Genomic DNA, 57,671 nt, shown 5'->3' on the forward strand with positions numbered 1-57,671 from the left:
CCCCCCCAGACCCCCACCCCCCGACAACCCACCGTCACCGAAGCCGAAGCCCGCCGCGTAGCGGAAGCCGCCCGAGAACAGAACTGGCACAAGCCCAGCTTCGCCAAGGAACTCTTCCTCGGTCGCTTCCGCCTCGACCTCATCCACCCGCACCCCACCCCCACCCCCGAGGCCACCGCCCGGGGCGAGGACTTCCTCGCCCGCCTCCGCACGTTCTGCGAGACCGACGTCGACTCCGCCCGCATCGAACGCGAGGCCCGCATCCCCGACGAGACCGTGCGCGGCCTCAAGGAACTCGGCGCCCTCGGCATGAAGATCGACACCAAGTACGGCGGCCTCGGCCTCACCCAGGTGTACTACAACAAGGCGCTCGCGCTGGCCGGTTCGGCGAGCCCGGCGATCGGCGCGCTGCTCTCCGCCCACCAGTCGATCGGCGTACCCCAGCCGCTCAAACTGTTCGGCACCGACGAGCAGAAGGAACGCTTCCTCCCGCGCTGCGCCCGTACCGACATCTCCGCCTTCCTGCTGACCGAACCCGACGTCGGCTCCGACCCGGCCCGCCTGGCCACCCGCGCGGTCCCGGACGGCGACGACTACGTACTCGACGGCGTGAAGCTGTGGACCACCAACGGCGTCGTCGCCGACCTGCTCGTGGTGATGGCCCGGGTGCCCGCCTCCGAGGGGCACAAGGGCGGCATCACCGCGTTCGTCGTGGAGGCCGACTCCGACGGCATCACCGTCGAGAACCGCAACGCCTTCATGGGCCTGCGCGGCCTGGAGAACGGCGTCACCCGCTTCCACCAGGTACGGGTGCCCGCCGCCAACCGCATCGGCCCCGAGGGCGCCGGCCTCAAGATCGCGCTCACCACCCTCAACACCGGGCGGCTCTCGCTGCCCGCCATGTGCGCGGGCGCCGGCAAGTGGTGCCTGAAGATCGCCCGCGAGTGGTCGGCCGTGCGCGAGCAGTGGGGCCGGCCGGTGGCGTACCACGAGGCGGTCGGCGCGAAGATCTCCTTCATTGCGGCGACGAGCTTCGCCCTGGAGGCCGTCGTCGACCTCGCCAGCCAGATGGCCGACGAGGACCGCAACGACATCCGTATCGAGGCCGCCCTCGCCAAGCTCTACGGCTCCGAGATGGCCTGTCTGATGGCCGACGAACTGGTCCAGATCCGCGGCGGCCGCGGCTTCGAGACCGCCGACTCGCTGCGCGCCCGCGGCGAACGCGGCGTGCCCGCCGAGCAGATGCTGCGCGACCTGCGCATCAACCGCATCTTCGAGGGCTCGACCGAGATCATGCACCTGCTGATCGCGCGCGAGGCCGTGGACGCGCACCTGTCGGTCGCCGGTGACCTCATCGACCCGGACAAGTCCCTGTCCGACAAGGCGAGGGCGGGCGCCAACGCCGGGGTCTTCTACGCCAAGTGGCTGCCGAAGCTCGTCGCAGGACCCGGCCAACTGCCGCGCTCGTACGCCGAGTTCCACCCGGCGGGCCATCTGGACCTGTCCGCGCACCTGCGGTACGTCGAGCGCTGTGCGCGCAAGCTCGCCCGCTCCACGTTCTACGCGATGTCCCGCTGGCAGGGCCGCATGGAGACCAAACAGGGCTTCCTCGGCCGGATCGTGGACATCGGCGCGGAACTGTTCGCGATGAGCGCGGCGTGCGTCCGCGCGGAGTGGCTGCGCGCCGAGGGCGACCACGGCCGGGAGGCCTACCAGCTCGCCGACGCCTTCTGCCGGCAGGCCCGGCTGCGCGTCGAGGAGCTGTTCGGCCGCCTGTGGGCCAACACCGACGACCTGGACCGGCGCGTGGTGAAGCAGGTGCTGTCGGGGGCGTACGAGTGGCTGGAGGAGGGCGTGGTCGACCCCTCGACCGAGGGCGCCTGGATCGCCGACGCCACGCCGGGAGCGTCGGAGCGGGAGAACGTCCGCAGGCCGTTCCGCTGACCGGCTCCCCGCCGCGGGGCCGTGCGCGCCCCGCGGCGGGGCCGTCCGTGTCACGGTCCCGTCCCCCCTTCGGGGGCGCGGTCCCCCCGCCCAGGCCCTTGCGGCCACAATGGGGGGATGAGCGACAGTCCAGCCCCCCTCGCCGATCCGCATCTCGTCTTCGACCCCGTCGACGGAGTACGGGATGTGGTGATCCTCGGTTCCACCGGCTCGATCGGGACCCAGGCCATCGACCTCGTGCTGCGCCACCCCGACCGCTTCCGGGTGACCGCGCTGTCCGCCGCCGGCGGGCGGGTCGGACTGCTCGCCGAGCAGGCCCGCCGCCTGCGGGTGCGCACCGTCGCGGTCGCCCGCGAGGACGCCGTCCCCGCGCTGCGCGAGGCGCTGGCGGCCGAGTACGGGCCCGGGGAGCCGCTGCCCGAGCTGCTCGCCGGGGCGGACGCGGCCACCGAGCTGGCCCGCTCCGAGTGCCACACCGTGCTCAACGGCATCACCGGGTCCATCGGGCTCGCCCCCACCCTCGCCGCCCTGGAGACGGGCCGCACCCTCGCGCTCGCCAACAAGGAGTCGCTCATCGTGGGCGGCCCCCTGGTGAAGGCGCTCGCGAAGCCGGGGCAGATCATCCCGGTCGACTCGGAGCACGCGGCGCTCTTCCAGGCGCTCGCCGCCGGGACGCGCGCCCAGGTGCGCAAGCTCGTCGTCACCGCCTCCGGGGGGCCCTTCCGCGGCCGGACGAAGGCGGAGCTGGCGGACGTCACCCCGGCCGAGGCGCTCGCGCACCCCACGTGGGCGATGGGCCCGGTCATCACCGTCAACTCGGCGACGCTCGTCAACAAGGGGCTGGAGGTGATCGAGGCGCACCTCCTCTACGACATTCCCTTCGCTCGGATTGAGGTGGTCGTGCACCCCCAGTCGTATGTCCACTCGATGGTCGAGTTCACGGACGGCTCCACGCTCGCGCAGGCGACTCCCCCCGACATGCGGGGGCCGATCGCCATCGGTCTCGGCTGGCCCGAACGGGTGCCGGACGCCGCGCCCGCCTTCGACTGGAGCAAGGTATCGACCTGGGAGTTCTTCCCGCTGGACACCGAGGCCTTCCCCTCCGTCGGGCTCGCCCGGCACGTCGGTGAACTCGCGGGCACGGCTCCGGCGGTGTTCAATGCCGCGAACGAGGAGTGCGTCGACGCGTTCCTCGCCGGCACCCTGCCGTTCAACGGCATCATGGAGACGGTCACCAGGGTGGTCGAGGAACACGGCACACCGCGGACGGGAACTTCCCTGACCGTCGCGGACGTCCTCGAGGCGGAGACCTGGGCACGCGCCCGGGCCAGGGAACTGACAGCACAGACGGCGACCGCGGAGGCCCGTGCATGACGACACTGATGATGATCCTCGGCATAGTCGTCTTCGCGGTCGGGCTGCTGATCTCCATCGCCTGGCACGAACTGGGCCACCTGTCGACGGCCAAGATGTTCGGCATCCGCGTCCCGCAGTACATGGTCGGCTTCGGGCCGACGGTCTGGTCGCGGAAGAAGGGCGACACCGAGTACGGCGTCAAGGCCATCCCGCTCGGCGGCTACATCCGCATGATCGGCATGTTCCCGCCCGGACCCGACGGCCGGGTCGAGGCCCGCTCCACCTCCCCGTGGCGCGGCATGATCGAGGACGCCCGCGAACAGTCCTTCGAGGAACTCCAGCCCGGCGACGAGAAGCGGCTGTTCTACACCCGGGCCCCGTGGAAGCGCGTCATCGTGATGTTCGCGGGCCCCTTCATGAACCTGATCCTCGCCGTCGCGGTGTTCCTCGGCGTGATGATGACCTTCGGCGTCCAGGACCAGACGACCACCGTCAGCAAGGTCTCCGACTGCGTCATCCAGCAGAGCGAGGACCGCACCAAGTGCGCCAAGGACGACCCCGACGCCCCCGCCAAGGCGGCCGGACTCCGGCCCGGCGACAAGATCGTCGGGTTCAACGGCACCGAGATCAAGGACTGGTCGGTCCTCCAGAACGACATCCGGGACAACCCCGCCAAGGACGTCACGCTCACCGTCGAGCGCGAGGGACAGCAGGTCGACCTGCACGCCCACCTCATAAGGAACCAGGTCAGCAAGACCGACGGGGACGGCGGCTACGTCCAGGGCGAGTACGTGTACGCCGGCTTCCTCGGCTTCACCCCCGCCACCGGCATCGTCAAGCAGTCGTTCGGCCAGTCCTTCGAGCGCATGGGCGACATGATGGAGAACGGCGTCGAGTCGCTGGTCGCGCTGCCCGGCAAGATCCCGGCCCTGTGGGACGCCGCCTTCGGCGACGGACCGCGCGAACCGGACTCCCCGATGGGCGTGGTCGGCGCCGCCCGGGTCGGCGGCGAGGTGTTCACCCTGGACATCCCGCCCTCCCAGCAGATCGCGATGATGCTGCTGCTCGTGGCCGGGTTCAACCTCTCGCTGTTCCTGTTCAACATGCTCCCGCTGCTCCCGCTCGACGGCGGGCACATCGCGGGCGCCCTGTGGGAGTCGCTGCGCCGCAACCTGGCGCGGGTGCTGCGCCGCCCCGACCCGGGCCCGTTCGACGTGGCCAAGCTGATGCCGGTGGCGTACGTGGTGGCGGGGATCTTCCTCTGCTTCACCGCGCTGGTGCTCGTCGCGGACGTCGTCAACCCGGTGAAAATCTCCTAGCCACCTCGCGTTCGTCATGGCCGGGCGCCGTTGGCGCCCGGCCACCATCCAAAGGGTGGGTTTACGGACCGTGATGTGCTGACGCGCCCGGCGGTGCCGTAATCTCGGGGTCTGGATCCCGTCGCTCCGGGACCGGAACGGACCGGACCGGATCGGATGTGACCGGCCCGGCACAGGACCGGCCCCGCCCCGACGCGGATCCGCACCTTGGTGATCCACGACTTGGGGTTGCACAGCAGATGACTGCGATTTCTCTCGGCATGCCGTCCGTTCCGACCAAACTCGCCGAACGCCGCAAGAGCCGGCAGATCCAGGTCGGAACCGTGCCGGTCGGCGGGGACGCGCCCGTTTCCGTGCAGTCGATGACGACGACCCGGACCTCCGACATCGGCGCCACGCTCCAGCAGATCGCGGAACTGACCGCGTCCGGCTGCCAGATCGTCCGCGTCGCCTGCCCCACGCAGGACGACGCGGACGCGCTCGCGACCATCGCGCGCAAGTCGCAGATCCCGGTCATCGCGGACATCCACTTCCAGCCCAAGTACGTGTTCGCCGCCATCGAGGCCGGCTGCGCGGCCGTCCGCGTCAACCCGGGCAACATCAAGCAGTTCGACGACAAGGTCAAGGAGATCGCCAGGGCGGCCAAGGACCACGGCACGCCGATCCGCATCGGCGTCAACGCGGGCTCCCTGGACCGCCGGCTGCTCCAGAAGTACGGCAAGGCGACGCCGGAGGCCCTCGTCGAGTCCGCGCTGTGGGAGGCGTCCCTCTTCGAGGAGCACGACTTCCGGGACATCAAGATCTCGGTCAAGCACAACGACCCGGTCGTGATGATCGAGGCCTACCGGAGGCCGGCCCCGCCTTCCAGGGCACCATCAAGTCGGCCGTCGCCTTCGGCGCGCTGCTCTCCCAGGGCATCGGCGACACCATCCGCGTCTCCCTCTCGGCCCCGCCCGCCGAGGAGGTCAAGGTCGGGTTGCAGATCCTGGAGTCCCTCGGCCTGAAGGAGCGCGGTCTGGAGATCGTCTCCTGCCCGTCCTGCGGCCGGGCCCAGGTCGACGTCTACAAGCTGGCCGAGGAGGTCACGGCGGGCCTCGAAGGCATGGAGGTGCCGCTGCGCGTCGCGGTCATGGGCTGCGTCGTCAACGGCCCCGGCGAGGCCCGTGAGGCCGACCTCGGGGTGGCCTCCGGCAACGGCAAGGGGCAGATCTTCGTCAAGGGCGAGGTCATCAAGACCGTCCCCGAGTCCAAGATCGTCGAGACCCTCATCGACGAGGCCATGAAGCTGGCCGAGCAGATGGAGTCCGCCGGCACCGCCTCCGGCGAGCCGTCCGTCACCGTCGCCGGCTGACCCGGCACCACCGAGGTTCACCGCACGCCGCCCGGGGGCAGCCACCACCGGGCGGCGTCGCACATGCCCGCCAGGTACAGTGCGAAAATCAGTAGATCCAAGGGTGAGGCATCCGCACGTGTTGACGCAGACGACCACCCGCGTCCTCGAACCGAACGACCTGGACGCCGCGCTCGCCGTCCTCGACCGCGAGCCGGTCGCGAACGCCTTCGTCACCTCCCGTGTGCACGTCGCCGGGCTCGACCCCTGGCGGCTCGGCGGCGAGATGTGGGGCTGGTACGAGGACGGCATGCTCACGTCCCTCTGCTACGCCGGCGCCAACCTGGTGCCCCTGTGCGCCACCCCCCGAGCCGTCCGCGCCTTCGCCGACCGCGCCCGCCGCACCGGCCGCCGCTGCTCCTCCGTCGTCGGCCCCGCCGAGGCCACCGCCCAGCTCTGGCGGCTGCTGGAGCCCAGCTGGGGCCCGGCCCGCGAGGTCCGCGCCCACCAGCCCCTCATGGTTACCGACCGGCTCCCCGCCGACGTCACCCCCGACCCGTACGTCCGCCGCATCCGCAAGGACGAGATGGAAACGATTCTTCCGGCGTGCGTGGCGATGTTCACCGAGGAGGTCGGCGTCTCCCCGCTGGCCGGTGACGGCGGACTGCTCTACCAGGCCCGGGTCGCCGAACTCGTCGGCTCCGGCCGCTCCTTCGCCCGCCTCGACCAGGACGGCAAGGTCGTCTTCAAGGCCGAGATCGGCGCCGCGACCCCCCAGGCCTGCCAGATCCAGGGCGTCTGGGTCGCCCCCGAATACCGCGGCCGGGGCCTCGCCGCCCCCGCCATGGCCGCGGTCCTCCGCTACGCCCTCGCCGACGTCGCCCCCGTAGCCAGCCTCTACGTCAACGACTTCAACACGGCGGCGCGGGCGACGTACCGCAGGGTGGGGTTCGAAGAGGTCGGCGAGTTCATGAGCGTGCTGTTCTGAGGGCAGGACCCCCGGTCCCCGTCCCCCCAGCCCCCGAAGGGAGCCGCCCCGGTACGCTCCGGGGCATGCTCCGCTTTCCCGGTCAGGGCCACCGCCGCCCCGACGACGTCGTCATCGGCCCGCTGGACCTCGCCGCCCGCGTGGACGAGGCCCTCGCCGTCCAGGCCGTCGCGTTCGGGCTCGACCCCGACGAGATCGCCGTACGCCGGCAGATCGTGCTGCGGCACATGACCGGCCCCGGAGCCCGCGCCCTCGGCGCCACCGTCCGCGGCCGGCTCGTCGGCTTCGTCTACGGCATGCCCAACGACCGCGCCCACTGGTGGTCCACGGTCGTCGAGCCGTATCTGCACCGCGAGGGCAACACCGGCTGGCTCGACGACTCCTTCGTCATCACCGAGCTACATGTGCACCCCGATCATCAGAACCGGGGGATCGGACGCCGGCTCATCACCACCATCACCGACAGCGCGGAGCAGCCCCGTTCGATCCTCTCGGCGATCGACGTGGACAGCCCCGCCCGCGGTCTGTACCGGTCGCTGGGATACGAGGACCTGGCCCGCCGCGTGCTGTTCCCCAGCGCCCCGAAGCCGTACGCCGTGATGGGCGCCCCGCTGCCGCTGCGCCGCCGGTAGCGCTCCCGCCGCGCCCCGCCCGTTAACCGATTACCGCCCGCGCAGGCGTGACGGCTAACCTCGTGGCCATCACCCTCCCCCACTCTCGGCTTCGCTCGAGCGGGGGGATCCCCATCAGCAGGAGTCGAGAACCATGGCCCAGGTCCAGCGCATGTCACGTTTGTTGGTCAAGACACTGCGTGACGACCCGGCGGACGCGGAGACGCTCAGCCACAAGCTCCTCGTCCGCGCCGGCTACGTCCGCCGCAACTCGGCCGGCATCTGGACCTGGCTGCCGCTCGGCAAGAAGGTCCTCGACAACGTCTCCCGCGTGGTGCGCGAGGAGATGGACGCCATCGGCGCGCAGGAGGTGCTGCTCCCGGCCCTGCTGCCCAAGGAGCCGTACGAGGCCTCCGCGCGCTGGGAGGAGTACGGCGACCTGCTGTTCCGCCTCAAGGACCGCAAGGGCGGCGAGTATCTGCTCGGTCCGACGCACGAGGAGATCTTCACCCTCGTGGTCAAGGACCAGGTCTCGTCGTACAAGGACCTGCCGGTGATGCTGTACCAGATCCAGACGAAGTACCGGGACGAGGCGCGTCCCCGGTCCGGCGTGCTGCGCGGCCGCGAGTTCCAGATGAAGGACTCGTACTCCTTCGACACCACCGACGAGGGGCTCGCCGAGTCCTACCGGCTGCACCGCGAGGCGTACCAGAAGATCTTCGCGCGGCTCGGTCTGGACTACCGGATCGTCTCCGCCGTCTCCGGCGCGATGGGCGGTTCCGCGTCCGAGGAGTTCCTGGCCCCGGCAGCGGCCGGCGAGGACACCTTCGTGGACTGCCCGAACTGCGACTACGCCGCCAACACCGAGGCCGTCACGTTCGCGCTGACGCCGGTCGAGGGCGCGGAGCACCCGGCCGTCGAGGAGCTGGACACCCCCGACACGCCGACCATCGAGAGCCTCGCCGAGCTGCTGGGCGTCCCGGCCTCGGCCACGCTGAAGAACCTGCTGGTGAAGGTGGACGGCGAGATCGTCGCCGTCGGCGTGCCCGGCGACCGCGAGGTGGACCTGGGCAAGCTCGGCGAGCACCTGGCGCCGGCCGTCGTGGAGCTGGTCACCGCCGAGGACTTCGAGGGCCGCCCCGACCTCGTGCGCGGATACGTCGGCCCGCAGGGCCTGGAGAAGGTGCGCTACCTCGCCGACCCGCGCGTCGCGCCGGGCACGTCGTGGATCACCGGCGCCAACAAGCAGGACACGCACGCGAAGAACGTCGTCTGCGGGCGGGACTTCGAGGTCGACCAGTACCTCGACGTGGTCGTGGTCCAGGAGGGCGACCCCTGCCCGAAGTGCGGTGCCGGGCTGAAGCTGGACCGCGCCATCGAGATCGGCCACATCTTCCAGCTGGGCCGCAAGTACGCGGACACGTTCCAGCTCGACGTGCTCGGCCAGAACGGCAAGCCGGTGCGGGTGACGATGGGGTCGTACGGCATCGGCGTCTCGCGCGCGGTCGCGGCGCTGGCCGAGCAGCACGCGGACGAGCAGGGGCTGTACTGGCCGGCGGAGATCGCCCCGGCGGACGTGCACGTGGTGGCGGCGGGCAAGGCGTTGCAGACGGAGCTGGCGCTCGACGTGTCCGAGAAGCTGGCGGCGGCGGGTGTGCGCGTGCTGGTGGACGAGCGGGCCGGGGTCTCGCCGGGCGTCAAGTTCACGGACGCGGAGCTGATCGGCGTCCCGCAGATCCTGGTCGCCGGGCGGCGCGCGGCGGAGGGCGTGGTGGAGCTGAAGGACCGCCGCACGGGGGAGCGCGAGGAACTGACGGTCGAGGAAGCGATCGCCCGCCTGTCCGCGTAAGGGTTACGGGGGGCAAGCCCCCGGACCCCCAGTTCCCCGCGCCCCTGATCAGGGGCGCGGGGAACTGCGCAATCTTTTCGGGGGTCCGGGGGCTTGCCCCCGGGGACGGGACGGGTAGGGGCGGCGGGGGCGAAAAAATCCGGCCGCACCCCCCGTCACAACCACCCCGCGAACTCCAGCAGCACCTCCGCGTCGCGAGGGCGCCCCACGCGACGCGCCCGCACACCGGACTCCACCGCCCGGAACAACGTCCACCCCCGCACCCGCTCCCGGTCCAGCTCCAACGACTCCGCCAACCGCTTCACCCGCCGCCGCGTCGTCGCCGCCCCCGACGGCGCCGCGACCAGATCCTCCACCCGGTCCCGCACCAACCGCGCCAGATCGAACGCACACTCACCCACCACCGGATCCGGCCCCACCGCAAGCCACGGCATCCGCTCCCCGGCCAGCACCTTGCTTTGCCGGAACGTCCCGTGCAGCAACCGCCCCTCGGGCGCCGACGCGAGCAGTTCCTCGCGCGCGGCGAGCGCCGCGTCCACCAGCGGCCGTACCTCCTCGTCCGCCTCGGCCCCCGCCCGCATCGCCTCCGCCTGCCGCCCCGTCCGCCCGGCCACCGTCTCGAACGCGTGCCCGGCCGGCGGCTCGACCCACAGCCGCCGCAGCGTCCCGGCCGCCTCCAACAGCGCCTTCGCCTCCGGCAAGGACCGCACGGACATCTCGGGATGCAGCCGCTCCAGCAACAGAACGCCGGCGTCGTCCGAGCCGTCCGGCGCGTCGTCCGCGTCGAGCAGCCGCACCGCCCCGAACCCGTCCCACCGCGTCAGCGCGGCCCGCTCACTGCCGGGCCGCGCGGCGGCCGGCGCGAGCTTCAGCACCGCGGGACTGCCGTCCGCCCGCCGCACCAGCACGATCAGACCGCTGCGGCCACTGGGGCGGTGCACCCGCTCCACGGTCAACCCGCGTAGAGCGACGGCCTGCCGAAGCAGCTCGGGAAGTGCGCGGAGCCAGGCGTCGGTCCCCTCCCGACGGGTCTCGGCGAGCGCCCGCACCAGCCGCGGCGGCGGTTCGAAAGCCATGCGCGCGTAGTTCCCTTCCGGATCGCCTAATGCTGCGGTGTCGCCGAGGCGGCCGGACCGGCCGCCGCACCTTCGGCGAGACCAGGGAAGGCTACGCTCTCCCCGCTCCAGCGCACCGCCCGTACCGCGGCCTCGCGCAGCGCCTCGGCGGCGTCCCCGCGCCGCTCGCCCGTCGCGGCCCGTACGAGGTCGGAGTAGACCCCCGCGACCCGTCGCTCCAGTTCGGCGGCGAGCCGGACGGCGGCGGCGGAGTCCGGTACGGCGAAGGGGAGCGCGTACGCGGCGGCCGCAGCGCGCGGGGTGGCGCCGAGGTCGCGCACGGCGCGCACGAGCCGGTCCCTGCGCGCCCGGTGTGCGTCGTACGCCTCCTGTGCCTCGGTGCGCCGGTCGTGCCCGATGCGGCCGCCGACCACCCCGTACCCGTAGACGGCGGCGTGCTCGGCGCCGAGGGCGGCCTGGAGCGCCGTGAGCTCCCCGGACTCCGCCGAGTGCCCGTGCCCGGCCGACGGCGTCGGCGTACTCCCGCTGCGCACGCTCATCCGTTCCCCCTCGCTTTCGAGTCCGTCGTCTTCGCCTCCGTCAGCAGATACGCGTGGGCCGCGCCGGCCGCCGCCACGGACGCCAGCAGCCGGGCCGTCTCGCCGGGGAGCCCGGCGAGGGCCGCGAGCCGCCGGTCGGCCAGCTCCCGCTCGGCGGCGGCGAGCCCGGCCAGCGCGGCGGCGGGGCCGGCGGGCACGGCGTCCTCGGCAGCGGCCGACGAGGAAGGCGAGTCGAACGCGGACGGCGGCGCGGAAGCCGTGGCGGATGCGCGGGCCGAGGCCGATGACGAGGCGGACGCCGCCACCCCGCCCCCGAACGCCTTGGCATGCCGGGCCACCTCGGCCCGCAGCGGACGCAGCCGCTCCGCCAGCGCCGGATGTGCCGCACCCACCGCGTCGTACCGCTCCGCGAGCCGTTCGCTGTCGCGGGCGGCACGCGCGCGTGCCCGGTCCGCGGCCGACGCCCCTCTCCCCGTGGAGCCGGAGCCGTCGGGGTCGCCTGAGCACCCCACCAGCAGCACGGCACCCGCGGCCGAGGCGAGCAGGGTCCTTCGGCGCGGCCCCGGGGCGGCGCGCGACGGCAGAGGGAACGGCACGGCAGACGTCCTCGGTGGCCTCGTACGAACTCGTACGGCACGGTACGAGCGGGGGAGCGAACAGGCGTCCGCCCGCCGAACGGGCGGGCCCTGCCCGCGATCACCGTACCCGGTGGTATGAGGCCCCGCGCCACCGGCTGCGCCACCCGTGCGCCGGGCCCGTCGCAGGGTCCCGGGGCGGCCCGGGGTGTCCGCCGGGCGGGCGTCGGAGGTGGACGGCAACACCCTCCGGAACCGGATACGCTTTGCCCTGACACACGCCCTTCCACAACAGCACACGCGGCCGAGGAGTCACCCGGATGAGCACCACCCAGAGCGAGAGGCTGCGAGAACTTCTGGAACCGCTCGTGACCTCCCAGGGACTCGATCTCGAGGAGATCGACGTGGAGACCGTGGGCCGCAGGCGTGTGCTGCGCGTCGTGGTGGATTCCGACACCGGCGCGGACCTGGACCGGGTCGCCGACGTGAGCCGCGTGCTCTCGGCGAAGCTGGACGAGACCGACGCGATGGGCGCGGGGGAGTACACCCTCGAGGTCGGCACCCCGGGCGCGGAGCGCGCCCTCACCGAGCACCGGCACTATGTGCGTGCCGCGGGCCGCCTTGTCCGCTTCCAGTTGACGGAGGGCGGCGAGCTGGTGGCCCGCATCCTCCGGGTCGACGACGAGGGCCTGGACCTCGAGGTCCCCGGGGTGAAGGGGCGCAAGGCCACCACCCGCAGACTCGCCTTCCCGGACGTCGCCAAGGCGCGGGTCCAGGTGGAGTTCAACCGCAAGAACAAGAACGACGACGCCGAGAACGCTGAGAACGAGGAGGAGGCGTAGCCATGGACATCGACATGAGTGCCCTGCGGGGCCTGGTGCGGGAGAAGGAGATCTCCTTCGACCTGCTGGTCGAGGCGATCGAGTCGGCCCTCCTCATCGCCTACCACCGCACCGACGGGAGCCGCCGCCACGCGCGCGTGGAGCTCAACCGGGACAGCGGCCATGTGACCGTGTGGGCGAAGGAGGACCCCGACGACCTGGAGGAGGGCCAGGAGGCCCGCGAGTTCGACGACACCCCGTCCGGCTTCGGCCGCATCGCCGCGACCACCGCCAAGCAGGTCATCCTCCAGCGGCTGCGGGACGCCGAGGACGACGCCACGCTCGGCGAGTACGCCGGGCGCGAGGGCGACATCGTGACGGGCGTGGTGCAGCAGGGCCGCGACCCGAAGAACGTGCTCGTCGACATCGGCCGGCTGGAGGCCATCCTGCCGGTGCAGGAGCAGGTGCCGGGGGAGAGCTACCAGCACGGCATGCGGCTGCGCTCGTACGTCGTCCGGGTGGCCAAGGGGGTGCGGGGGCCGTCGGTGACGCTGTCCCGTACGCACCCCAACCTGGTGAAGAAGCTGTTCGCCCTCGAGGTGCCGGAGATCGCCGACGGCTCGGTCGAGATCGCGGCGATCGCCCGTGAGGCCGGTCACCGTACGAAGATCGCGGTGCGGTCCACCCGTTCGGGTCTCAACGCCAAGGGCGCGTGCATCGGGCCGATGGGCGGCCGGGTGCGCAATGTGATGGGCGAGCTGAACGGCGAGAAGATCGACATCGTCGACTGGTCGGACGACCCGGCGGAGATGGTGGCCAACGCGTTGTCGCCGGCGCGGGTGTCCAAGGTCGACGTGGTCGACCTCGCGGCGCGCTCCGCGCGGGTGACCGTGCCGGACTACCAGCTGTCGCTGGCCATCGGCAAGGAGGGGCAGAACGCGAGGCTGGCGGCGCGGCTGACGGGGTGGCGGATCGACATCCGCCCCGACACCGAGCCGGCTTCCGACCCCCGGGACTGAACCCCCGGCCTCCTCGCGGCCGCAGGCCCGGGAGAACGTGGAGCTACGGACGTCCGGCGGGCGCGGGCCCGCCGGAGCCGGTCGCACGGTCCCCCGCGCCCCTGGGCCACAGCACAGCGCCGATCCACCCGAGAACCGCAACCCCCGGCGCGACCCGGGCGCTACAGGGCGCGGCCCGGAGTCTCCTTCCGGGGGCTACGGGGCGGGGTCGGAGTGGTTCCGGGGGGCTGCGGTGCCCGGTCCGGAGTCCTTCCGGGGACTATGGTGCCCGGTCCGGAATCCTCCCGGGGGCTGTGGCGCCGGGTCCGGAGTTCTTCCGGGAACCATGGTGCCCGGAAGGGACCCCCCGGGGGCTACGGCGCCGGGTCCGGAGTCCTTCCGGGGCTGTGGCGCCCTGTCCGGAGTCCTTCCGGGGGCTACAGCGGCGCCGGGTCCGGAGTCCTTCCGGGGGCTGTGGCGCCCGATCCGGAATCCTGTCGGGGGCTGCGGCGCCCGGTCCGGAGTCCTTCCGGGGACCATGGTGCCCGGCCGGGAACCCCCGGGGGCTGTGGCGCCCGGTTCGGAGCCCTCCGGGGACCACGGTGCCCGGACCCGAATCCTCCCGGAGGCTACGGGGGCCCGAAGGCCGCAGGCTGCGGGGTCCCGGGGCCCGACCCCTTCCCTCTCGGGGGTCCAGGGGGCAGAGCCCCCTCGGGGCCTGGGGCGGCGCCCCGAGGCTGCCCCTGCGGGCGAAGCCCGAACCTGTCGTTGTCGGGGCGCAGCCCCGAGCCGCCCCCTGCGGGCGAAGCCCTAACCTGTCCTCGGCGGGGAGTGGCCCCGAGGCACCCCCTGCGGGGCAGAGCCCCGAAGCTGCCCCGAGGGCCCGGAGGGGCCGGTCGGGGGTGCAGGGGGCGCAGCCCCCGCGTGGGGGACCCGGGGCGCAGCCCTGGTGGGCCCCCGTAAGACAGTGGGCCGGGAATACATCCCGGCCCCCCGCCGCTTAGATCACGTCACGTTGCAACGCGGCAAGTGTTCGATTCTTGCCCCAAAGGGGTGAGGTCGCCGCGGGGAGGTAGACTTTAAAGTGTCTGGCCGGACGCACGTCCGCGCATGCCCTGAGCGCACCTGTGTGGGGTGCCGGGAGCGAGCGGCCAAGATCGAACTACTGCGCACCGTGGCGGTCGAGGACGCATGCGTCCCCGATCCGCGCGGTACGCTGCCCGGCCGGGGCGCATACGTGCACCCCGCACCGGCCTGTCTCGATCTGGCGGTCCGCCGCCGGGCCCTCCCGCGGGCGTTGCGCGTCCCGGGGCCGCTCGACACAAAGGCGTTGCGCCGATACGTCGAGCAGACGGACAGTTGCTGAGCAGGCAACGCAGGCAACACGGTAAGACGCGCCGTACGGAACCCCGTACGGCCAGGTACCTCGCGAGTCGAAAGCAGGTCGAGATTGCGATGAGCACTCGATGAGTACGCGATGAGTACGCCCATGAACTAGCGACGGTCCGGACGCAACCCGGACCTCAAAGGAGCGAAGTGGCTAAGGTCCGGGTCTACGAACTCGCCAAGGAGTTCGGCGTTGAGAGCAAGGTCGTCATGGCCAAGCTCCAGGAGCTCGGTGAATTCGTCCGATCGGCGTCTTCGACGATCGAGGCGCCCGTAGTACGCAAACTGACAGACGCCTTCCAGCAGGGCGGTGGCAACGGTAAGTCCGGCGCCCGTCCCGCTCCCCGGAAGGCCACCCCCAGGCCCGCCGCGCCGTCCCCGGCGCAGGCAGGCCCCGCCTCCCCCGGCCCCAGGCCGACGGGGGAGCGTCCGGCCGCTCCGCGGCCGGCGGCGCCCAGGCCGCCCGCGGCCGAGCGCCCCGCGGCCCCCGCGGCGCCGACGCAGGCCCCCGGCCCGCGTCCGACGCCCGGCCCGAAGCCGGCCCCGGCCCCCGCGCCGCGTCCGGCCCCGGCAGCAGCCCCCACGACCCCGGAGTTCCAGGCTCCGCCGTCGGCCCCCGCCGGGCCCCGCCCCGGCTCCCGTCCCGCGCCCAAGCCCGGCTCCCGTCCGGCCGCGCCCGGTCAGGGCCAGGGTCAGGGACGTCCGGCCGGCCAGGGCCAGCGCCCCGGCGGCGCCGCACCGCGTCCGGGCGGTCGCGCGGCAGGTCCGCGCCCCGGCAACAACCCGTTCACCTCCGGCGGTTCCACCGGCATGGGGCGCCCGGCGCCCCGTCCGCAGGGCGGTCCGCGTCCCGGCGGCCCGGGTGCGCCCGGCGCCGGTCCGCGCCCGCAGGCCCCCGGCGGCCAGGGCGGTCCCCGTCCGCAGGCTCCGGGCGGCTCCCGTCCGAGCCCGGGCAGCATGCCCCGTCCGCAGGGCGGCGGTCCCCGTCCCGGCGGCGGCCCCGGTGGGCCCCGTCCCAACCCGGGCATGATGCCGCAGCGTCCGGCTGCCGGCCCGCGTCCCGGCGGCGGTGGCCGCGGTCCCGGTGGCGGCGGCGGTCGTCCCGGTGGCGGCGGCGGTCGTCCGGGTGGCGGCGGCTTCGCCGGCCGTCCCGGTGGCGGCGGTGGCGGTTTCGCCGGTCGTCCGGGTGGTCCCGGTGGCGGCGGTGGCGGTTTCGCCGGTCGTCCGGGTGGTCCCGGTGGCGGCGGTGGCCGTCCCGGCTTCGGCGGTCGTCCGGGTGGTCCCGGCGGTCGCGGTGGCACGCAGGGCGCCTTCGGCCGTCCCGGCGGTCCGGCCCGTCGTGGCCGCAAGTCGAAGCGGCAGAGGCGCCAGGAGTACGAGGCCATGCAGGCCCCGTCGGTCGGCGGCGTGATGCTGCCTCGCGGCAACGGACAGACCGTCCGCCTGTCGCGCGGTGCGTCCCTCACCGACTTCGCGGAGAAGATCAACGCCAACCCGGCGTCGCTCGTCGCCGTGATGATGAACCTCGGCGAGATGGTCACTGCCACGCAGTCCGTCTCCGACGAGACCCTCCAGCTGCTCGCCGGCGAGATGAACTACGTCGTCGAGATCGTCAGCCCGGAGGAGGAGGACCGCGAGCTGCTCGAGTCCTTCGACATCGAGTTCGGCGAGGACGAGGGCGGCGAGGAAGCACTCGTCGCGCGTCCGCCGGTCGTGACCGTCATGGGTCACGTCGACCACGGTAAGACCCGACTGCTGGACACCATCCGCAAGACGAACGTCGTCGCGGGCGAGGCCGGCGGTATCACGCAGCACATCGGTGCGTACCAGGTCACCACCGAGGTCAACGACGAAGAGCGCAGGATCACCTTCATCGACACCCCGGGTCACGAGGCGTTCACCGCCATGCGTGCCCGCGGTGCGAAGTCGACCGACATCGCGATCCTGGTCGTCGCGGCCAACGACGGCGTCATGCCGCAGACGGTCGAGGCGCTCAACCACGCCAAGGCGGCCGACGTGCCGATCGTCGTCGCGGTCAACAAGATCGACGTCGAAGGTGCCGACCCGACCAAGGTGCGCGGTCAGCTGACCGAGTACGGTCTGGTGGCCGAGGAGTACGGCGGCGACACCATGTTCGTCGACATCTCCGCCAAGCAGGGCCTCAACATCGAGAGCCTGCTGGAGGCCGTGGTGCTCACCGCGGACGCCTCGCTCGACCTGCGGGCCAACCCGGAGCAGGACGCGCAGGGCATCGCGATCGAGTCCCACCTGGACCGTGGCCGCGGCGCCGTCGCGACCGTCCTGGTCCAGCGCGGCACCCTGCGGGTCGGCGACACCATGGTGGTCGGCGACGCCTACGGCCGTGTCCGCGCGATGCTCGACGACAAGGGCGAGAACGTGGAGGAGGCGGGTCCCTCGACCCCGGTCCTCGTCCTCGGTCTCACCAACGTCCCGGGTGCCGGCGACAACTTCCTCGTCGTCGACGAGGACCGTACGGCCCGGCAGATCGCCGAGAAGCGCGCGGCGCGCGAGCGCAACGCCAACTTCGCCCGCCGTGGCGTCCGGTTCTCCCTGGAGAACCTGGACGAGGCCCTCAAGGCCGGTCTGGTGCAGGAACTCAACCTCATCATCAAGGGCGACGCGTCCGGTTCGGTGGAGGCTCTCGAGTCCTCGCTGCTCCAGCTCGACGTCGGCGAAGAGGTCGACATCCGCGTCCTGCACCGCGGTGTGGGTGCGGTCACCGAGTCGGACATCGACCTGGCGACCGGCTCCGACGCCATCGTCATCGGCTTCAACGTCCGGGCGGCCGGTCGTGCCGCCCAGATGGCGGAGCGCGAGGGCGTCGACGTCCGGTACTACTCGGTCATCTACCAGGCGATCGAAGAGGTCGAGGCGGCCCTGAAGGGCATGCTGAAGCCGGAGTACGAGGAGGTCGAGCTCGGTACGGCGGAGATCCGCGAGGTCTTCAAGTCGTCCAAGCTGGGCAACATCGCCGGTGTCCTGGTCCGCTCCGGAGAGGTCAAGCGCAACACCAAGGCGCGCCTCCTCCGCGACGGCAAGGTCATCGCGGAGAACCTCAACATCTCCGGTCTGCGCCGCTTCAAGGACGACGTCACCGAGATCCGCGAAGGGTTCGAGGGCGGTATCAACCTCGGAAACTACAACGACATCAAGGTCGACGACGTCATCGCGACGTACGAGATGCGCGAGAAGCCGCGCTCGTAGGTACGACGGCTGCTCCACCGGTTCCCCGCGTCCCCGGAAGGGGGCGCGGGGAACCGCGTGAGCGGCGACGGCACACGCGCACGGACACCCGCGCCCGCACCTTTCCAGGGTGCGCCGGCGAAAAAATCCCCGGCCGCCGTCGGCCGGGACAGGTACCGTGCTGGGGTCCGGCCGATCACCGGCCCGACCTTCCGATCCCGCGCCGGCGGGTCATCCGGCAACACACATGTACGTGGGGACCCTGTCCTTCGACCTCCTCCTCGGCGACGTCCACTCGCTGAAGGAGAAACGCGCCCTCGTCCGCCCCATCGTGGCCGAACTCCAGCGCAAGTACGCCGTGAGCGCGGCCGAGGTCGACCATCTCGACCTGCACCGCAGGGCCGGCATCGGTCTCGCGGTGGTCTCCGGCGACGCCGCCCACCTCACCGACGTCCTCGACCGGTGCGAACGGCTCCCCCCCCCCCCCCCCCCCGCCGGACAACTGTCCGTGCGTCGGCGTTTCCACGGCGAGGACGACGACTGAACCGGTCATCCGCGTTCACTCGCGACAGACACGCGTGCACTCGCGATCAAGAAACACGAAGAAACACGAAGAACGGGAGACGGACCAGTGGCCGACAACGCGCGGGCGAAAAGGCTGGCGGACCTCATCCGAGAGGTGGTGGCCCAGAAGCTCCAGCGCGGGATCAAGGACCCGCGGCTCGGCTCGCACGTCACCATCACGGACACCCGGGTCACCGGGGACCTGCGGGAGGCGACCGTCTTCTACACGGTGTACGGCGACGACGAGGAGCGCGCGGCCGCCGCGGCGGGCCTGGAGAGCGCCAAGGGCATCCTGCGCTCCGAGGTCGGCAAGGCGGCCGGCGTGAAGTTCACGCCCACCCTCGCCTTCGTCGCGGACGCCCTGCCCGACACCGCCAAGACCATCGAGGACCTCCTCGACAAGGCACGGGCCTCCGACGAGAAGGTGCGCGAGACGGCCACCGGCGCCCAGTACGCCGGCGAGGCCGACCCCTACCGCAAGCCCGGCTCCGAGGACACCGACGAGACGGACGACAGCACCGAATGACCCAGCAGCACACCACGCCCGACGGCCTCGTCATCGTCGACAAGCCGTCGGGCTTCACTTCGCACGACGTCGTCGCCAAGATGCGCGGCATCGCCCGGACCCGCCGCATCGGCCACGCCGGCACCCTCGACCCCATGGCGACGGGCGTGCTCGTGCTCGGCGTCGAGCGGGCCACCAAGCTCCTCGGCCACCTCGCGCTGACCGAGAAGGAGTACCTCGGCACGGTCCGGCTCGGCCAGAGCACCCTCACGGACGACGCCGAGGGCGAGATCACGGCGTCCGCGGACGCGTCCGGGATCGCCCGCGACGCCATCGACAGCGGCGTCGCCGAGCTGACCGGCGACATCATGCAGGTCCCGTCCAAGGTCAGCGCCATCAAGATCAACGGCGTGCGGTCCTACAAGCGGGCCCGCGAGGGCGAGGAGTTCGACATCCCGGCCCGCCCGGTGACGGTCTCCTCCTTCGCCGTGCACGACGTGCGGGACGCGGTCGCCGAGAACGGCACACCGGTGCTCGACCTGGTGGTGTCCGTCGTCTGCTCCTCCGGCACCTACATCCGGGCGCTCGCCCGCGACCTGGGCGCCGGCCTCGGTGTCGGCGGCCACCTCACCGCACTGCGCCGGACGCGCGTGGGGCCGTACCGGATCGACGCGGCCCACACGCTGGACCGGCTCCAGCAGGAGCTGACCGTGCTGCCGGTGGCCGACGCCGCTGCGGCCGCCTTCCCCCGCTGGGACCTGGACGAGCGCCGCACCCGGCTCGTGCTCAACGGCGTCCGCCTGGAGATGCCCGGCGAGTACGCGGGCCGCGGCCCCGTGGCGGTCTTCGACCCGGCGGGCCGCTTCGTGGCGCTGGTGGAGGAGCAGAAGGGCAAGGCGAAGAGCCTGGCGGTGTTCGGCTGACGGGGGCGCGGACCGGGACGGGGCGGGCGGAGCGCTCGCTCCGCCTGTCGCGCGACTCGCCCGTGGAGCGGCGATCACGGGGTCGTACGTCCTGATCGCCGCTCCACGGTCCCCCTCTGTTCCCCCCACACCAAGGTGTATCCGTCCGTGCGCGATCCGTCACCCCTTTGGGCGGGCGCTCGGAGTGAACCGGGGGAGTGGAAGGGGGCGCGTTCGCCCTGAACCCTGTTCCGCCGATCACCGCCCGCCTACCGTCGGGGACGAACGCACGGCGGGAGGTACGACGAACATGGCGGGACGGGACGGCGCCCTCAAGGGGGTCCAGGACCCGGCGCCCACGGCGAACCTCCTCGTACAGATCTTCGACGCGGCCGGACGGCCGCGCGGCACCGGCTTCGCCGTGGACCACGCGGGCACGCTCGTCACCAGCCACGAGGCGGTCGACGGCCTGACCACCCTCTTCTTCCGGACCGCCGGGGCCGAGAGGGAGGTCACCGGCGAGGCGATCACCCGGCTGCCGCGGCTCGGCCTCGCCCTCGTGCGCACGCAGGGGCTGGGCCTGCGCCCGCTGCCGGTCGCCGCCCGCAGGGAGACCGGCCGGGGCGCGTACGTCCGGATCGCCGCCGGCGGCTGGCGCGAGGCACGCGTCCTCGGGACGACCACCGCCACGTACGCCGCGTCGGACGGCAGCCATCTCCTCGACGGCGTCCTCGAACTGGCCATCGGCACCGCCGGCACCGACGCGCTGCGCCCCGGCGGCGGAGCGGCCGGCGGCCCCGTGCTCGACGCCGCGACCGGTGCCGTGCTCGGCGTCCTCGGCACCGCCCTGCACACCGCGCACCGGACGACCGGGTTCGCGGTGCCGCTGCCCGGCGCCGGCGGCCCGCTCACCGCACTCCTCGACCGCAACGCGGCGACGGTGCCGGCCTACGGAGCGGACCTGAACCTCGCGGGAGCGACCCGGCTGACGGCGGCGGACCCGCCCGCGGTGCACCCCGGACGCGTACCGCGCGCCGGAATCGCCCGGCACCTCCAGGCGTTCGAGACGCGCGGACCGGCACCGGGCGCGGCCAGCGTCCTGGCCCTGGTCGGCCCCCCGGGCAGCGGGCGCACGACGGAACTGGCCGCCCTGGCCGCCCGCCGCAGCACCGAACCGTCCCCCACCCTCTGGCTCCGCGGCACCGACCTGCGCGCCTCCGACACCTCCGTCGCCGACGCGGCGACCCGCGCACTGCCCCGCGCGGCGCACACCCCACCACCGGGGAGCGGCACGGCCGACGCCGCCCCCAGGCCGTCCGGTCCGGGCACGGCCGGGGCACACGGGCGGGAGACACCGTGGCCCGGGGCGCCCGGGCGGGGATCGTTCGCGGCGCCCGGGCAGGGATTCCCGGGAGCGCCCGAGTGGGGTATGTCCGGCGCGCCCCGGCAGGGAACGCCGGGTGCGCCCGGGGCGGGGACGGCGGGGCCGGTCGTACCCGGGGCGGGAGCGGCGGAGGCGGAGGCTCCGTGGCCCGGCGAGCCTTGCCCGGAGCGCCCGGAGCGCCCGGAGCGCCCGGAGCGCCCGGAGCTGCTGGAGCGGGTCGCGCGTGTCGCGCGGGATGCGGGGCGGCCGCTGTTGTTGCTGCTCGACGCGCCGGAGGAGATGCCGGATGCCCTGGCCGAGCGGTTGCCGCAGTGGGCGGCGGCGACGGCCGCGTGGCTGTGCGACACCGGTGCCCGGCTGGTCCTGGCCTGCCGCCCGGAGTACTGGGAGCGGCTCGGGGCCCACTTCCCCCAGGCGCTGCTGTACGAGCCGGGCGCGGAGGCCGGCGGTACGCCGTCCGCCCCGCCCTGCGTGGCCCTCGGTGACCTCACCCCGGACGAGGCCCGCCTCGCCCGCTCCCGGTACGGCATTCCCGAGACGGCCCTAGCCCCCGCCGACGCCCGCCATCCGCTCACGCTGCGCCTTCTCGCCGAGGTGCGTGCGGAGCTCCCGGAGGCGGCCGGCCGTCCCGACCGGCACGAGGTTCTCTCCGCCTACCTGGACCTCGTCTGCCTCCGCGTCGCCGTCCGCCTCACCACCCCCGCCTCCCGCCCGCACGGCGCGGCCGTACGCCGGCTCGCCGCCCGGGTGGCCGGCCAGGTGCACGCGGCGGCCCGGCGGTGCCTCGGCCCCGGTCAGGGCGCGCTGGACCGGGCCTCCTTCGAGCTGCTGTTCCCCTCCGGCCCGGCCGTCGCGCCGCGCCGGGCCGCCGACACGAGCGACTGGGCCTCCGCCGTACTGGCCGAGGGCCTGTTCGTCCCCAGGGGCGAGGGCCACCGCTTCGCCCACGAGGAGCTCGGCGACTGGCTCCAGGGCCAGCACCTGGACGTCGAGGCCGCGCTGGACGCCCTCGTGCTCCGCGGGGCGTCGTACTCGGCGGTCTCCCGGGCGGAGCTGTACGGCGCGACGGACCCGCCGTGCGGGCCGACGGCGGCACCCGCCGAGCCGCCCGTACCGCCCATGCCTCCCGCACCCGCCGCCCCTCCCGCACCCTCCGTGCCGCCCCACCGCATCGGCCCGGTCGTGGAAGCCCTGCTGCTCCTCGCCCGCGACCGCGGCACCGCCGAACTCACCTACCAGCTCGGCCGGTTGGTCGACGCCCTGGAGGTGCTGCTGCCCGCGGACGGCGCTGCCGCCCCACCGGGCACCCCGCTCTGGTGGGCCGTCCGCCTGCTCACCGGTACCCTGCTCCGGGTGCCCGACGCCACCCCGTACACCGGCGTGCTCGACCGGCTGGCCCGGCGGCTCCTCGCCCGGCACGCCCAAGGCAGGCCGGTACCACCGGAGTTCGGCCCCGCTCTGTGGGAGACCGTCCGGCTGCGGCCCGCCGAACGGTTCGAACTGCTGCGCCGTCTGATCGTCACGGACCGGACGCCCGGAGCCGACGGGAGCCCCGCTGCGCCCCGTTTCCTGGACGCCGCCGCCCGGCTGCTGACCGCCGACCCCGTCGGCGTACAGCCGCAGCTCACCCGCTGGTTCGAGGACGACCGTCCGCTGCCCGCGACCCCGCACGCGACCGTCGCCACGGCCGCGCAGGCCCTCCTGCACACCCACCGCCACGGCGCCCTCGACCACCTCACCGAGGCCCTGGCCGACAGCGCCCACCCGCGCGGCGACGAGCTCCTCGCGGTACTGGCCGAGGAGGAACCGTCCGCGATGCGCCGCGCCGTCGACCGATGGGCGCGCGACGAACGCCCGGCGCGCCGGGCGGCGGCGGTGCGCTACGCGCCGCGCACCCGTACGCGGGAGACGGGCGCCCGTACGGGGGAGACGTGCGCCCGTACAGGGGAGGCCGGCCTCGCCCTGCCGCACCGCACGTCCCCGGCCCTCCCGGCCGGGGCGGCCACCCGGTGACCGTGCCGCCGCTCCCGGCATGGCACCCTTGGACCTGCGTGAGAGAGACCTCCGCGGGAGAGACCTCCCTGCGAGGCGGAGCTAGACGAACGAACACAGGTTCGACAAGGAGCGTTAAACAGTGCAGCGCTGGCGTGGCTTGGAGGACATCCCCCAGGACTGGGGGCGCAGCGTCGTCACCATCGGCTCCTACGACGGAGTCCACCGCGGACATCAGCTGATCATCCGGCACGCCGTGGAGCGCGCCCGCGAGCTGGGCGTGCCGTCGGTCGTCGTCACCTTCGACCCGCACCCCAGCGAGGTGGTGCGCCCGGGCAGCCACCCGCCGCTGCTCGCCCCCCACCACCGGCGCGCCGAACTGATGGCCGAACTGGGCGTGGACGCGGTACTGGTGCTCCCGTTCACCAAGGAGTTCTCGAAGCTGTCGCCGGCGGACTTCGTCGTCAAGGTGCTCGTCGACAAGCTGCACGCCAAGGCGGTCGTCGAGGGCCCCAACTTCCGCTTCGGCCACCGGGCCGCGGGCAACGTGGCCTTCCTGACCGAGCAGGGCAAGACGTACGACTTCGAGGTCGAGGTCGTCGACCTGTACGTGCGCGGCGAGGCGGGCGGCGGCGAACCGTTCTCCTCCACCCTGACCCGGCGGCTGGTCGCCGAGGGCGACATGGCGGGCGCCCGCGAGATCCTGGGCCGCCCGCACCGCGTCGAGGGCGTCGTCGTACGCGGCGCCCAGCGGGGCCGGGAACTGGGCTTCCCCACGGCCAACGTCGAAACCCTCCCGCACACCGCGATCCCGGCGGACGGCGTCTACGCCGGCTGGCTGCACGTCGGCGACGAGGCCATGCCGGCCGCGATCTCCGTCGGCACGAACCCCCAGTTCGACGGCACGGAACGCACGGTGGAGGCCTACGCGATCGACCGCGTGGGCCTGGACCTCTACGGCCTCCACGTAGCCGTCGACTTCCTGAGTTACGTCCGCGGCCAGGCCACGTTCGACTCCCTGGAAGCCCTGATGCGCCAGATGACGGCAGACGTCGCCGAGTGCCGCACACTCCTGGGCGACCAGACCGAATCCTGAACGAACGCTCACGGGTACGTCGGGGCACCCCTCGTGGGTCCAGGGAACTCCGCGCGACTGCCCTGGGGGCGGAGCCCCTCATGTCTGCCGGGGGTGCGGGGCGCGGAGCCCCCTAGGGGCCGCGCCGCGCAGCTGCCTTGGGGGCGGAGCCCCTCATGTCTGTCAGGGGTGCGGGGGCGGAGCCCCCTAGGAGCCGCCGCGCAGCTGCCCTGGGGGCGGAGCCCCTCATGTCTGTCGGGGGTGGGGGGCGGAGCCCTCTAGGGGTCGCGCCGCGCAGCTTCCCTGGGGGCAGGAGCCCCTCATGTCTGTCGGGGGTGCAGGGGGCGGAGCCCCCGCCGGGGTCGAAGGGGCGGAGCCCCTGGAGGACGGGAAGGGCAGGGGCGGCGGGGGCGAAACCCCTCCACCCGCACCCCCACCCACCCCCTCCTACTGACCCGGCGGATACGGCGGCTGCTGCCCACCCGCCGGCGGCACAGCCCCCGGCTGCGGCGGCGTGGCCCCCGGCTGCCCACCCGGCTGGGGCTGCCCGGACGGCTGCCCCCCGGGCTGCCCGTACGGCACCTGCGGCGGCACCGCCCCCGCATATCCCCCGTAATACCCCGGCGCCCCGGGTGCCCCGGGCCCCGCGGGCAACGGCTGCCCTGGCATCGGCGGCGCAGCCACCGGCGGCGGATTCCCGTCCGACGTCCACAACCCGTGCGACTGCTGATGCCGCGCGATGTCCTCCGCCACCATCGCGGCCAGCGTGAAGTACGCCTCCCGCACCTTCGGCCGCATCATGTCGAGATCGAGCTCGGCCCCGGCCGCGAGATGCTCGTCGAACGGCACGACCACCACGCCCCGGCACCGCGTCTCGAAGTGCGACACGATGTCCTCCACCTTGATCATCTTCCCGGTCTCCCGGACCCCGGAGATGACGGTGATGGACCGCGACACGAGGTCCGCGTACCCGTGCGCGGAGAGCCAGTCCAGCGTCGTGCTCGCACTGCTCGCCCCGTCCACGGACGGCGTCGAGATGATGATGAGCTGGTCGGCGAGGTCGAGCACCCCGCGCATGGCGCTGTACAGCAGCCCCGTGCCGGAGTCGGTCAGGATGATCGGGTACTGCTTGCCGAGCACGTCGATCGCGCGCCGGTAGTCCTCGTCGTTGAACGTCGTGGACACGGCCGGGTCGACGTCATTGGCGATGATCTCCAGCCCGGACGGCGACTGGGAGGTGAACCGCCGGATGTCCATGTACGAGTTGAGGTACGGGATCGCCTGGACGAGGTCCCGGATGGTCGCCCCGGTCTCCCGGCGGACCCGGCGCCCGAGCGTACCGGCGTCCGGGTTGGCGTCGATCGCGAGGATCTTGTCCTGCCGCTCGGTGGCGAGGGTGGACCCGAGCGCGGTGGTCGTCGTCGTCTTGCCGACGCCGCCCTTGAGGCTGATCACCGCGATCCGGTAGCAGGACAGCACGGGCGTGCGGATGAGCTCCAACTTCCGCTGCCGCTCGGCCTCTTCCTTCTTGCCGCCCAGCTTGAAGCGGCCACCGCCCCCGGTCGGACGGCTGCTCTTCGCCTTCTGCTTCTTGTTGTTGAGCAGCCGGTCGGAGGACAGCTCGACGGCGGCCGTGTAACCGAGGGGCGCCGCACCGGGGTTGGTGGGCTGCCGCTGGTCGTGCTGGACGGGCTGCGGCCAGGCGGCACCGGCACGGGGATCGACGGGCGGCTGCGCGGGCTGCGGCGGTTGCGGGGCCTGCGGCGGCTGCCCCTGCGGGCCGGGCTGGGGCTGGGGCTGGGCAGGGGGCTGCGGGAAGCCGTACCCACTGGGCTGGGGGTGCGGCTGCGGCCCCGCCGGCGGGAAGCCGGGCGCAGGTGCTGCGGGTGCCTGTCCCTGGGGCTGCCCGAACGGGGCGGGCGGCGGCGCCGGCTGGGCGGACCCCGCATCCGGCGCGGGCGGCTGCGGGAACCCGTAACCACCCGGCGTGGGCACGGGCGCCCCACCCTGCTGCGGGAACCCGTAACCGGGCTGCGGGGCGGCCGGGTCGGGGGTCTGGGGTCCGGTGTGGGGTGTCGGCTGGGCGGGGGGTTGCGGGAACCCGTAACCGGGCTGAGGGGTGGCCGGGTCGGGCGTCCGGGGTCCCGGCTCGGCAGGGGGCTGCGGGAACCCGTACCCCGGCTGCGGGCCGGGCGCGACGGGCGGCGCCGCCTGGTTCCAGCCGGCGGGCGGCTGCTGCGCGGCGGGCGGTACCTGCGGCGCCTGCGGCGGCAACGGCGGTTGCTGCGACGGCTGCCGCGGCGGTACGGCCGGCTGCTCCGGGCCGGGGCGGGACTGCTCCGGACCGGTCCCGGGCGACGCCGGAGCCGCGGCGGGCGGCGCGGACCCGTCGGAGGACTGCGCCGCACCCGGCCACGGAGCCGTCGGCGCGGGCGCCGCCGGCTGATACGCGGGCGGCAACGGAGGGAGCGCGGTCCCCGGCACCGGCGGAGGCATCCACCCCGGCGCCGCGTCACCGGGAGCGGCCTGCCCGGTGGCAGCGGCCTCGGGCGCGGACTGCCCGGCCACGGCGGCCCCGGAGGGAGAATTCGTTACGGCGTCACCGGGGGTGGCCGCCTGCCCGCCGACGCCCGCTTCGGAGCCCGTACCGGCGGAGTCCGTACCGGCGGAACCCGCCCCCTCGGCCTCACCGCCGACCTCGCCGGCAGTCGCGGCAGCCGCGTCGGTCACGTCGCCCGCGTCACCGGAGTCCGGCGCACCCAACTCGAAGTCACCGGCACCGGCGGAACCGTCGGGCGTCGAACCGGCGTCGGCCGACTGCTCCTTGCCGCTCTGCTCGCCCTCCGACTGCTCCTCCGCAGGGGTCGCGACGGAGGCCGACGCCCCGTCACCGGACTCCTGCGAGCCGGCGGCATCCTCGGCGGCCGTCCGCTCCCCGAACTCGCGCTGGAGTGCCGCGGGGGAGAACTTCATGGTCGCGCCGCTCCCGAGGTCTCCGTCCCCCTCGGCGTCCGCGCTCCGGGCCTCCGCCGGTTCCGGCGCGGTCGGCGGCGTCCACACGGGGAACCCGTCCCCGGACGAGACGTTCGACGCGTCGACGGCATCCCCGTCCGCTGCCGAAGGCCCGACCTGCGCGGCGGGCGCGGGAGCGGGAGCGGCAGCGGGAACCGGCGGCACCGGAAACGTCGCAGGCACGGGCGCAGCAGCAGGCGCAGGCGCAGGCGCCGGAACCGGCGCCGGACCGGCCGAGGCCGCGGGCGACACACCGACCCCCTCCGCACCCGCTTCCGCATCCACCCCCGCCCCCGCTCCCGAGGAACCCTCGGGAGTGGAAGCGACGTCGTCACCGCTGGTGTCGTCCGACCCGCCCGCCGCGTTCTGCGTGTACCAGGCGGGCGCCGCGTAGTCGATGGTGAACTCGCCCGTCATCTCGATGGCGGACTCGGCGTCGGACTGGTCGTCGTCGGGTGTGGCCCAGCCCCCGCCGAACCCGTTCCGATCGCTGTTCACAATTCCTCCTGGTGTGGTCGAGCGTCCTCGTGCCGTGCTGGGGCAACCACTCTCGCCGTGTGAGTTGTGTGATGTCGTCCGACTTCGCCCGACCCTGTCCGACGTCGTCCGAATCCGCCCGGTTCTCCCCCTGGCGGGCCGACGGCCCGCCACGGTTCCGGTGTCGCGCCCTGTCCCAGCCTAATCACCACAAGCGTCCCCAGGGCAGGGCCGCCCACCCCTCCACTCCTCCACGCTCCGTCGTCACGTGCCCGATCCGCCCCCGTCTGCCGCCGCCGACACCGAACGAATCGGATGAACCGGCGGAAAACCCACTCACCGGTCCTGGTTCGTCTTCGGCATCGGCAGGGACTCCGCACGCCGGGTGACGCTCTCCAGGCCGACCACCAGCCACTGCCACGTCTTCTTCTCCGGACCGGACGCCGTCTTGGAGCCGAAGAAGACGCGCCCGTCCTCGACGCGGATGTCGCTCAACGTCTGCGAGGTCAACGTCCAGCCCTCCGACGGCAGATCGAAGTACAGATACGGAGTCACCTTGCCGCTCTCCGGATCGAGGCTCATCAGCGCCATGGGGGAGATGTGGTCGCTGCTCTCGCGCAGCGCCAGCAGCCGGTCGCCGCTCATCCGCAGCGGGTACAGCAGCGCGTCGCGCCCGGAGTCGAACTTCTTGACCGTCTTCCCGGTCTTCAGGTCGAAGCCCACGATCCAGTTGGCGTTGTTGATGAGGTCGCCCTGCTCCTCGCTCATCAGGAAGACCTGTCCGTCGCCGACGACGATCGTCGGGCAGTTCTCCACGTTGAGATAGCCCACGTCGTCGACGCACTCGGCGACATACTTGCCCTTCTGCACCCGGATGGTGGCCAGGTACTTGCCGTGCTCGTCGAGCGAGAGGACATCGGTGATCTCGACGTCACCGGCCGCCACCGCGAGGACCGCCGGATCGCTGGACACCAGCCGGACGTCCGTGACGTTCTTCGCCACCGTGTACGTCCACACGGTGTGCCCCGTACGGGCGTCGACCTTCCGTATCCGGTACGCCGACTGGCCCGCGGGCTTGGAGTCGTCCCGGCACTCGAGCCGTATCAGCAGGGCCTTGCCGCCGCCGGCGCCCATGTGCATGCAGGCGTCCGTGCTCTTGTTCCGCCACAGCCGCTTCCCGTCGTCCATGGCGTACGCGTCCGTGCCGTTGCCCCAGGTGACGGCCACCGTGGCGTGCGTCAGGGTCACGTTGGGCGTCGCCTGGAGGGCGGAGGTGTCGGGCACGCCGGGCTTGCCGCTCACCCTGGCCGGGGGGATCTTCTTCGTCCACACGGTCTCGCCGTCGTCGAGGTCCACGAACGCGACCCGGTCGCACAGGGCGTGCTTGTCGGCGTTCTCCCGGAAGAGGATCGCGGTGCGGTTCTCGACGCTGACCCGGGGCGTCGTGCCGCAGATCGGTCCGTCGAACCGAATGCTCCAGGTCTCGTCGCCCGCGACCGAGTCGGTGCCTATTCTGAACCCGAGCAGGGTCCGGTTGATCCCCTTGGCGAGGATCTTGTCGGTCGCCCACATGCCCGGCATGTCGTACATCTCGCCCGCGGACATGTCGTCGGCGGAGAACCGGAAGGCGAGCGCCCCCGTGGCGCTGGCCGGCCGCTTCTCGACCGTCTCCCTGACGTCGAGCCGGCTCGGGGCGTCGGCCGCCTTCTCCGGCTCCTTCCCGGAGGACGAGCCGTTCACGGCCCAGACCACCACGGACCCCAGGGCGAGCACGACGGCCAGGACGGCCGCGACCACGCCGAACGTCCTTCTTCGCTTCTTGCGCTGATCGTCCGCCGTCACGGCGGACTGTGTGTACATCGAGGGAGGCGGGCCGAAACTCACGCAGCAAGATCCTTCCGTTCACTGCTTCCATTGCTTGAAGTACGAGGGCGCACGGGACCGGTGGAGCGCAGGGGACCGGTGCAGCGCACGGAGACCGACGCAACGCCCGAAGGCCGACGCAGCGCACGCACGGCGCCCGGACGCGACGGACCGTACGGCGACGGCGGGGGAGGAGCCGTCAAGGCACCCGCGCCCGCCCACTGCGGAGCGTTGGCCACCCGCTCGCCTGCCGGACGGCCGGCGCCCGGCCGCCCCTCAGTCCATCCGGCGCGGCGTCCCCAGCAGCCCGATCTCGGCATCCGTGGGCTGCGTCATCACGTACTGCCGGTCGCGCTCGGTGCACCAGAGCGTCATGCCGTCGTGCAGCGTGGGCAGCGCGTCGGTCTCGGAGCGGGGGAGCGCCATGGTGCGGCCCAGCTCGGCCGCCTCGTCGGGCGAGACCCGCTGCACCCCCACCAGCCGCGCCTGCCGTATGAGCCGCGGAGCGACCGGGCTGAGGTACGGCAACAGCGTCAGCACCGCCTGCCACGGCCCGGACACCACCCGCCCGCGCGGCGGTCGCATACCGCAGTCCCGCACCACCAGCACCGGAGTGCCGGCCGAGGCGCCCTGCGGCGGCACCCGCCCCACGTCGTACACGGCGAGTCCGTTCTGCCCGCCGCCCATGGCGTGCACCATCTGCACCCAGGCCTGCGGCCGCCCGGTCTCCACGGCCACCCGCGCGCCCGTCGCCGCCGTGCGCAGCGCCAGCACCTGCGCCGTCCACAGCCCGCCGATCAGTACGACGTCGTACGGCGTGGGCCTGTTGACGCCCAGCACGGCCGGCCTGCCCCCGGCGTCCACACCGGCCACGACACCGTCGTCCCCGAGGGGCAGACACAGGGCGTCCAGGTCCTGGGCGGGCAGCGAGTGACGCCCGTGCCGGGGCCCGACCAGCCCACGCCCGAGCCCGTGCCGCAGCCACCCTCCGATCCCGGACCGTCGAGCCGGGTCCGTACCGGGTGCCGTCCCGGTGTCCGGAACGGCGGATGCCGGCACCGGCGCCATCGGCGCCATCGGCGCCACCGGCCCCGGCATCGGGACACCCGCAGTCGGGGCACCCGCAGTCGGGGCACCCGCAGTCGGAACGCCCGCAGTCGGAACGCCCGGCATCGCAACACCCGGCATCGCGACACCCGGCGGCGGAACGGCCGACGAGGGCATGGGAACGGCCGTCGGCGGTGCCGCGACACCCGGCGGCGGTACCGCGACACCCGGTGCGGGCATCGGAACACCCGCCGGAGGCGTCGGAACAGTCGTCACCGTGCGCCTCCCAGGGGAAGTGTGGCCAGCATGCCGGGCACCTGCTCGCGGTCCAGCCGGACCAGCCCGGCACCGGCCTGCCGCGCCGTGTCCTGCAACGCCCGCCGGGCGGCGACCAGCTCGTCGTCACTGCGCCCGGTCACCCGCAGGTGCCCGCACAGCGACACCTCCTGCCGCTCGCCACGCGCGAGGGTGAGGCTGAACGTCGTGGCCAGCGCGGGTATCGCGGTGACCCGGGCGAGGAACCGCGGCAGCGACTCGGCTCCCCCCAGCCGGGGCCACCGTCCCATCCAGTACGTCGTGTGCCGGCGGTTGTCGCACCGCCAGTTCCGCCCGGACTCCTGTGTCCGCCGCTCGCGCGCCGTACCGCGCCCCGCCTCGGCGGTCACCAGCGGATTGGCACAGGCGGAGGTGGCGAGCGCGGCGATCAGCCCCTCCTCGTCGAGCACCGTGGCCCGGAAACCGGCACCGGTCAGCCGGCTGGCCAGGTGGTCGGCGACGCGCACCGCACACCTCTGCGCCCCGGCCAGTCCGCCCCCGCGCGCGGCCACGGCCTCCGGACACAGCTCCGGATCGAGCTTCAGCGCGATCCAGGTGATCCGCACGGCCGGGGTCCCCGACTGCTGCTGCAACGGCAGGTAGTTGGCGACGGCCACCGACTGCTGCGGCAGATGCAGCGCCGGCGCCGGCTGCGTGTGCAGCACGATCTGCGCCGACTCCAGCCGTATCCCGTCCACCTCGAGCGCGTCCCGCACCAGCCCGAGCGGCAACGGCTGCCGGCTCAACTCGGCCCGCAACGCCGTCGGCCCGGCCTCCACCTGCAACACGGCGCTGACGAACGTCCCGTCCCCGACCAGCCCGACCGACCGCCGATCACGCACCCCGTAGGAGTACGTCCGCAAGTCCGGCTCACACTCCAGAGCGGGGACCAGAGCCGGCTCCGTGCCGGGCGGTATCGCGGTGGCCGCCGCCCGCCGCTGCCGCGCCCTCAACCCGCGCGCGGTCACCAGCCATTCGGGCAGCGAACGGCCCCTGCGGCGCACCACGGCCAGCAGTACCAACGCCACCGCGACGACCGCGGCCGGCATCAGGGCGAGCGGGCTCACCACCCAGCCGACGACCAGCACGGCGACCGCGAGTTCGAGCAGCACGAGCCGTTGCACCCGGAACGACCCGGCCTGGGCGAGCCGCATCCTGAACTGCGGCACCTCCCCGGCCCGCACGCCGTCGGAACCCGCCGGCCACTGCCGGGAGGGATCCTGCACCGGCGGCCGGGACCCCTCCGAACCCGCGCGCCCGCGCGGTCGCGACCGCGTACCGGAAGCCCTCACCGTATTCCCCCGTCCTGCCCCTGGCCTGCTCACAACCGGGCGGTACGGACACCGCACTTGAACCCCGGAAAGGCCCAGGTACCCTACCCGCTCCACCAGTCCCCACGGACACCATGCATAGTAGGGGGCGGGTCTGACATCGCAGGGCGGGGGCGGCTTCCCGCGGGTGCGACAACGGGGGAGAAACAGGCACTCATGGCATCACGGCGGGACGAACTCAACGCCTACACGTTCGCGAAGAGGCGTACCCTCGCCTCCTTCCTCCAACCCTCGCCGTCCGGCTCGGAGGAAGGGGCGCCCAGGCCACTGCGCGCGGTGGTGCCCAGCCTGGTCGCCGGCGCGCTGACGCTGGCCGCCTTCGGCGCCTGGGGGATGTTCCAGCCCACCGCCCCCTCCGGCTGGGACAAGCCCGGCACCCGCGTCATCGTCGGCAAGCAGTCCACGACCCGTTACGTCGTCCTCAAGACCGGGAAGACCACCCGGCTGCACCCGGTCCTCAACCTCGCCTCCGCACGCCTGCTGATGAACGGCGCCGACTACGAGGTCATCCAGGTCGGCGACAAGATCCTCGACTCGGGCAAGCTGCCGCGCGGCCCCATCCTCGGCATCCCCTACGCCCCGGACCGGCTGCCCTCGGCCGACGAGGCGGGCCGGGACAAGCGCTGGGCGGTGTGCGAACAACCCGGCGGCAAGGGCGAGACCGTCCAGCAGGCGACGTTCGTCCTGGCGCAGCGGGACGCGAACACGATGGACGACGCACACCGCCTCTCGGGCGGCGACGTCCTCTACGTCCGCACCCGCACCGGCGACCGTTACCTCGTCGACGCGCACGGGACGTCGTACGCCGTCACGGGGAACGAGTCCGACGCGTTGACGACCGCGCTCGTCGGGACCCGCGCGCCGCAACTCGTCAGCAAGGAATGGCTCGCCACCCTCCACGAGGGGGACGACATCCGGTTCCCGAGGCTGCCTCCCGGCGTCGGCACGCTCGCGCACGTGCCGGGCGGACTGTCGGACGCGGAGAACAGGGTCGGCATGGTCCTCAGGGCCGAGACCGGCGAGGGCACCAAGTACTACGTCGTCCTTCCCGGTGAGGTGCGCCCGGTCAGCGAGTTCACCGCCTGGCTGCTCATCTCCTCGCCCCAGACGACCGTGCTGAACATGAACGGCCAGGCGCGCACGGTGGGACTCCAGGACTTCACCGCCGCCCCCGAACCGTTCGCCGGACAGGCCGCGAACTGGCCCCGCGAGCGGGCCCGGCAGGTCAACTCGGTCTCCGCGGCCTCCACGGACTCCGGTTCGCACCGCGCGGGCCGCGACACGGTGTGCAGCGTGCTGCGCGACGTCGGCGAGGACAACACCACCACGCTCAGCACCTGGGCCGGCACCGGCTACCCCCTGGAGAACACCGCCGACGGCACCAGCACCTACGTCACCCCCGGCACCGGTCTGCTCTACACCCAGTTCCAGGGCACCGAGACCGGCGCCGGCGCCCTCTTCCTGATCACCGACACGGGCCTGCGGTACGCCGTCCAGGCCAACGGCGACAGCGACAGCCGTACATCGAGGATCGGCGCGGACGGCGGGAAGAACTCCGACGGCACCCCCGAGCCCAGCGAGGCCCAGGTCAAGCTCGGCTACGAGAACGTCCGGCCCGCCAAGGTGCCCGCCGCCTGGTCGGAGCTGCTGGCGAAGGGGCCCCGGCTGGACACCAACAGCGCGCGGCAGCCGCAGGGTTCGTGAGCCGTCCCGCCCCCGGGAATGGTCATGAGGAACGGACACGAGGAAGCACGAGGAGCGAGGAGCGCCGTGGGAGTGCTGCCGACAAGGGCAACGCTGCTGACCGCCGCCGTGCTGCTGACCGCCCTGGGCACCGGCACGGCTCCGCGGACGGCGCCCGTCCCGCGGCCGGTCCGGCTGGACGGGAGTGGCGCGTGCACGTTCCCCGCCAAGCAGATCAAGGGAACCCCCTGGTTCCTCCAGCGCGTGCTGCTCGACCAGCTGTGGCAGGGCACCGACAAGGGCAAGGGTGTCCGCGTAGCCGTCATCGACACCGGTGTCGACGACAAGAACCCGCAGCTCGCACCGGTCGTCGACGAGGCGTCCGGCCGCGACTACCTGGCCGGGAAGAAGGGCGGCGATCCGACCGACGACGAGGTGGGCCACGGCACGAAGGTCGCCGGCATCATCGCGGCCCGCCCCCGCGAGGGCACGGGCTTCGTCGGTCTCGCGCCCAACGCCACGATCATCCCCATCCGGCAGAACGACGCCGACAGCAGCGGCGATTCGGACACCATGGCCCAGGCGATCAGCTACGCCGTCTCCCGCGGCGCCGACGTCATCAACATCTCCCAGGACACCACCAAGCCGCTTTCGGCCACCTCGGACCTGGCGCGGGCGGTGCGCGAGGCGATCGGCAAGGGCGTCGTCGTGGTCGCCTCGGCGGGCAACGACGGCCTGGACGGCAAGGCCAAGGCCACCTATCCGGCCGCCTTCGCGGGCGTCCTGGCCGTGGCCTCCTCCGACCGCAACAACGAACGCGCGTCTTTCTCGCAGGCGGGTTCGTTCGTCGGCGTGGCCGCACCCGGCGTGGACATCGTCTCCACGGTCCCCGGCGGTGGCCAGTGCGCCGACAGCGGCACCAGTTTCTCCGCCCCGTTCGTCGCGGGCGTCGCCGCCCTCCTGAAGGAGAAGCACCGCGACTGGACCCCGGCCCAGATCATCACCCAGATCGAACAGACGGCCGAGCGTGTCGTCAACGGCCACGACAATTTCGTCGGCTGGGGCGTCGTCGACCCCGTCCGCGCCGTCCAGGAGTCGGACCTCGCCGATCCGCCGTCCACCCCGTCCCCCGACCCCGGCCCCACCGGCCGGCCCGCCCCCGATGTGGCACCGTTCTTTCTCGCGGAGACCCCCGAGGAGCGCGACCGGCGGTACGCTGTCTATGCCGTCGGCGCGACCGTCGTCCTGGCGACGCTCATCACGGGGTCGGCGGTCGTCGCGCGGGACGTACGGCGGCGCCGGAGGCACCCGTCAGGGTGAGGCGGGCACGCTGGGACCGGAGGTACGCCTTCGGCGTGAGGCGGCACACTGGAACCGGAGGTACGCCTTCGGGTGAGGCCGTCCCGCCGACGCGTCACGGCGCCGCCGGCTCGTCCCTCTGCGCCGCCGGCTCGTCCCCCTGCACCGCCGTGAGCCCGCCGTTGTGCGCCGCGGGCTCCAGGTCGAACTCGCCGTCCCGCGCGCCGAGGACGAAGGCCCGCCATTCGGCCTCCGTGTACCGCAGCACGGTGTCGGGGTCGAGCGAGGACCGCATGGCCACGGCACCGTCGGGCAGATAGGCGATCTCGACGCGCTCCTCGTGCTCCTCGGTACCGGGCGCGCAGTGCCACTCGACGCCGGAGATGTCGAGGGCGTACAGCTCGTCCCGCTCGCGCTCCTTGCGCGCCTTGATCTCCTCAGCCGTCTCAGTCATGCCGCAGTGACCCCTTCCGAGTCGTCCAGGTCTTTCCGGGTTTTCTTTCCGGGGCTTCCCGGGTCTTTCCAGGTCTTCCGAGTGGTGAACACCGTGCCGGTCACAGTACTGGTCACGGTACTGGCCGAAGGAACTCCCCTGTCCCGTCTTTGCAGTTGGAAGGACCCTGCCCAGTGACTAGAGTGGCTGCGGATATCACACGTGTGGTATCGCACGGGGGCGGTGCGACGCTGCGACCGCGCGTCGCGCGGGATGCGGCATGTCTTGCCCGCCAGGAGAGCCGGGCTCACGAGCTCCGGCGAACCCGTCGCGGTGGTGAAGGTCGCCGCCGCTGCAAGAGGGAGGGCAAGAACCTATGGCTTCGGGCGTTGATCTCAGCGCACACGCGCTCACGGGACTGGCCAATGACATCCGTGACTTCCACCACCAGGTCAGCGAGCGGGTCACCTCGCTCAACCGTGTGGTGGACATGATCCAGGCCGGCTGGAAGGGAGCGGCGGGCAAGGAGTTCGACACCGTCCAGCAGGGTGTGAACAGGAACCTCAAGAAGCTCCAGGACGACCTCGTCGACCTGGAGGAGGCGATGCGGGCGAGTGTCGGCGGCTTCACCGACCAGGAGCAGGAGCGCATCTCCCACATCCGGAAGGTGGACAACTCCTACCAGGTCACCAGCCGCATCACGGACCTCGCCTGACCCGCCCGCCCTTCACGAGGAGAGACGCACCATGAGCTTCGGCGCCGACCGCACAGCGGTCAACTACGACACGGTCACCCAGGCCGCCGTCGACGTCCGCAACACGGCCAAGAACCTGTCCGAGCAGCTCGAGACCCTCATGCGCCGGGTCAAGGCAGTGGCCGAGACCTGGGAGGGCGAGGCGAAGACGGCCTACGTCGAGATCCAGCGGGACAGCGGCGAGCAGATGGACCAGATGTCCCAGAAGCTGGCCCGCATCGCCCAGCTGCTCGACGAGTCGGTCATCGGCTACCAGGACACGGACAAGGGCAACGCGGCCCGCTTCCGCATGCTGATGGGCTGAACGGACCCTAGCCGTACGGCAGGGGAGGCCGCCGCCGGGCGGTCTCCCCTGCACCGGCCGTCCCACAGACGCCTCAGGGCAGCACGGGCGTCCCGCAGTGATGCCGGACGGCGGACCGAGTGGCGAACTGCCTCAGGTCCGTGCGTTCCCGCCCGGTCAGCGGCCGGGACACGAAACTGCGGCTTGATCCCCGGACGGGCGTGGCGGTGTACAGGGCGGTGCCCTGCGCGCCCGCACAGGTGGCCGTCCCCCAGACGACGAGCCCCTCGCCCCCGGCCGGCTCGTCGAAACCGGCATAGGGCCCACGCCCGTTGACATGCTCGACGTTGCCGAACGCGCCATAGGCGACGGTCAGCCGCAGAACGTCCCCGAGCAGACAGACCTCGACGGGCGAGATATGTGCAGGCGTCTCGGTCACGGTGGCCTGAAACCCCGTGCCGGCGCAGGTGCCCCGCGCCCGGCGGCCGCGGACCCGGGAGACGGCCGAAGTCCCCTCGGCACGCTCGATACGACTGCCGGAGGCGGCTTCGCACCCGGTCTTCCCGGCCGCCTTCGCGGCGGTCCGGGTGGCGATCCGCGCGAACCGCGCCCGCTCTACGCCACCGACGCCGTCCACGGACGCATCGAGGCTCACCAGGATCCCGCTGCCCCGCTCGGGCCCCCAGTTCTCGCAGTCCAACAGAACGGACACATCCAGCCGGTCGTCCTCTTCGGCGAGGTAACCCGACCACCCCTGCCCGAGCGGAACGGGCAGGACACGGACGTCCCGGCGAAGCCGTTGTCGCTGACGAAGGGGTCCTCGCTGCCCGCGGACGTCTCGACGGCGACGGCGATGCCGTTGGCCCGACAGGTCACGGGCAGCCCCGCAGGCTCACTCACCGAGGTCGAACCGTCGAACGGATGGCTGCTCAACCCCAGATCCCGCCCATCGAAGCGAGAGGCGACCCTGGTCGCGGCGAGCATGTCATCCACGGGCAACAGCACACTGCATGCCTTGCCCAGCCGGGCGGCCGGCGCGAAATGCTCGTACCAGGTGTAACCGCCACCCACACGACGGCCCGCCGCAACTCCTCCCCGTTCCACGGGAACTCGTCCGCAACGCCCAGCGCACTACACCCCTGGGACACCAGCACCGCGGCCCCGACGAACAACACCCTACGTTCCAGGCGAAGGCGGCATCCGACGGCTCATGCGCCGCAGGATCCCGAAACCACCAGGCAGCGGACCGCCAGTAGAGCCGAGGCTGATCGGCGAGAGCGAGACAGACCAGAAGGGCAGTAAGCAAAAAACAGAAAAACAGCCACACTGGTCACCAGCCTCGCCCTCATCCGACGCTGACCACTGCGGTCAGTCCTTGTCCATAGGAAGAGGCTTCATCGTCTCGGGCGCCGGGAATTTGATGGCGTTGGCACACTTTAGTAGCTTTACCATCTTCAGGGAGGACCGGAATATAATCCGCAACCTTGCTTCTTCGGACAGGTCAAGGTCGTTGACGAGCGTTCCGGTAACGGTCATCGGATCTGTAGTGTCCGATCTCTTGCACGTGAAGTAAACGTCAGCGCTCCCCGACTCGATAGTTGCCTGAGAGCCTCCCCCGAGCTTGTAAGCTTTGTAGGAGCTATAACTTTTATTCTCTTCTTCCGAGAACAGGTGGCCGACGTTGGGTGCGAATTTTATTGACAGGCCGTGGTTTCCGCCAGGCGGTGCGTCGTCAATGCCAATATCACAGACGAAGGCGGCGTGATCTTCCTTGATGAGTGTCTTCGCGGCGGAGGCGTGAGACTCCGACTTGGAGACGTCGTGCAGGCGGCTGAATTTATCGCTTTTACTCGCCTCCTTGATCGCGGCGGAGTCCAGGACACCGTCGCATGCGTGTTTCAGAGCGTCACCTCCGTGCGCAGATTCATCACCTCCGCATCCAGTGCACGCAAGAAGAACAAGCATCCCGCCGGCAAGAAGAGCTCGATGCTGGATCATCGACGACCTCCGTCTGTGCGGTCCGAGACATTGGCGCCGCGATCGTACGCGTTCAGGACATCGTCTGTGTAGTCGTGACCGCCATGTTCTTTCATGTAGAGCAAGGCGGGTGTCATCGCTCGAAGTTGCCCGAGATTGCTGAAACGAGTGACGGTCATACGGTTCTTGTTGGAGAGGTCAGCTTCCTTCTCTTTCGTCTCCTGATCGATCTCGTTCCCCCATTGCGTTTCTATGGCACCTGTCGCTCCCTCGACTAGAGCGGGTACCACGAATGCTGCAGCTGCCGAGACCCCAGGACCTCCCACAGGTAGGAGTGCGAGACCTGTTGCCAGTCCAATTCCTTGACTGACCCCGAATTTCTTCCACCCAGCTGATTCCCCGAGCTTATCGTTGATTTCGTCGGTTTTGTCTCCGTACTGCTTATCGAGGTATGAGATGCGCGCTTCGTCCAGGATTCCGTGCACGTAGCCGCCATTGTTGAGGAGCTTGTGGATATCGCTCGAAGAGTTCCCGTTTGTTTCCAGAGCGCCAAGGGTGAACGCGTGCTGCGCAGATGACAAGATCTTGTAGCCGCTGTCCCCTTGGGCAACGTTGTACAGGAAATGGCTGGCGGTTGCTTGTTTGAGGTCGAGGTGACCTTCGCCGTCGTGGTTGTATAGATCGTCGCGTCCCTCGATCGACCCACGCCCCCCCTCGTCAATCGTCGCCCAGTTGAGGTCGTCCATGTACCCCGCCCCCATCCGGGCGAGACTGTTGCCGATGCCAGGTTTGTCGTCAACGAAACCCATGTCATCGGACACGGTTACGACTACCTGCTCCATAATATTTGCGGTTGTGTCGTCACGGTGCAGCTCTTCGTCGGGGGCGTCGTATGGCTTTCCAAGTGTTGCAGCCTCCAAGGCGTGCCCCAGTTCGTCATAGCCGAAGCCCCTGTGATCCTTCGCGAAGGGGTTCCCGTCTGGCCATTTGCGATCTTTCAGCAGATATTGCAGGTCGGGATCTAGTTTCCTGTCGTTGTCCCAGTCCTTTGAGTAGAACAAGTCTTTCGCGGCGTCCGGGTTATGCCCCAACGCCTCCATGTAGCCTGCCATGGGATCGACACCCTGATCACTTCCTGATCCGAAGTTCAGGTAGGGCGCGCTGTCCCCGTCCGCCCGCCAGAGATCGTTCGGCTCCTCGTCCTTGTGAGACTTCTCGAACCCGATGAGTTTCTGTCCGTAATCGTCGAGGAAGTCCTTGTCGTAACTTCCGTAGCGCATCAGGCTACTCATTACCTGGAACCCGTATGGACCGTTCTGAAGGACGCCTCTTCCTCTGTCGAGGTAGTTGATCTGCTTGCCGCCCTCGGCGATGACTTCGTGCTTCCAGCGGTCCATCGCGGCGCTGTCGGAGTGCGACGCGGTCGCCAGGGTGAAGCTCAGAGACTTCTGGATGGCTGCCGACGCCTTCGTCTGGTCATCGCCGGTTTGCACTCTGTCGGCGATACGCGTCCACAACTCCAAGGTCCCCTTGCCACCCAGGTGAGTCGCGAACTTCTCGGCGAAATAGGGATCGCCCTCGTGGCGAGACATAAGAGCGTTGATGCGGCGAAGCGTCGCGGGGTCCAATGAGTCGTTGGCTGATGCCAGGCCCAGCTTTCCCTTGTCTCCGGTCAGATTTTCGAGCTCCGTGAGATCCTTGTCCGCCTGCTCACGCCCCTTCTTGGCGTCGGCGATACTGCTGTATTCCTTCGGGTTGAATCCCTTATTCCGACCGTTGTAATCCTGGCTCAGCGCCCAGTGCAGCGTCTCGTCCGTTTCCTGGGCGGTATCGATCGCTGACCGGATACTGCTTCGATAAGCCTGCAGGGTTTCCTGGTATCCCTTGTTCAGCGCCGCAATGTGCTCAGTAGGAGTATCGTGCGGGGGGTCGAAATAGACCTCGCCATCGGCTTTGATCGAGAGATATTTATCCGACTCGATGTCGTGTCTGAGGTCCTTCAGCTTCTTCTGTGATCGGGTGAAGATCTCGTGAGCATCATCGAGTATCTTGTGTACGTCCTGTGCCTCGTCCGATGCAGCTATGATCTGCTTTCCAACGAGCTGCACCTTCTTCAGGGCGGCGGTGGCGCCCTCCCCTTTCCAGTCAGAACCCTCCAGGTCCTTCTCAACGGTATTCGTGTATTGAGTGTGAACCTTTTTGAATCCTTCAGGCAGCTTGCTCCACTTGGTCACCACCTCAGACAGTTCGGTGAAGTCGGCATGCAAAAGAGTCTGGTAGTCCAGCATGAGTCCCCGTCCAGTTCAGATCACTTGAGTTTCTCGCTGCTGTGACGTGCCTTCTCTTTTTGCTCGCGCGCTGCGTAGTCATTCGCGCTGGAGTGCAAGGCGACTGTAATGTCGTTCGCGAGCAGTCCTTCGACGTATTTCATCTGGCTGCGCCACCTGGTGAGGAACGTTGAGAAAGCTGGACCTGACTTGAAACCCTTCAGGCTGCCGCCAACCTGATCGGTCTGCTTCATGGCGTCATTGTCGACCTTCGCGAAATCATCGCGTACGGTGCCTGCATTCTTCGCCCGGTTTCGGAGGAACCCTGAATCTGCGACGAGTTTTTTCCCGGGGGTACTTCCTCCGGGATCCGAAGGCAGTTGGTTCAACTGCATGCTGCTGTGCTGGCGGGCCGCGGCACTGCTCCGGGCCTGGCCCCACATCTCATCGAACGACATGGCTGTCCTCCCGACTGTCACTGAAAGCTGCTCGATCAACTGCTCGTGCTCATGGACGCTGCCCCGGTTGGCGAGGCGCTCCATCGGGTGGCGTGCCGGGTGGCGTGCCGTAGGGCGGGTACTGCTGTGGGGGCTGTGCATACGGTTGGTACGCGGGCGGCATCGGCGGCGCTGTCGGTATGGCGGGAGCCGGGCGGTTGCGGCGGGCGCGGATGGCCGGAACGGCGACAGCGGCGCCGAGCAGCGCGGCGGCTGCGATGCCCAGGCCGATCCACAGGGAGGTGTTGTTCCCGTCGTCCGTCTGCGAGGTTGCGGCGGTTTCATGCCTGTCGTCCGCCTCTCCGCCGGCGGCTGCCTCTGATGACGCGGAAGTCTCGGGGGTCGGGGACTTGGAAGCTGCGGCAGCCAGATCGGGGAGCGGGTATTCGTCGGCAGCACCGGGATCACCAGGACTCTGCAGAGCAACCCGAGGGCGGACTCCGCCGTAGCCGACGTAGTCACTGCGCTTTTCGCCGCCCGAGGGCTTGCTGGCTGTGTTCAGCATGACGCGGAGAACCTGGTTGTTCGTCCAGTCGGGATGCTTGGACCAGATGAGGGCTGCCGAGGCGGAAGCGATGGCAGTGGCGTCGCTGGTCCCCTCGGACTTGCAGATCTGGCTCCCGCCACGGCAGGCGTGAACCATGTCCACGCCCGGCGCCACCAGGTCGACCTGGGCCCCGCGCTGCGAGAAGGAGGCTACTTTGGCGTTTTGATCCGCGGCCCCGACGCCGACGACGCCGGGTGTCGCCGCCGGATATCCCGGCAGGTTGGACTTGTCACCGCTGTTCCCGACCGCCGCGAAGAGGAGCTTGCCTTTGTCCAAGGCGTACTTGACGGCACTTTCGAGTTGTGGGGTGCCTACGTTCTTTCGGCCCGGCGAATTGCTGCTCCCCAGAGAGAGGTTGATGATCTGCGCCTCTGACTCCGCCGCGTACCGGATGGCCTTCGAGAGAGTTCTTGAGAACGCGGCACCTGCGTCGACTTGGCCGAAGTTCTCGGTCGAGTAACGCATGCGGATGGGCAGGACCTTGACTCCGGGCGCGAGGCCATACGAACCGTTGAGTGTTCCCCGAGCCCCGTTGGCGGCGATCAGAGCAGCCATGTCCGTGCCATGACCGTCGATGTCAGTATGTTCGTCGCCGCGCTGGCCAGAAAAGTCCCTACCATCGAGGACCTGCCCTTTCAAGTCGGTCAGAGAGTCATCCACACCGGAGTCGATGACAGCCACGGTCATACCGCGCCCCGTGCTCTCCTTCCACATTTCATCCGTGTGCATGGCATCGAGGTGCCACTGACGTGCCCGGACCGACTCGGCATAGGCCGGCGTAGCGGCAATGCCCATAAGGAGCAGGCCGAGACCTACCGAAGCGGCCGACAGCGGCCATCGTGCCCACGGGCCTCTGGTACGCATATCACTTCCTGAAGTGAATGGTCTCGAACTCAGTCGATCACTGGTGGAAGAGTCCGATGGCCATTCCGCGTCCAGGTCTCCTCCTCCTCGGTGAGGTAATCAGGCCGACGGCCCTCCTGCTGCTCCGGCTCCCTGCGTGAGCCAGAGGAACGACTTCCAGAACCTACGCGGCCGGTCGCCGAACCGTTCGTGTTTTCGGCGGCATTGGAAGACGGGCGGACCAATCCGGAACCACCCGTAGTGAAAGGGCGACCGCTTCTTCGTCCGGGCTGGCCGGGACGATTGCCGACGATGCTGCCAGTCTCCGACGCAAGGCGTCGGCCACCGGCCAAGCCGCTACGAGTGGTCCCGCTGGCAGGGGATCCTGGAGACACGCCCCTGCTCAGCGGCGTGCGCCCCTGAACGTTGTCCTTGCCGATGACGTTTCCGCGTGGGATGGCGTTCGTGGGACGACCGGCATTGACAACCGGTCGGCCGCCGACGATTCCAGTCTCCCGAGGCATTCGCGGCATACTTCCAGCCGGCTTGGTCACCCCGGGTACCTGTGCAACGCGGCCGGAGGGGACACGGGGAGAGGCGCTTGAGCCCGAAGTGCGTCCGCCACCTGTGAACGTGGAAGGCCCAGGACTTGGCTGCTCGAGCAGCGATGGCTCGCGATGAGGCGGAGTCGTTCCCGTTGGAGTCGGTGAGGCGGGAGGCTGAGGAGTCCGTGCGAGCGTGTCCGCGCCGTCGATCCCAAGAGAGACGGGCTGGAACTGGTGCGCCTGACGGTCGCCAACGTGTGGAGCGCTGTGACCGCTGGTGGTAGATGCACCGTGGCGCGCGACCGATTGTTGCCCGGTGGCGCCGCCACCTCCCGAATCGTAGACACTGCCCGAATTGCCGCGACCCGAGTACGCGGTACCCGCAGACAGATGAGACTTGTCACCGTAATGCCACCAGGCGGGCGTTCCCGCATTTTCTGCCGGCGGCGAGAACGTAGGCGGTGACACCCCGTTCACCTGCTGTGCCGAGAACTCGTACGTCTGCGCCAGCTTCTGCATCTGCTGGATCGCCTCGGCCCGCGCCGCCTCGATGCGGTGCTGGGCGGCCGCGGCATCCGTTTTGGCCGTGGCGGCCAGCTTCTGGGCGTCGGGGTCGTTGTGCGCGCCCGGCTGATGCGCCACGTTGATCGTCTTGTGCGCGTCGGCGAGATCCGTCTTGGCCCGGGTGGTCTCGGAGACGTCCGGCATGGCCGCCTTCGCCTCGGCGATGGCCTGCGACACCGTGCCCATCCAGCGGGAGGCCACCTCGGCGTACTGGCCCAGCCGCAGGGTGGAGCTCGCCGTCTGACCGCCCCAGTCACGGAACGCGTCGCCGCCCTCGCCCTGCCACTCCAGCCCCTTGACGTACGTCATGAGGTCGTCGCCGATCTTCGTGATCGTCGATGCCGCCTTGGACAGCTTGCTGGACAGGTGTGAGGCACCGGCTGTGTTCGCGGAGTCGAGCAGGGCTGCGAGCTGCTCGTGCGTCATGGACTCGAAGTCCGTGCGAGCGAGTCGGGGTTCGTGGTTCTTGGACTGCTCGCCCATTACCACTGCTCCTTCGTTCCCTCGGAGCCGGACGCCGCCGACTTGTCGGGCTGCTGCACGTACGGATCCCTCCCCGCCACGTAATACCTCTCCGCCTCCGCGTTGACCGCCTTCATCCGTGCCTTGATGTCCTCGTCCAGGTTCGCGTAGCCCACCCGTGACGCGTGGACCGCGAGGCCCATGCCCTCGATCTGGGCGCTGAGGGCCTTGGAGAGGTTCTCCAACTCGTCGTGGACGAGGGTGTACGAGTCGTAGAGGAACTGTGCTTCCTTGAACTCGGCGGAGCCGAGCTGCGCGCGCGGCAGGCGGTCGTCGCCGACCTTGCCGGGGGCCGCCTCCGACTTGTCCAGCTCGACGAGCAGTGCGTCGACCCGCTTCTTGAAGTCCTTCATCGCGCCGTGCTGGATGTCCAGCGCCAGCTGCGGATTCACCCCGGCCAGGGTGTCGAAGGACCGGCCCGTGTCCGGAACGTCCCCCGTGGCGCCGCCCCCGTGCGAAGTCACCTTTCCTGCCTCCCCGTTCACCCCGTTCGCCCCGTCCACTCGCACAGAGCGACGACTCGATCAGTCACTCTAGTGGCGTTGCTGGAGCAACCCCACCTGAATCAGCGACGTACCGCGCTTGCGCGACACGAACACGCCACGTCCGGGCGGCATCGGGCGCGCCCGGACCGTGCCCAGGATGTCGCCCTCGCTCGGGTCGCCCGAAAGGACCACGCCCTGCGCGCCCAGCTCCTTCACCCGCTGCATGAAGGACTCGTACATCGCCCGTGAGGCGCCGGCCGCACTGCGGGCGATGATGAACTTCACGCCCACGTCACGGGCGAAGGGCAGATGCTCGACCAGCTGGGCCAGCGGATTGCCCGAACCCGTGGCCACCAGTTCGTAGTCATCGACGAGGACGAACAGCTGCGGCCCGCTCCACCAGCTGCGGTCGCGCAGCTGCTGGGGCGTGATGTCCGGCTTCGGCGCCCGCATCTCCATGAACTGGTTGATCGCGTCCATGTGGACCTGCATCGCCGACGCCATCGGCGCGTACTCCAGCAGGTGTTCCTCCGACACGGCCTCCAGCATGGTGCGCCGGTAGTCGCCGACGACGATGCGCGCCTCGGCCGGCGTGTAGCGCTCGGCGATCTGCTTCGCGATCAGGCGCAGCAGGTTCGTCTTGCCCGACTCGCTCTCGCCGAAGACGAGGAAGAACGGATCGGTGTCGAAGTCGACGAAGACCGGCTCCAGGCTCGCCTCGTCGATGCCGATCGCGATGCCGTGCTGCGGGAACTCGAAGCCCTTGGGCAGCTGGTCGGCCGGGAGCCGGCGCGGCAGCAGCCGGACCGTCGGGGCCGCGGGGCCCTGCCAGCCGCCCCGCACCGCTTCGACGAGCCGTGCCGTCGCCTCGGACAGGTCCTCCGCGGAGGGCGTCGAGTCGATGCGCGGCAGCGCCGACATGAAGTGCAGCTTCTCCGGCACCTGGCCGCGTCCGGGCACGCCCGCCGGCACGTTCATGGCGACCTTGCGGTCGAACTCGGAGTCCATCGCGTCGCCCAGGCGCAGTTCCAGCCGCCCCAGCATCTGGTCCTTCAGGGCCGCCCGGACCTCCATGTAGCGCGAGGCCGACACGACGACGTGGACCCCGTAGCCGAGGCCCCGCCCCGCGATGTCGTTGACGACGGCCTCGAGGCCCTCGTACTCGGTCTTGAAGTTGCCCCAGCCGTCGATGACCAGGAAGACGTCGCCCCATGCCTCGCCGGGCAGGTCACCCGCGGCGCGGCGTCTGCGGTACGTCGGGACGGAGTCGATGCCGTGGCTGCGGAAGAACTGCTCGCGGCGGTTGAGGACACCCGCCACCTCCGCGACCGCGCGGCGGACCCGCTCGGGATCCAGCCGGGAGGCCACGCCGCCCACATGCGGGAGGTCGGCCAGCGCCGCCAGACCGCCGCCGCCGAAGTCCAGGCAGTAGAACTGCACTTCGTGGGGCGTGTGCGTGAGCGCGAACGACGTGATCAGCGTGCGCAGCAGGGTGGACTTGCCGGACTGCGGGCCGCCCACCACCATCATGTGGCCGGCCGCGCCAGAGAAGTCCCGGTACAGCACCTCACGCTTCTGCTCGAACGGCTTGTCGATCAGACCCAGCGGCACGGCCAGCCCGCCCGGCCGCGCGTACTCCGGCGCCTGAAGACCGCGCTCCGGGGACACCGCCAGCGCCGGCAGCAGCTGGTCCAGCGTGGGCGCCCGGTCCAGCGGGGGCAGCCACACCTGGTGCGCGGGCACGCCCTGGCCCTCCAGCCGCCGTACGACCACGTCCAGCACCGTGTCGGCCAGCGCGTCGTCCTCCGCGCGGGCGGCCGGCGTCCGTGCGGGTTCGGGTGCCGGATGGGCGACGGGCACGGCGGAGGCCGTGAAGAGCACCGGCCGGCGCTCGGCGGGCGCGCTGCCCCGGGAGGCCTCGGGGCCGCCCGACCGGTACGTCCCCGACACGTACGCCGCCTTGAAGCGCACCATCTCGTCCGTGCCGAACTTCAGGTACCCCGAGCCGGGCACGGACGGCAGGTGGTAGGCGTCGGGCACGCCGAGGGCCGCGCGGGACTCGGCCGCGGAGAACGTCCGCAGGCCGATCCGGTACGACAGATAGGTGTCCAGACCGCGCAGCCGGCCCTCCTCCAGACGCTGCGAGGCGAGCAGCAGATGCACCCCCAGGGAGCGGCCGATGCGGCCGATCTGGATGAACATGTCGATGAAGTCCGGCTTGGCGGTGAGGAGTTCGCTGAACTCGTCGATCACCAGGACGAGCGAGGCCAGCGGCTCCAGAGGAGCACCGGCGGCGCGCGCCTTCTCGTAGTCGTGGATGTTGGCGTAGTTGCCGGCCGCGCGCAGCAGCTCCTGGCGCCGCTGGAGCTCGCCCCGGATGGCATCCCCCATGCGGTCGACCTGCGTGAGGTCGTCGGCGAGGTTGGTGATGACGGCGGCGACGTGCGGCATCTGCGACATGCCGGCGAACGTGGCACCGCCCTTGAAGTCGGCGAGGACGAAGTTCAGCGTCTCCGAGGAGTGCGTGACGGCCAGGCCCAGTACCAGCGTGCGCAGCAGTTCGGACTTGCCGGAACCGGTCGCGCCCACGCACAGGCCGTGCGGGCCCATGCCGTCCTGCGCGGCCTCCTTCAGGTCCAGCATCACCGGCCGGCCGTTCTCGCCGACACCGATCGGCACCCGCAGCCGCTCCGGCAGGGAACGCGGCCGCCAGGTGCGCGTGACGTCCACCGAGGCGGCGTCGCCCAGCCCCAGCAGGTCGGTGAAGTCCAGGTTGGCCAGCAGTGGTTCGTCGTCGTCCCCGCCGCCCGTGCGCAGCGGCGCGAGCTGCCGCGCCAGCGCCTCGGCGGCGGGCAGCGACAGGCCGTCGGGCACGCCCTCGAAGGCGATGCCGCCACCGGAGTCGAGCCACAGCCGGTCGGGACGTACGACGACCGAGAGGTCGCCGCGCGGCTGGTCGAGCTCGCCGGAGACCACCTCGATGATCGTCACGCCCTGTAGCCCCTCGGCCCCGGCGAACACCGAGGTGGGAGGCACCATGCCGCCGTCGAGGACGACGAGGATGTGCGGCTGGTCCAGCAGCGGCCCGCCGTCGCGCGCGAACCGGGGCCGGTCGGTCAGGCGGTCGGCGAGCAGCTGCTCCAGTTCGCCCAGGTCGTCACCGAACAGGCGGCGCGTGCCCGCCCCGTCGAACCGGCCCGTCAGCTGGCAGTGCGGAAGCCACTTCGACCAGTCCCAGCGGCCGGCGGCCCCCGGCGAGGTGACGACCGCCACGACCAGGTCGTCGGGGGAGTGCAGGGTGACGGCCTGCGCCACCAGCGCGCGCGCCGCCGACCGGGCGCACTCCGGCTCCCCGGAGACCGTCACGTGGTAGAAGGCCCGCAGCGACAGCGCCACCGGCAGCCCGTCCAACTGGCCGTGCACCGCGAGGAACCGCTGCATGGCACCGGCGCACAGCGGCTCCAGCTCGTCCACCGGCGCGGTCTGCGGGGCCACCAGGGGAGTGGCCAGCTGCTGCGGTCCCAGGCCGATGCGCACCTGGCCGAAGTCGTCGTCCCGCACCCGCCGTTCCCACACCCGGCTGCCCTCGGCCACCACCGCCCACAACTGCTCCGGCGCGGGGTGCAGATACAACTGAGCGTCCCGCTGCCGCAGTGCCGTTCGGCGGACCGTGCGCCGGGTCTGGGCCAGATAGCGGAGGTAGTCCCGGCGTACGTCGGCCATTTGCCCCTGCGTACCGCGACGGTGACGGATGATCTGCGAGACCACCATCGCGGCCGTGGACACCAGCATCAGCACACCCATGATCCGCATGAACGGATGCGCGTTGGGCGAGGCGAAGTAGAACACCACCGACGAACCCATGCCGAGCGTCGGCAGGACCTGCATCAGCATGCCCTCGTGCTGCCCTCGCGGCAGCTCCGGAGGACCCTCCAATTGCAGGTCTTCCGCGGGCACTTCGGGCGGCAGGGCACGCGGCGGGCGCTTGACGACGATCTGGCTCACCGGAGCATCAATCCCCCTTTACGGACAACCGTCGATCCCCCCGGCACCCCCGTGGCGACGGTCGTCCTCCGCTGCGGGCGATCCTACTTGTCGGCACTGACACAACGTGCCGGTAGGGTGACGGCCGCAGCGTGCGCATCCGCGAACAGGGGGGCAGTGAAGGTGAGTACGACGACGGCCACGGGCTTCTGCAGAGTCACCGTCGTGGCGCCCGACAGCCGGATCGACGTCGCGCTGCCGGTGGACATCGCCGTCGCCGACATCTACCCGGAGATCCTCCGCCTGACCGGCCAGACCCAGCCCGTCGGCACGCCCACCGGCTACCACCTGGTGCGGCGCGACGGCCGGGTCCTCGACGGCGCCCGCACCCTCGCCGACGAACGGGTGCTCGACGGGGAGGTGCTCGGCCTGCGCCCCTTCGCCGAGTCGCTCCCGCCCGCCGTGCACGACGACGTCTCCGACGCCGTGGCCTCCGCCGTCGTCCGCGACCGGCACCTGTGGAGCGAGGACCTGCTGCGGATCGCCGGCCTGACCGGCGGCGCACTGCTGTTGCTGCTGTGCGGCTTCGTCCTGTGGTACGCCGACCCGGTCCGTCACGACATGCACGGCCTGCCCGGCGTCCTCGCCGGTGGTCTCGGCGTGCTGCTGACCGCCTTCGCGGGCGTCCGGGCGCGGGTGTACGCCGACCGGGCCGCCGCCGTCGCCGTGGGCCTCGGCGCGCTGCCCCTGCTGATGATCGCCGGCTCCGGGATCGTCGCGCCGGCCGACGGTCAGGGCCCCGGCAAGTTGCAGTTCCTGCTCGGCTGCGCGGTCCTGCTGGTCGCCTCGCTCGTCCTGGTCGTCCTCACCCCCGGCGGGGACGCTCCCTTCGTGGCCGCCGGCCTCCTGGCCGCGGCCGGCACCCTGGCCGCCTTCGTCGCCCTGCTCGCCGACGCCTCCGCCACGGAGGCCGCCTCGGTGTGCGCTCCGGTCGCCCTCGGCCTGGTCGCCTTCCTGCCCGGCCTCTCCGCCCGCTTCGCCCGGCTGCCCATCGGCTACGCGCCTCCGCGCTCCGCGAGCCAGGACGCCTTCGACCCCGACGCCCCGCCGGCCGCGGACGCCGAACCGCTGGACGCCGAACGCATCGCCGCCCAGGCCCGCCGCGGCCACGAGATGCTCCTCGGCCTCGTCGGCGGCACCTCGGCCGTGGTGGTAGCCGCCGCGGCCGTCCTCGGCTTCTCCGACGACGTCTGGGCGCAGCTCCTCGCCCTCGCCGCCGGGCTCGCCATGCTGATCCGCGCGCGCCTGTTCCGCTACACCTCCCAGGTGACCTGCGTCCTGGCCGCCGGACTCGCCACGATCGCGCTGCTGCTGCTCGGCCTCGCCCTGAACCCGCCCACCGGCGCCCTCACCGAGTTCGTGCTGCACGACGACCGCGGCGCCCTCGACCTGCGCACCGCCTGGCTCACCGCGGCCGTCGCCGCCGGCGCCGCGCTGATCACGGCGATCGGACTGATCGTCCCCCGCAAGGGGCTGTCCCCCTTCTGGGGCCGCTTCCTCGACCTCACCGAGGGTGCCGTGCTCCTCGTCCTGGTCCCGCTCTGTCTGGCGGTCCTGGGCGTGCTCTCGGACGTACGCTCGATGCTCGGCTAGGAAGCCCCGCGAACCGAACGCAGACCGGGCCCGGAAGCCGCCCGGCGGAGCGGGCCGCTCGCACTGGTACTCTGGCTGACGGCCATGTGCGCCCGTACCCCCCAGCCCCCAGGGCTCCGGTGGTCGCGCCCGTCGGCCCGCCTTCCGAGTAACGGAAGCTCCCCCGAGATGCAGACCGGGGGCGCTCGGAGGCATTTCGGAGACTACGAGGAGTACACGTGTCGCTCGACGCCGCTGTGAAGAAGCAGATCATCACCGAGTTCGGTACCAAGGAGGGCGACACCGGCTCCCCCGAGGTCCAGGTCGCACTGCTGTCCCGCCGCATCTCGGACCTGACCGAGCACCTCAAGACCCACAAGCACGACCACCACTCCCGTCGTGGTCTGCTGATCCTGGTCGGTCAGCGCCGCCGGCTGCTGCAGTACCTGGCCAAGAAGGACATCCAGCGCTTCCGTACGCTGGTCGACCGCCTCGGCATCCGCCGCGGTGCGGCGGGCGCCCGGTAGTACGCCGTGAAGGGAGCGGTTCCCGAACCGATCGGGGGCCGCTCCCTTTGCCGTACGTGCGGAAACGTGCGCGCTGTCAGTGCCGCTTTGTAGTGTGGTGGCACAACGCAATACGCACGACACGAAAACAGCACGAAAAAGCACCACCCAGCACGACCCAGCACGACACGGACACACGCAGAGCACGGCGGTGCGTACCGCACGGCACTGCGTACGGCCGAACGAGGAGAAGCGCGGCCGAGCCGCCGCCGGTCCTCGGTAGTGGCCCCCGGGCACACGCCCCGGGTGCTTCGATCGAAGACCGGCCCGCACCGCAGGAAGCGCTTCTCCACCCCTGTCCCCCCGCCACACGGGCGGCCCGGGACGAAAGACGAAACGTAGGAGAAAACGCTGGTGGAGAACGAGACCCACTACGCCGAGGCCGTCATCGACAACGGCTCCTTCGGCACCCGCACCATCCGCTTCGAGACCGGCCGCCTCGCCAAGCAGGCCGCCGGCTCCGCCGTGGCCTACCTGGACGACGACACCATGGTGCTGTCGGCCACCACCGCCTCGAAGAACCCCAAGGACCAGCTCGACTTCTTCCCCCTCACGGTGGACGTCGAGGAGCGGATGTACGCCGCCGGCAAGATCCCCGGCAGCTTCTTCCGCCGCGAGGGCCGGCCCTCCGAGGACGCGATCCTCACCTGCCGCCTCATCGACCGCCCGCTGCGCCCGTCCTTCAAGAAGGGCCTGCGCAACGAGATCCAGGTCGTCGAGACGATCATGGCGCTCAACCCCGACCACCTGTACGACGTCGTCGCGATCAACGCCGCGTCCGCGTCCACGCAGCTCGCCGGGCTGCCCTTCTCGGGCCCGATCGGCGGCACCCGTGTCGCGCTGATCAACAACCAGTGGGTGGCCTTCCCGACCCACACCGAGCTCGAGGACGCCGTCTTCGACATGGTGGTCGCCGGCCGCGTCCTGGAGGACGGCGACGTCGCGATCATGATGGTCGAGGCCGAGGCCACCGAGAAGACGATCCAGCTCGTCAAGGGCGGTGCCGAGGCGCCGACCGAGGAGGTCGTCGCCGCCGGTCTCGAGGCCGCGAAGCCCTTCATCAAGGTGCTCTGCAAGGCCCAGTCGGACCTCGCCGCCAAGGCCGCCAAGCCGACCGGCGAGTTCCCGATCTTCCTGGACTACCAGGACGACGTGCTCCAGGCGCTCACCGGTGCCGTCCGCCCCGAGCTGGCCCAGGCGCTCACCATCGCCGGCAAGCAGGAGCGCGAGGCCGAGCTGGACCGCGTCAAGGGTCTGGCCGCCGAGAAGCTGCTGCCCGAGTTCGAGGGCCGCGAGAAGGAGATCTCCGCCGCGTACCGCGCGCTGACCAAGTCCCTGGTCCGCGAGCGCGTCATCAAGGAGAAGAAGCGCATCGACGGCCGCGGTGTCACCGACATCCGCACCCTGGCCGCCGAGGTCGAGGCCATCCCGCGCGTGCACGGCTCGGCGCTGTTCGAGCGTGGCGAGACCCAGATCCTGGGCGTCACCACCCTCAACATGCTCCGCATGGAGCAGCAGCTCGACACCCTCTCCCCGGTGACGCGCAAGCGCTACATGCACAACTACAACTTCCCGCCGTACTCCACCGGTGAGACCGGTCGCGTCGGCTCCCCCAAGCGCCGCGAGATCGGCCACGGTGCCCTCGCCGAGCGCGCCCTGGTGCCGGTGCTCCCGGCCCGCGAGGAGTTCCCCTACGCGATCCGCCAGGTCTCCGAGGCGCTCGGCTCCAACGGCTCGACGTCCATGGGCTCGGTCTGCGCCTCCACCATGTCGCTGCTCAACGCCGGTGTGCCCCTGAAGGCCCCGGTCGCCGGCATCGCCATGGGCCTCATCTCCCAGGAGGTCGAGGGCGAGACGCACTACGTCACGCTGACCGACATCCTCGGCGCCGAGGACGCCTTCGGCGACATGGACTTCAAGGTCGCCGGCACCAAGGAGTTCGTCACCGCCCTCCAGCTCGACACCAAGCTGGACGGCATCCCGGCCTCCGTGCTGGCCGCGGCCCTCAAGCAGGCCCGCGACGCCCGCCTCCACATCCTCGACGTGATGATGGAGGCCATCGACCGGCCCGACGAGATGTCCCCGAACGCCCCGCGGATCATCACCGTCAAGATCCCGGTCGACAAGATCGGTGAGGTCATCGGCCCGAAGGGCAAGATGATCAACCAGATCCAGGAGGACACCGGCGCCGAGATCACGATCGAGGACGACGGCACCATCTACATCGGTGCCGCCGACGGCCCCTCCGCCGAGGCCGCCCGCACCACGATCAACGGCATCGCCAACCCGACGATGCCCGAGGTCGGCGAGCGCTACCTGGGTACGGTCGTGAAGACGACGACCTTCGGTGCGTTCGTCTCCCTGCTGCCCGGCAAGGACGGTCTGCTGCACATCTCGCAGATCCGCAAGCTGGCCGGCGGCAAGCGTGTGGAGAACGTCGAGGACGTGCTCGGTGTGGGCCACAAGGTCCAGGTTGAGATCGCCGAGATCGACTCCCGCGGCAAGCTCTCCCTCATCCCCGTGATCGAGGGCGAAGGCGACGACGAGAAGAAGGACGACGGCGACAAGTGACGTCCCGTGGCTCCAAGGCGACGGCCCGCACCTCCTCGGAGGCGCGGGCCGTCGCCCGTACCCAAACCCTCATCAAGGGCAGCAACGGCATCGGCACCGTCCGCAGGACCACCCTCCCGGGCGGCCTGCGCGTCGTCACCGAGACGCTGCCCTCCGTACGCTCCGCCACCTTCGGCATCTGGGCCCACGTCGGCTCCCGCGACGAGACGCCCGCGCTGAACGGCGCCACCCACTACCTCGAGCACCTGCTCTTCAAGGGCACCGCCCGGCGTAGCGCCCTGGACATCTCCGCCGCGATCGACGCGGTCGGCGGCGAGATGAACGCGTTCACGGCGAAGGAGTACACGTGCTACTACGCACGCGTGCTCGACAGCGACCTTCCCCTGGCCATCGACGTCGTGTGCGACATGCTCACCGGCTCCCTGATCCGCGAGGAGGACGTCGACGTCGAACGCGGCGCGATCCTCGAGGAGATCGCGATGACCGAGGACGACCCGGGCGACTGCGTGCACGATCTGTTCGCGCATACCATGTTCGGCGACAACGCCCTCGGCCGCCCCGTCCTCGGCACGGTCGACACCGTCAACGCGCTGACCGCCGACCGGATACGCCGCTTCTACAAGAGGCACTACGACCCGACCCACCTCGTCGTCGCCTGCGCCGGCAACGTCGACCACGCCAAGGTCGTACGCCAGGTCCGCGCCGCCTTCGAACGCGTGGACGCCCTCAGCCGCCCCGACGCCGTCCCGGTCGAGCCCCGCTCCGGCCGGCGCACTCTGCGGGCCGGCGGTCGCGTGGAGCTGCTCGGCCGCAAGACCGAACAGGCGCACGTCGTGCTCGGCATGCCGGGCCTGTCCCGCACCGACGACCGCCGCTGGGCACTGGGCGTGCTCAACACCGCCCTCGGCGGCGGCATGTCGTCCCGCCTCTTCCAGGAGGTCCGCGAGAAGCGCGGCCTGGCCTACAGCGTGTACTCGTACACCTCGGGCTTCGCCGACTGCGGACTGTTCGGCGTGTACGCCGGCTGCCGGCCCAGCCAGGTGCACGACGTGCTCAAGATCTGCCGCGACGAGCTCGACCACGTCGCCGAGCACGGACTGTCCGACGAGGAGGTCGACCGCGCCATCGGCCAGCTCCGTGGCTCCACGGTGCTCGGCCTGGAGGACACCGGCGCGCTGATGAACCGTATCGGCAAGAGCGAACTGTGCTGGGGCGACCAGATGTCCGTCGACGACATGCTGGCCCGGATCACCGAGGTCACCCCGGACGACGTCCGCGCGGTCGCCCGCGAGATCCTGGGACGGCGCCCCTCGCTGTCGGTCATAGGCCCGCTCAAGGACAAGCAGGCCGCCCGGCTGCACGACGCGGTCGCGTAGCCCCTTTCCGGCAAGCCGGCAGTCGGTACGTCGATACATCGGCACATCGGTACATCGATAAGGAAGCCAGAAGATGAGCAAGCTGCGCGTGGCGGTCCTCGGGGCCAAGGGCCGGATCGGCGCCGAGGCCGTACGGGCCGTCGAGGCCGCCGAGGACCTCGAACTGGTGGCCGCCCTCGGCCGCGGGGACGAGCTGGAGAGGCTCACCGGGGCCGGCGCCCAGGTGGCGGTCGAGCTGACCACCCCCGACTCGGTCATGGACAACCTCGACTTCTGCGTACGGCACGGCATCCACGCGGTGGTCGGCACCACGGGCTGGACCGAGGACCGCCTCGCGCGGCTGACGGGCTGGCTGGACGGCTCCCCGGAGACCGGTGTGCTCATCGCGCCGAACTTCTCCATCGGGGCCGTCCTCACCATGAGGTTCGCGCAGCTCGCGGCGCCCTGGTTCGAGTCCGTCGAGGTCGTCGAGCTGCACCACCCGAAGAAGGTCGACGCCCCGAGCGGTACGGCGACCCGCACCGCCCAGCTCATCGCCGCGGCCCGCGCCAAGGCGGGCAGTGCCCCGGCGCCGGACGCCACGGCGACGGCCCTGGACGGGGCGCGCGGCGCGAACGTCGACGGCGTGCCCGTGCACGCCGTACGGCTGCGCGGGCTGCTCGCCCACCAGGAGGTGCTGCTCGGCGCCGAGGGGGAGACCCTCACCATCCGCCACGACTCGCTGCACCACAGCAGCTTCATGCCCGGCATCCTGCTGGGCGTCCGCCGGGTGGCGACCGCCCCGGGCCTCACCTTCGGCCTGGAGCACTTCCTGGACCTGGACTGAGCCGGCGGCCCACCCGAGAAACCTTCGGGAGGCCCGCAGAACCCACCCAGAAACCCTCGCGGAACACCCGAGAAAAGCAGCCTGCCTCATGCGTGCGAAGATCACCTATTTCGTCACGGCCGCCGTCCTGGTCGTCTACTTCGTCCTGGTCGGCAGCCGCGGGGTGCTGCTGATCGAGAACGGCACCGCCATCACCGTCACCTTCGGCGTCGCCGTACTGGTCCTGCCGGTGATCGGGCTGTGGTTCCTGTGGAAGAACACCCAGTTCGTGCGCCGGGCCAACCGGCTCGCCGCCGAGCTCGACGCGGAGGGGGGCCTCCCGGTCGACGAGCTGAGGCGCACGCCCAGCGGGCGCATCGACCGTGACTCGGCCGACGAGGTCTTCGCCCGGCGCCGGGCCGAGACCGAAGAGGCCCCGGACGACTGGCGCAGCTGGTTCCGGCTCGCCATCGCCTACCACGACGCCCGCGACGTCCCGCGCGCCCGCAAGGCGATGCAGCGGGCGATCACCCTGCACGCCACGAACGGGACGGGCGTCGGGGACGGCACGAACAGCACGGGCAGTACCGAGGACGCGGTCGGGGCGTAGCCGGGGCGTCATCCGCCCCAGCCGGTGCGCCTCCCGCTCAGCCGGGGCATCACCCGCCCAGCCGATGCTCCTCGGCCCACGCCTCGACCGTGTCCGCCGCCCGGTCGAAGGCGTCCGGACGCGCCAGGAAGTCCGCGTCGTGCGTGGTCAGCAGCGGTACCGGCCCGTCCGTCGCACGACCCCGGCGGACCAGCGTCAGCGCCTGGCCCTGAACCGTGCGCGGCAGACCGAGCCAGCGCACCGGCTGCTGGGCCGTGCGCACCGCGACCACCTGTTCCCACGGCACGGTGGTGGTGCGGAAGAACGCCACCCGGCGCAGTCCGCGCCCGCTCACCCAGACACCCGTGCGCAGCAGCCGCAGCGCGCCCAGGATGACCACCAGGGCGGCACCGAGGCAGCCCACGGCGGTGGACAGCGTGCCGGTGAACGCGATGATGACCGCGGCGAAGAGGACGTACGAGGCGAGCAGCAGCAACAGCGCCGCCGCGGCGACCCGCCAGGGACCGGGCCGGTACGGACGGCGCCAGTGGTCGCGGTCCTCGTAAGGCAGAGCACGGTCGTCCGCCGCCTCGTCGAACACCCGATCGGCCGTCAGGAAGGGCAGGGGCACGTCTGTTCCTCACTCGGTCCACGCACGGAGATGCGGTGAGGCTACCGAGCGGTGCCGCCGGTCACCACCCCAGGGCGGCCGGTGGAGTGCCACGCGGACTGTGGAGTGCCACTTGGACTGCCGGAGCGCGCCCACCGCCCCCGGCCGGCAGCCGGCCTCGCGCGCCGGCAGCCCGCCGTGCAGATCGTGCGTCCGTCTCGCGCGCCGGGAGTCACCGCGCGCTCCGGGACTCAACGGCCGTCGGAGGCCACGGGCTGCTGCGTCTTCGTGGTCGCGTGGTCAAGCGAGAGCGCGGGCATGCCGATGAGCAGGGCGCCGACGAGCGCGGCGACGATGGTGAGCCCCATCAGCCAGC

Annotated in this window: 43 protein-coding genes and 1 pseudogene (1 of these 44 running past the window's edge); 26 read left to right on the top strand and 18 right to left on the bottom strand. The window is 71.4% G+C overall.

The window, feature by feature from the left end:
* The 7 genes and pseudogenes from IO29_RS22305 to IO29_RS22335 form a co-directional block, all read left to right on the top strand.
* Positions 1-1,944 (top strand): acyl-CoA dehydrogenase family protein (locus tag IO29_RS22305; RefSeq protein ID WP_037840575.1); only part of this gene is annotated, 1,944 nt, incomplete at its 5' end.
* A 117-nt stretch (positions 1,945-2,061) separates the two neighbouring features.
* A complete protein-coding gene (dxr, locus tag IO29_RS22310; protein WP_030381322.1) occupies positions 2,062-3,318 on the top strand; it encodes a 1-deoxy-D-xylulose-5-phosphate reductoisomerase in 1,257 nt (418 codons plus the stop codon).
* Complete coding sequence (locus tag IO29_RS22315; RefSeq protein WP_030381321.1) at positions 3,315-4,619, top strand: M50 family metallopeptidase; 1,305 nt, start codon at positions 3,315-3,317, stop codon at positions 4,617-4,619. The genes dxr and IO29_RS22315 overlap by 4 nt, the downstream gene beginning before the upstream one ends.
* Positions 4,620-4,858: 239 nt before the next feature.
* A pseudogene (gene ispG, locus IO29_RS22320) lies at positions 4,859-5,970 on the top strand (flavodoxin-dependent (E)-4-hydroxy-3-methylbut-2-enyl-diphosphate synthase).
* Between the two features lie 118 nt (positions 5,971-6,088).
* Positions 6,089-6,937 carry a GNAT family N-acetyltransferase gene (locus IO29_RS22325; RefSeq protein WP_030381320.1) on the top strand — a complete coding sequence of 283 codons (849 nt, stop codon included), beginning with the start codon at positions 6,089-6,091 and terminating at the stop codon, positions 6,935-6,937.
* Positions 6,938-7,002: 65 nt separating this feature from the next.
* Positions 7,003-7,569, top strand: a complete 567-nt coding sequence (locus tag IO29_RS22330) for a GNAT family N-acetyltransferase (protein ID WP_030381319.1) — start codon at positions 7,003-7,005, stop codon at positions 7,567-7,569.
* Between the two features lie 133 nt (positions 7,570-7,702).
* Positions 7,703-9,397, top strand: coding sequence for a proline--tRNA ligase (locus IO29_RS22335; RefSeq protein ID WP_030381318.1), 1,695 nt, complete (start codon positions 7,703-7,705; stop codon positions 9,395-9,397).
* A 155-nt stretch (positions 9,398-9,552) separates the two neighbouring features.
* Here IO29_RS22335 and IO29_RS22340 read toward each other — a convergent pair whose 3' ends face one another.
* From IO29_RS22340 to IO29_RS22350, 3 genes are read right to left on the bottom strand one after another with little or no spacing between them, the layout of a single operon-like run.
* Positions 9,553-10,473, bottom strand: a complete 921-nt coding sequence (locus IO29_RS22340) for an aminoglycoside phosphotransferase family protein (protein ID WP_030381317.1) — start codon at positions 10,471-10,473, stop codon at positions 9,553-9,555.
* Between the two features lie 26 nt (positions 10,474-10,499).
* A complete protein-coding gene (locus IO29_RS22345) occupies positions 10,500-11,012 on the bottom strand; it encodes a ferritin-like domain-containing protein (protein ID WP_030381316.1) in 513 nt (170 codons plus the stop codon).
* Positions 11,009-11,608 (bottom strand): hypothetical protein, encoded by a 600-nt coding sequence (locus tag IO29_RS22350; protein WP_199806968.1) that lies wholly within the window; start codon positions 11,606-11,608, stop codon positions 11,009-11,011. The genes IO29_RS22345 and IO29_RS22350 overlap by 4 nt, the downstream gene beginning before the upstream one ends.
* 299 nt (positions 11,609-11,907) lie before the next feature.
* On the opposite strand from IO29_RS22350, the gene rimP reads away from it, so the two are divergent.
* The 9 genes from rimP (at position 11,908) to IO29_RS22390 (ending at position 24,439) form a co-directional block, all read left to right on the top strand.
* Positions 11,908-12,429: a ribosome maturation factor RimP gene (gene rimP, locus IO29_RS22355; protein ID WP_030381314.1), complete on the top strand. Its 522-nt coding sequence runs from the start codon at positions 11,908-11,910 to the stop codon at positions 12,427-12,429.
* Positions 12,430-12,431: 2 nt separating this feature from the next.
* Entirely contained in the window at positions 12,432-13,427 is a 996-nt protein-coding gene (gene nusA, locus IO29_RS22360) for a transcription termination factor NusA (protein ID WP_030381313.1), read from the top strand.
* Between the two features lie 1,063 nt (positions 13,428-14,490).
* Positions 14,491-14,772, top strand: a complete 282-nt coding sequence (locus tag IO29_RS36830; protein WP_078618399.1) for a YlxR family protein — start codon at positions 14,491-14,493, stop codon at positions 14,770-14,772.
* Positions 14,773-14,942: 170 nt separating this feature from the next.
* A complete protein-coding gene (gene infB / locus IO29_RS36835; RefSeq protein WP_078618398.1) occupies positions 14,943-18,017 on the top strand; it encodes a translation initiation factor IF-2 in 3,075 nt (1,024 codons plus the stop codon).
* Positions 18,018-18,243: 226 nt separating this feature from the next.
* Complete coding sequence (locus IO29_RS22370) at positions 18,244-18,540, top strand: DUF503 domain-containing protein (protein ID WP_037840577.1); 297 nt, start codon at positions 18,244-18,246, stop codon at positions 18,538-18,540.
* Positions 18,541-18,627: 87 nt separating this feature from the next.
* Positions 18,628-19,086 (top strand): 30S ribosome-binding factor RbfA, encoded by a 459-nt coding sequence (rbfA, locus tag IO29_RS22375; protein WP_030381310.1) that lies wholly within the window; start codon positions 18,628-18,630, stop codon positions 19,084-19,086.
* The gene (gene truB / locus IO29_RS22380) at positions 19,083-19,988 is read left to right on the top strand and encodes a tRNA pseudouridine(55) synthase TruB (protein ID WP_030381309.1); all 906 of its coding nucleotides are present in this window, start codon (positions 19,083-19,085) and stop codon (positions 19,986-19,988) included. The genes rbfA and truB overlap by 4 nt, the downstream gene beginning before the upstream one ends.
* 289 nt (positions 19,989-20,277) lie before the next feature.
* Positions 20,278-23,364, top strand: coding sequence for a trypsin-like peptidase domain-containing protein (locus IO29_RS39030; protein ID WP_051707850.1), 3,087 nt, complete (start codon positions 20,278-20,280; stop codon positions 23,362-23,364).
* Positions 23,365-23,485: 121 nt separating this feature from the next.
* Complete coding sequence (locus tag IO29_RS22390; RefSeq protein ID WP_030381307.1) at positions 23,486-24,439, top strand: bifunctional riboflavin kinase/FAD synthetase; 954 nt, start codon at positions 23,486-23,488, stop codon at positions 24,437-24,439.
* Positions 24,440-24,865: 426 nt separating this feature from the next.
* On the opposite strand, the gene IO29_RS22395 is transcribed toward IO29_RS22390, so the two are convergent.
* The 4 genes from IO29_RS22395 to eccE form a co-directional block, all read right to left on the bottom strand.
* The gene (locus tag IO29_RS22395; RefSeq protein WP_030381306.1) at positions 24,866-27,928 is read right to left on the bottom strand and encodes an SCO5717 family growth-regulating ATPase; all 3,063 of its coding nucleotides are present in this window, start codon (positions 27,926-27,928) and stop codon (positions 24,866-24,868) included.
* A gap of 315 nt (positions 27,929-28,243) precedes the next feature.
* A complete protein-coding gene (locus IO29_RS22400; protein WP_234307593.1) occupies positions 28,244-29,749 on the bottom strand; it encodes an outer membrane protein assembly factor BamB family protein in 1,506 nt (501 codons plus the stop codon).
* 297 nt (positions 29,750-30,046) lie between these two features.
* Positions 30,047-30,838, bottom strand: a complete 792-nt coding sequence (locus tag IO29_RS22405; RefSeq protein WP_030381304.1) for a hypothetical protein — start codon at positions 30,836-30,838, stop codon at positions 30,047-30,049.
* 251 nt (positions 30,839-31,089) lie between these two features.
* Positions 31,090-32,286 (bottom strand): type VII secretion protein EccE, encoded by a 1,197-nt coding sequence (eccE, locus tag IO29_RS22410; RefSeq protein ID WP_078618401.1) that lies wholly within the window; start codon positions 32,284-32,286, stop codon positions 31,090-31,092.
* Positions 32,287-32,619: 333 nt separating this feature from the next.
* On the opposite strand from eccE, the gene eccB reads away from it, so the two are divergent.
* Positions 32,620-34,167 carry a type VII secretion protein EccB gene (gene eccB / locus IO29_RS22415; RefSeq protein WP_030381302.1) on the top strand — a complete coding sequence of 516 codons (1,548 nt, stop codon included), beginning with the start codon at positions 32,620-32,622 and terminating at the stop codon, positions 34,165-34,167.
* Positions 34,168-34,239: 72 nt separating this feature from the next.
* Positions 34,240-35,466 (top strand): type VII secretion-associated serine protease mycosin, encoded by a 1,227-nt coding sequence (mycP, locus tag IO29_RS22420; RefSeq protein ID WP_033226227.1) that lies wholly within the window; start codon positions 34,240-34,242, stop codon positions 35,464-35,466.
* Positions 35,467-35,560: 94 nt separating this feature from the next.
* On the opposite strand, the gene IO29_RS22425 is transcribed toward mycP (IO29_RS22420), so the two are convergent.
* Positions 35,561-35,899: a DUF397 domain-containing protein gene (locus IO29_RS22425; protein ID WP_051707849.1), complete on the bottom strand. Its 339-nt coding sequence runs from the start codon at positions 35,897-35,899 to the stop codon at positions 35,561-35,563.
* A 355-nt stretch (positions 35,900-36,254) separates the two neighbouring features.
* Here IO29_RS22425 and IO29_RS22430 point away from each other — a divergent pair, with 355 nt between their 5' ends.
* Positions 36,255-36,593, top strand: a complete 339-nt coding sequence (locus IO29_RS22430; protein WP_030381299.1) for a WXG100 family type VII secretion target — start codon at positions 36,255-36,257, stop codon at positions 36,591-36,593.
* Between the two features lie 31 nt (positions 36,594-36,624).
* Entirely contained in the window at positions 36,625-36,936 is a 312-nt protein-coding gene (locus tag IO29_RS22435; RefSeq protein ID WP_030381298.1) for a WXG100 family type VII secretion target, read from the top strand.
* Positions 36,937-37,009: 73 nt separating this feature from the next.
* On the opposite strand, the gene IO29_RS22440 is transcribed toward IO29_RS22435, so the two are convergent.
* The 8 genes from IO29_RS22440 to IO29_RS22465 all read right to left on the bottom strand — a co-directional run bounded on the left by IO29_RS22440 (position 37,010) and on the right by IO29_RS22465 (position 49,167).
* Positions 37,010-37,627 (bottom strand): hypothetical protein, encoded by a 618-nt coding sequence (locus IO29_RS22440; protein ID WP_030381297.1) that lies wholly within the window; start codon positions 37,625-37,627, stop codon positions 37,010-37,012.
* A 656-nt stretch (positions 37,628-38,283) separates the two neighbouring features.
* Positions 38,284-38,913 carry a hypothetical protein gene (locus IO29_RS38605; RefSeq protein ID WP_158709365.1) on the bottom strand — a complete coding sequence of 210 codons (630 nt, stop codon included), beginning with the start codon at positions 38,911-38,913 and terminating at the stop codon, positions 38,284-38,286.
* Positions 38,910-41,180 (bottom strand): hypothetical protein, encoded by a 2,271-nt coding sequence (locus tag IO29_RS22445; RefSeq protein WP_030381296.1) that lies wholly within the window; start codon positions 41,178-41,180, stop codon positions 38,910-38,912. Before IO29_RS22445 ends, IO29_RS38605 begins: the two co-directional genes overlap by 4 nt.
* A 20-nt stretch (positions 41,181-41,200) precedes the next feature.
* Positions 41,201-41,617 carry a hypothetical protein gene (locus IO29_RS22450; protein WP_030381295.1) on the bottom strand — a complete coding sequence of 139 codons (417 nt, stop codon included), beginning with the start codon at positions 41,615-41,617 and terminating at the stop codon, positions 41,201-41,203.
* 49 nt (positions 41,618-41,666) lie between these two features.
* Positions 41,667-42,998 (bottom strand): type VII secretion-associated serine protease mycosin, encoded by a 1,332-nt coding sequence (gene mycP, locus IO29_RS22455; protein ID WP_234316390.1) that lies wholly within the window; start codon positions 42,996-42,998, stop codon positions 41,667-41,669.
* Between the two features lie 98 nt (positions 42,999-43,096).
* Entirely contained in the window at positions 43,097-44,638 is a 1,542-nt protein-coding gene (locus tag IO29_RS36840; protein WP_078618396.1) for a WXG100 family type VII secretion target, read from the bottom strand.
* Positions 44,638-45,141: a hypothetical protein gene (locus IO29_RS22460; protein WP_033226225.1), complete on the bottom strand. Its 504-nt coding sequence runs from the start codon at positions 45,139-45,141 to the stop codon at positions 44,638-44,640. The genes IO29_RS36840 and IO29_RS22460 overlap by 1 nt, the downstream gene beginning before the upstream one ends.
* 69 nt (positions 45,142-45,210) lie before the next feature.
* Positions 45,211-49,167: a type VII secretion protein EccC gene (locus IO29_RS22465; RefSeq protein ID WP_030381292.1), complete on the bottom strand. Its 3,957-nt coding sequence runs from the start codon at positions 49,165-49,167 to the stop codon at positions 45,211-45,213.
* Between the two features lie 162 nt (positions 49,168-49,329).
* Between IO29_RS22465 and eccD the strand changes: the two genes are divergently transcribed.
* The 6 genes from eccD to IO29_RS22495 all read left to right on the top strand — a co-directional run bounded on the left by eccD (position 49,330) and on the right by IO29_RS22495 (position 56,706).
* On the top strand, positions 49,330-50,799 hold the full coding sequence (gene eccD / locus IO29_RS22470; RefSeq protein ID WP_030381291.1) for a type VII secretion integral membrane protein EccD: 1,470 nt from the start codon (positions 49,330-49,332) through the stop codon (positions 50,797-50,799).
* 218 nt (positions 50,800-51,017) lie between these two features.
* A complete protein-coding gene (gene rpsO / locus IO29_RS22475) occupies positions 51,018-51,305 on the top strand; it encodes a 30S ribosomal protein S15 (RefSeq protein ID WP_030381290.1) in 288 nt (95 codons plus the stop codon).
* A gap of 393 nt (positions 51,306-51,698) precedes the next feature.
* Positions 51,699-53,915 carry a polyribonucleotide nucleotidyltransferase gene (locus IO29_RS22480; protein WP_030381289.1) on the top strand — a complete coding sequence of 739 codons (2,217 nt, stop codon included), beginning with the start codon at positions 51,699-51,701 and terminating at the stop codon, positions 53,913-53,915.
* Positions 53,912-55,291: a M16 family metallopeptidase gene (locus IO29_RS22485; protein WP_030381288.1), complete on the top strand. Its 1,380-nt coding sequence runs from the start codon at positions 53,912-53,914 to the stop codon at positions 55,289-55,291. Before IO29_RS22480 ends, IO29_RS22485 begins: the two co-directional genes overlap by 4 nt.
* Before the next feature lie 73 nt (positions 55,292-55,364).
* Positions 55,365-56,117, top strand: coding sequence for a 4-hydroxy-tetrahydrodipicolinate reductase (dapB, locus tag IO29_RS22490; RefSeq protein ID WP_030381287.1), 753 nt, complete (start codon positions 55,365-55,367; stop codon positions 56,115-56,117).
* An 88-nt stretch (positions 56,118-56,205) separates the two neighbouring features.
* Positions 56,206-56,706, top strand: a complete 501-nt coding sequence (locus IO29_RS22495) for a tetratricopeptide repeat protein (protein ID WP_030381286.1) — start codon at positions 56,206-56,208, stop codon at positions 56,704-56,706.
* A 49-nt stretch (positions 56,707-56,755) separates the two neighbouring features.
* Here IO29_RS22495 and IO29_RS22500 read toward each other — a convergent pair whose 3' ends face one another.
* Together IO29_RS22500 and IO29_RS22505 are read right to left on the bottom strand one after the other, a co-directional pair.
* Positions 56,756-57,316: a PH domain-containing protein gene (locus tag IO29_RS22500; RefSeq protein ID WP_030381285.1), complete on the bottom strand. Its 561-nt coding sequence runs from the start codon at positions 57,314-57,316 to the stop codon at positions 56,756-56,758.
* A gap of 230 nt (positions 57,317-57,546) precedes the next feature.
* Positions 57,547-57,671 carry the 3' portion of a hypothetical protein gene (locus IO29_RS22505; RefSeq protein ID WP_030381284.1) on the bottom strand. 115 nt of this gene lie beyond the right edge of the window, so only the last 125 of its 240 coding nucleotides appear in the window; its start codon lies beyond the right edge, outside the window — the gene reads right to left on this strand; its stop codon occupies positions 57,547-57,549.

The sequence above is a fragment of the Streptomyces sp. NRRL F-6676 genome, from assembly GCF_000725625.1.
Classification (GTDB): Bacteria; Actinomycetota; Actinomycetes; order Streptomycetales; family Streptomycetaceae; genus Streptomyces.

Bases quoted from the DNA above. Each gene is read 5' to 3' on its own strand.
- IO29_RS22435 (WP_030381298.1), top strand. From the start codon at position 36,625: ATGAGCTTCGGCGCCGACCGCACAGCGGTCAACTACGACACGGTCACC.
- rimP (WP_030381314.1), top strand. From the start codon at position 11,908: ATGAGCACCACCCAGAGCGAGAGGCTGCGAGAACTTCTGGAACCGCTC.
- IO29_RS22495 (WP_030381286.1), top strand. From the start codon at position 56,206: ATGCGTGCGAAGATCACCTATTTCGTCACGGCCGCCGTCCTGGTCGTC.
- IO29_RS22370 (WP_037840577.1), top strand. From the start codon at position 18,244: ATGTACGTGGGGACCCTGTCCTTCGACCTCCTCCTCGGCGACGTCCAC.
- IO29_RS22445 (WP_030381296.1), bottom strand. From the start codon at position 41,180: ATGCTGGACTACCAGACTCTTTTGCATGCCGACTTCACCGAACTGTCT.
- IO29_RS22430 (WP_030381299.1), top strand. From the start codon at position 36,255: ATGGCTTCGGGCGTTGATCTCAGCGCACACGCGCTCACGGGACTGGCC.
- IO29_RS39030 (WP_051707850.1), top strand. From the start codon at position 20,278: ATGGCGGGACGGGACGGCGCCCTCAAGGGGGTCCAGGACCCGGCGCCC.
- IO29_RS38605 (WP_158709365.1), bottom strand. From the start codon at position 38,913: ATGATCCAGCATCGAGCTCTTCTTGCCGGCGGGATGCTTGTTCTTCTT.
- IO29_RS22315 (WP_030381321.1), top strand. From the start codon at position 3,315: ATGACGACACTGATGATGATCCTCGGCATAGTCGTCTTCGCGGTCGGG.
- IO29_RS22340 (WP_030381317.1), bottom strand. From the start codon at position 10,473: ATGGCTTTCGAACCGCCGCCGCGGCTGGTGCGGGCGCTCGCCGAGACC.
- IO29_RS22335 (WP_030381318.1), top strand. From the start codon at position 7,703: ATGGCCCAGGTCCAGCGCATGTCACGTTTGTTGGTCAAGACACTGCGT.
- IO29_RS22345 (WP_030381316.1), bottom strand. From the start codon at position 11,012: ATGAGCGTGCGCAGCGGGAGTACGCCGACGCCGTCGGCCGGGCACGGG.
- IO29_RS22450 (WP_030381295.1), bottom strand. From the start codon at position 41,617: ATGTCGTTCGATGAGATGTGGGGCCAGGCCCGGAGCAGTGCCGCGGCC.
- truB (WP_030381309.1), top strand. From the start codon at position 19,083: ATGACCCAGCAGCACACCACGCCCGACGGCCTCGTCATCGTCGACAAG.
- eccE (WP_078618401.1), bottom strand. From the start codon at position 32,286: ATGCGGCTCGCCCAGGCCGGGTCGTTCCGGGTGCAACGGCTCGTGCTG.
- eccB (WP_030381302.1), top strand. From the start codon at position 32,620: ATGGCATCACGGCGGGACGAACTCAACGCCTACACGTTCGCGAAGAGG.
- nusA (WP_030381313.1), top strand. From the start codon at position 12,432: ATGGACATCGACATGAGTGCCCTGCGGGGCCTGGTGCGGGAGAAGGAG.
- dxr (WP_030381322.1), top strand. From the start codon at position 2,062: ATGAGCGACAGTCCAGCCCCCCTCGCCGATCCGCATCTCGTCTTCGAC.
- dapB (WP_030381287.1), top strand. From the start codon at position 55,365: ATGAGCAAGCTGCGCGTGGCGGTCCTCGGGGCCAAGGGCCGGATCGGC.
- mycP (WP_234316390.1), bottom strand. From the start codon at position 42,998: ATGGGCATTGCCGCTACGCCGGCCTATGCCGAGTCGGTCCGGGCACGT.
- IO29_RS22405 (WP_030381304.1), bottom strand. From the start codon at position 30,838: ATGGCGCCGGTGCCGGCATCCGCCGTTCCGGACACCGGGACGGCACCC.
- IO29_RS22330 (WP_030381319.1), top strand. From the start codon at position 7,003: ATGCTCCGCTTTCCCGGTCAGGGCCACCGCCGCCCCGACGACGTCGTC.
- IO29_RS36840 (WP_078618396.1), bottom strand. From the start codon at position 44,638: ATGGGCGAGCAGTCCAAGAACCACGAACCCCGACTCGCTCGCACGGAC.
- IO29_RS22425 (WP_051707849.1), bottom strand. From the start codon at position 35,899: ATGACTGAGACGGCTGAGGAGATCAAGGCGCGCAAGGAGCGCGAGCGG.